Origin of the sequence: Streptomyces thermoalcalitolerans (genome assembly GCF_039525155.1) — a bacterium.
In the GTDB taxonomy this organism is placed as follows: domain Bacteria; phylum Actinomycetota; class Actinomycetes; order Streptomycetales; family Streptomycetaceae; genus Streptomyces; species Streptomyces thermovulgaris.
This window is the reverse complement of sequence record NZ_BAAAHG010000005.1, coordinates 1-56,320: the sequence shown is the minus strand read 5'-3', so window position 1 is coordinate 56,320 and position 56,320 is coordinate 1. Positions and strand designations below refer to the sequence as shown.

55 protein-coding genes (1 of these 55 cut by a window edge) are annotated in these 56,320 nt (G+C 70.5%); 11 read left to right on the top strand and 44 right to left on the bottom strand.

Features of this window, described 5'->3' with window-relative positions:
• A protein-coding gene (locus ABD224_RS05100) for a carboxylate--amine ligase (protein WP_344047239.1) crosses the window boundary here: on the bottom strand, positions 1-1,131 show its 5' portion. Its footprint begins 216 nt before the window's first position; the window shows 1,131 of its 1,347 coding nt (coding positions 1-1,131); its start codon is at positions 1,129-1,131; its stop codon lies beyond the left edge, outside the window.
• A gap of 233 nt (positions 1,132-1,364) precedes the next feature.
• Between ABD224_RS05100 and fahA the strand changes: the two genes are divergently transcribed.
• The gene (fahA, locus tag ABD224_RS05095) at positions 1,365-2,576 is read left to right on the top strand and encodes a fumarylacetoacetase (protein ID WP_344047237.1); all 1,212 of its coding nucleotides are present in this window, start codon (positions 1,365-1,367) and stop codon (positions 2,574-2,576) included.
• Positions 2,577-2,803: 227 nt separating this feature from the next.
• Complete coding sequence (locus ABD224_RS05090; RefSeq protein ID WP_344047455.1) at positions 2,804-3,739, top strand: M56 family metallopeptidase; 936 nt, start codon at positions 2,804-2,806, stop codon at positions 3,737-3,739.
• A 9-nt stretch (positions 3,740-3,748) separates the two neighbouring features.
• Here ABD224_RS05090 and recQ read toward each other — a convergent pair whose 3' ends face one another.
• The 15 genes from recQ to ABD224_RS05015 all read right to left on the bottom strand — a co-directional run bounded on the left by recQ (position 3,749) and on the right by ABD224_RS05015 (position 22,057).
• Positions 3,749-5,743, bottom strand: a complete 1,995-nt coding sequence (gene recQ, locus ABD224_RS05085; RefSeq protein WP_344047235.1) for a DNA helicase RecQ — start codon at positions 5,741-5,743, stop codon at positions 3,749-3,751.
• 282 nt (positions 5,744-6,025) lie between these two features.
• Entirely contained in the window at positions 6,026-7,675 is a 1,650-nt protein-coding gene (nuoN, locus tag ABD224_RS05080; RefSeq protein ID WP_344047233.1) for an NADH-quinone oxidoreductase subunit NuoN, read from the bottom strand.
• Positions 7,672-9,243 carry an NADH-quinone oxidoreductase subunit M gene (locus ABD224_RS05075; protein WP_344047231.1) on the bottom strand — a complete coding sequence of 524 codons (1,572 nt, stop codon included), beginning with the start codon at positions 9,241-9,243 and terminating at the stop codon, positions 7,672-7,674. Before ABD224_RS05075 ends, nuoN begins: the two co-directional genes overlap by 4 nt.
• Before the next feature lie 5 nt (positions 9,244-9,248).
• Positions 9,249-11,153, bottom strand: coding sequence for an NADH-quinone oxidoreductase subunit L (gene nuoL, locus ABD224_RS05070; protein ID WP_344047229.1), 1,905 nt, complete (start codon positions 11,151-11,153; stop codon positions 9,249-9,251).
• 15 nt (positions 11,154-11,168) lie between these two features.
• Entirely contained in the window at positions 11,169-11,468 is a 300-nt protein-coding gene (nuoK, locus tag ABD224_RS05065) for an NADH-quinone oxidoreductase subunit NuoK (protein WP_067395405.1), read from the bottom strand.
• Positions 11,465-12,307: an NADH-quinone oxidoreductase subunit J gene (locus ABD224_RS05060; protein ID WP_344047227.1), complete on the bottom strand. Its 843-nt coding sequence runs from the start codon at positions 12,305-12,307 to the stop codon at positions 11,465-11,467. The genes nuoK and ABD224_RS05060 overlap by 4 nt, the downstream gene beginning before the upstream one ends.
• Entirely contained in the window at positions 12,304-12,945 is a 642-nt protein-coding gene (nuoI, locus tag ABD224_RS05055; RefSeq protein WP_344047225.1) for an NADH-quinone oxidoreductase subunit NuoI, read from the bottom strand. The genes ABD224_RS05060 and nuoI overlap by 4 nt, the downstream gene beginning before the upstream one ends.
• Positions 12,938-14,302: an NADH-quinone oxidoreductase subunit NuoH gene (nuoH, locus tag ABD224_RS05050; RefSeq protein WP_344047222.1), complete on the bottom strand. Its 1,365-nt coding sequence runs from the start codon at positions 14,300-14,302 to the stop codon at positions 12,938-12,940. Before nuoH ends, nuoI begins: the two co-directional genes overlap by 8 nt.
• Positions 14,299-16,803 carry an NADH-quinone oxidoreductase subunit G gene (locus ABD224_RS05045; protein ID WP_344047220.1) on the bottom strand — a complete coding sequence of 835 codons (2,505 nt, stop codon included), beginning with the start codon at positions 16,801-16,803 and terminating at the stop codon, positions 14,299-14,301. The genes nuoH and ABD224_RS05045 overlap by 4 nt, the downstream gene beginning before the upstream one ends.
• Complete coding sequence (gene nuoF / locus ABD224_RS05040) at positions 16,800-18,182, bottom strand: NADH-quinone oxidoreductase subunit NuoF (RefSeq protein ID WP_344047218.1); 1,383 nt, start codon at positions 18,180-18,182, stop codon at positions 16,800-16,802. Before nuoF ends, ABD224_RS05045 begins: the two co-directional genes overlap by 4 nt.
• A complete protein-coding gene (gene nuoE, locus ABD224_RS05035; protein WP_344047216.1) occupies positions 18,179-19,054 on the bottom strand; it encodes an NADH-quinone oxidoreductase subunit NuoE in 876 nt (291 codons plus the stop codon). The genes nuoF and nuoE overlap by 4 nt, the downstream gene beginning before the upstream one ends.
• Positions 19,051-20,373, bottom strand: coding sequence for an NADH-quinone oxidoreductase subunit D (locus ABD224_RS05030; protein WP_344047214.1), 1,323 nt, complete (start codon positions 20,371-20,373; stop codon positions 19,051-19,053). The genes nuoE and ABD224_RS05030 overlap by 4 nt, the downstream gene beginning before the upstream one ends.
• Positions 20,370-21,131: an NADH-quinone oxidoreductase subunit C gene (locus ABD224_RS05025; RefSeq protein ID WP_344047212.1), complete on the bottom strand. Its 762-nt coding sequence runs from the start codon at positions 21,129-21,131 to the stop codon at positions 20,370-20,372. Before ABD224_RS05025 ends, ABD224_RS05030 begins: the two co-directional genes overlap by 4 nt.
• Complete coding sequence (locus ABD224_RS05020) at positions 21,128-21,682, bottom strand: NuoB/complex I 20 kDa subunit family protein (protein WP_344047210.1); 555 nt, start codon at positions 21,680-21,682, stop codon at positions 21,128-21,130. Before ABD224_RS05020 ends, ABD224_RS05025 begins: the two co-directional genes overlap by 4 nt.
• 15 nt (positions 21,683-21,697) lie before the next feature.
• A complete protein-coding gene (locus ABD224_RS05015; protein ID WP_067395370.1) occupies positions 21,698-22,057 on the bottom strand; it encodes an NADH-quinone oxidoreductase subunit A in 360 nt (119 codons plus the stop codon).
• An 843-nt stretch (positions 22,058-22,900) separates the two neighbouring features.
• On the opposite strand from ABD224_RS05015, the gene ABD224_RS05010 reads away from it, so the two are divergent.
• Entirely contained in the window at positions 22,901-23,707 is an 807-nt protein-coding gene (locus ABD224_RS05010) for a C40 family peptidase (RefSeq protein WP_344047207.1), read from the top strand.
• Between the two features lie 212 nt (positions 23,708-23,919).
• On the opposite strand, the gene ABD224_RS05005 is transcribed toward ABD224_RS05010, so the two are convergent.
• Positions 23,920-25,236, bottom strand: a complete 1,317-nt coding sequence (locus tag ABD224_RS05005; RefSeq protein ID WP_344047205.1) for a geranylgeranyl reductase family protein — start codon at positions 25,234-25,236, stop codon at positions 23,920-23,922.
• A gap of 100 nt (positions 25,237-25,336) precedes the next feature.
• Between ABD224_RS05005 and ABD224_RS05000 the strand changes: the two genes are divergently transcribed.
• Together ABD224_RS05000 and ABD224_RS04995 are read left to right on the top strand one after the other, a co-directional pair.
• Positions 25,337-25,843: a GNAT family N-acetyltransferase gene (locus ABD224_RS05000; protein WP_344047203.1), complete on the top strand. Its 507-nt coding sequence runs from the start codon at positions 25,337-25,339 to the stop codon at positions 25,841-25,843.
• Between the two features lie 168 nt (positions 25,844-26,011).
• Complete coding sequence (locus ABD224_RS04995; protein WP_344047201.1) at positions 26,012-26,347, top strand: PASTA domain-containing protein; 336 nt, start codon at positions 26,012-26,014, stop codon at positions 26,345-26,347.
• Between the two features lie 102 nt (positions 26,348-26,449).
• Here ABD224_RS04995 and ABD224_RS04990 read toward each other — a convergent pair whose 3' ends face one another.
• The 5 genes from ABD224_RS04990 to ABD224_RS04970 form a co-directional block, all read right to left on the bottom strand.
• On the bottom strand, positions 26,450-27,145 hold the full coding sequence (locus tag ABD224_RS04990; protein ID WP_344047199.1) for a demethylmenaquinone methyltransferase: 696 nt from the start codon (positions 27,143-27,145) through the stop codon (positions 26,450-26,452).
• Between the two features lie 137 nt (positions 27,146-27,282).
• A complete protein-coding gene (locus ABD224_RS04985; protein ID WP_344047197.1) occupies positions 27,283-27,729 on the bottom strand; it encodes an imidazolonepropionase-like domain-containing protein in 447 nt (148 codons plus the stop codon).
• Positions 27,730-27,751: 22 nt separating this feature from the next.
• Positions 27,752-28,951 carry a cyclic dehypoxanthinyl futalosine synthase gene (mqnC, locus tag ABD224_RS04980; protein WP_344047195.1) on the bottom strand — a complete coding sequence of 400 codons (1,200 nt, stop codon included), beginning with the start codon at positions 28,949-28,951 and terminating at the stop codon, positions 27,752-27,754.
• 170 nt (positions 28,952-29,121) lie between these two features.
• Complete coding sequence (locus tag ABD224_RS04975) at positions 29,122-30,765, bottom strand: serine/threonine-protein kinase (RefSeq protein ID WP_344047193.1); 1,644 nt, start codon at positions 30,763-30,765, stop codon at positions 29,122-29,124.
• A 57-nt stretch (positions 30,766-30,822) separates the two neighbouring features.
• On the bottom strand, positions 30,823-31,671 hold the full coding sequence (locus ABD224_RS04970; RefSeq protein WP_344047191.1) for a menaquinone biosynthetic enzyme MqnA/MqnD family protein: 849 nt from the start codon (positions 31,669-31,671) through the stop codon (positions 30,823-30,825).
• A gap of 391 nt (positions 31,672-32,062) precedes the next feature.
• Here ABD224_RS04970 and ABD224_RS04965 point away from each other — a divergent pair, with 391 nt between their 5' ends.
• Positions 32,063-32,266, top strand: a complete 204-nt coding sequence (locus ABD224_RS04965) for a cold-shock protein (protein ID WP_067395343.1) — start codon at positions 32,063-32,065, stop codon at positions 32,264-32,266.
• Between the two features lie 217 nt (positions 32,267-32,483).
• On the opposite strand, the gene ABD224_RS04960 is transcribed toward ABD224_RS04965, so the two are convergent.
• From ABD224_RS04960 to ABD224_RS04920, 9 genes are all read right to left on the bottom strand, one after another.
• Positions 32,484-33,167: a TetR/AcrR family transcriptional regulator gene (locus ABD224_RS04960; RefSeq protein ID WP_344047186.1), complete on the bottom strand. Its 684-nt coding sequence runs from the start codon at positions 33,165-33,167 to the stop codon at positions 32,484-32,486.
• Between the two features lie 71 nt (positions 33,168-33,238).
• The gene (locus tag ABD224_RS04955) at positions 33,239-33,538 is read right to left on the bottom strand and encodes a DUF4229 domain-containing protein (RefSeq protein ID WP_344047453.1); all 300 of its coding nucleotides are present in this window, start codon (positions 33,536-33,538) and stop codon (positions 33,239-33,241) included.
• 97 nt (positions 33,539-33,635) lie between these two features.
• Positions 33,636-34,160 carry a GNAT family N-acetyltransferase gene (locus ABD224_RS04950; RefSeq protein WP_344047185.1) on the bottom strand — a complete coding sequence of 175 codons (525 nt, stop codon included), beginning with the start codon at positions 34,158-34,160 and terminating at the stop codon, positions 33,636-33,638.
• A gap of 64 nt (positions 34,161-34,224) precedes the next feature.
• Positions 34,225-34,893 (bottom strand): UdgX family uracil-DNA binding protein, encoded by a 669-nt coding sequence (locus ABD224_RS04945; protein WP_344047184.1) that lies wholly within the window; start codon positions 34,891-34,893, stop codon positions 34,225-34,227.
• An 82-nt stretch (positions 34,894-34,975) separates the two neighbouring features.
• The gene (gene mqnE / locus ABD224_RS04940) at positions 34,976-36,139 is read right to left on the bottom strand and encodes an aminofutalosine synthase MqnE (protein WP_344047451.1); all 1,164 of its coding nucleotides are present in this window, start codon (positions 36,137-36,139) and stop codon (positions 34,976-34,978) included.
• Positions 36,140-36,224: 85 nt separating this feature from the next.
• On the bottom strand, positions 36,225-36,680 hold the full coding sequence (locus tag ABD224_RS04935) for an Lrp/AsnC family transcriptional regulator (protein WP_344047183.1): 456 nt from the start codon (positions 36,678-36,680) through the stop codon (positions 36,225-36,227).
• Positions 36,681-36,785: 105 nt separating this feature from the next.
• Positions 36,786-37,460, bottom strand: a complete 675-nt coding sequence (locus tag ABD224_RS04930; protein WP_344047181.1) for a UbiX family flavin prenyltransferase — start codon at positions 37,458-37,460, stop codon at positions 36,786-36,788.
• Between the two features lie 253 nt (positions 37,461-37,713).
• Positions 37,714-38,001, bottom strand: coding sequence for a hypothetical protein (locus tag ABD224_RS04925; RefSeq protein ID WP_344047179.1), 288 nt, complete (start codon positions 37,999-38,001; stop codon positions 37,714-37,716).
• Positions 37,998-38,336, bottom strand: a complete 339-nt coding sequence (locus ABD224_RS04920; RefSeq protein ID WP_344047177.1) for a hypothetical protein — start codon at positions 38,334-38,336, stop codon at positions 37,998-38,000. The genes ABD224_RS04925 and ABD224_RS04920 overlap by 4 nt, the downstream gene beginning before the upstream one ends.
• Before the next feature lie 150 nt (positions 38,337-38,486).
• Between ABD224_RS04920 and ABD224_RS04915 the strand changes: the two genes are divergently transcribed.
• On the top strand, positions 38,487-38,768 hold the full coding sequence (locus ABD224_RS04915) for a GntR family transcriptional regulator (RefSeq protein ID WP_344047175.1): 282 nt from the start codon (positions 38,487-38,489) through the stop codon (positions 38,766-38,768).
• A 183-nt stretch (positions 38,769-38,951) separates the two neighbouring features.
• Here ABD224_RS04915 and ABD224_RS04910 read toward each other — a convergent pair whose 3' ends face one another.
• The 3 genes from ABD224_RS04910 to ABD224_RS04900 form a co-directional block, all read right to left on the bottom strand.
• Positions 38,952-39,752, bottom strand: a complete 801-nt coding sequence (locus ABD224_RS04910; RefSeq protein ID WP_344047173.1) for an HNH endonuclease family protein — start codon at positions 39,750-39,752, stop codon at positions 38,952-38,954.
• A complete protein-coding gene (locus ABD224_RS04905) occupies positions 39,749-41,182 on the bottom strand; it encodes an AAA family ATPase (RefSeq protein ID WP_344047171.1) in 1,434 nt (477 codons plus the stop codon). Before ABD224_RS04905 ends, ABD224_RS04910 begins: the two co-directional genes overlap by 4 nt.
• Before the next feature lie 289 nt (positions 41,183-41,471).
• Complete coding sequence (locus ABD224_RS04900; protein ID WP_344047169.1) at positions 41,472-42,056, bottom strand: HD domain-containing protein; 585 nt, start codon at positions 42,054-42,056, stop codon at positions 41,472-41,474.
• 142 nt (positions 42,057-42,198) lie between these two features.
• Between ABD224_RS04900 and ABD224_RS04895 the strand changes: the two genes are divergently transcribed.
• Both ABD224_RS04895 and ABD224_RS04890 read left to right on the top strand, forming a co-directional pair.
• Positions 42,199-43,449: a helix-turn-helix transcriptional regulator gene (locus ABD224_RS04895; RefSeq protein WP_344047167.1), complete on the top strand. Its 1,251-nt coding sequence runs from the start codon at positions 42,199-42,201 to the stop codon at positions 43,447-43,449.
• 92 nt (positions 43,450-43,541) lie between these two features.
• Positions 43,542-44,129, top strand: coding sequence for a hypothetical protein (locus tag ABD224_RS04890; RefSeq protein WP_344047165.1), 588 nt, complete (start codon positions 43,542-43,544; stop codon positions 44,127-44,129).
• 57 nt (positions 44,130-44,186) lie between these two features.
• Here ABD224_RS04890 and ABD224_RS04885 read toward each other — a convergent pair whose 3' ends face one another.
• Positions 44,187-45,176, bottom strand: coding sequence for an EamA family transporter (locus ABD224_RS04885; protein WP_344047163.1), 990 nt, complete (start codon positions 45,174-45,176; stop codon positions 44,187-44,189).
• A 79-nt stretch (positions 45,177-45,255) separates the two neighbouring features.
• Here ABD224_RS04885 and ABD224_RS04880 point away from each other — a divergent pair, with 79 nt between their 5' ends.
• The gene (locus ABD224_RS04880; protein ID WP_344047449.1) at positions 45,256-46,161 is read left to right on the top strand and encodes a LysR family transcriptional regulator; all 906 of its coding nucleotides are present in this window, start codon (positions 45,256-45,258) and stop codon (positions 46,159-46,161) included.
• Positions 46,162-46,254: 93 nt separating this feature from the next.
• On the opposite strand, the gene mqnP is transcribed toward ABD224_RS04880, so the two are convergent.
• On the bottom strand, positions 46,255-47,163 hold the full coding sequence (gene mqnP / locus ABD224_RS04875) for a menaquinone biosynthesis prenyltransferase MqnP (protein ID WP_344047161.1): 909 nt from the start codon (positions 47,161-47,163) through the stop codon (positions 46,255-46,257).
• On the bottom strand, positions 47,160-48,617 hold the full coding sequence (locus tag ABD224_RS04870) for a menaquinone biosynthesis decarboxylase (RefSeq protein WP_344047159.1): 1,458 nt from the start codon (positions 48,615-48,617) through the stop codon (positions 47,160-47,162). The genes mqnP and ABD224_RS04870 overlap by 4 nt, the downstream gene beginning before the upstream one ends.
• 91 nt (positions 48,618-48,708) lie before the next feature.
• Between ABD224_RS04870 and ABD224_RS04865 the strand changes: the two genes are divergently transcribed.
• Positions 48,709-49,110 (top strand): PLD nuclease N-terminal domain-containing protein, encoded by a 402-nt coding sequence (locus ABD224_RS04865; protein WP_344047157.1) that lies wholly within the window; start codon positions 48,709-48,711, stop codon positions 49,108-49,110.
• A 53-nt stretch (positions 49,111-49,163) separates the two neighbouring features.
• On the opposite strand, the gene ABD224_RS04860 is transcribed toward ABD224_RS04865, so the two are convergent.
• The 7 genes from ABD224_RS04860 to ABD224_RS04830 form a co-directional block, all read right to left on the bottom strand.
• Positions 49,164-49,931 carry a CDP-alcohol phosphatidyltransferase family protein gene (locus tag ABD224_RS04860; protein WP_344047155.1) on the bottom strand — a complete coding sequence of 256 codons (768 nt, stop codon included), beginning with the start codon at positions 49,929-49,931 and terminating at the stop codon, positions 49,164-49,166.
• A gap of 195 nt (positions 49,932-50,126) precedes the next feature.
• Positions 50,127-50,561, bottom strand: coding sequence for an SRPBCC domain-containing protein (locus ABD224_RS04855; RefSeq protein WP_344047153.1), 435 nt, complete (start codon positions 50,559-50,561; stop codon positions 50,127-50,129).
• 25 nt (positions 50,562-50,586) lie between these two features.
• Positions 50,587-51,705 (bottom strand): c-type cytochrome biogenesis protein CcsB, encoded by a 1,119-nt coding sequence (gene ccsB / locus ABD224_RS04850; protein WP_344047151.1) that lies wholly within the window; start codon positions 51,703-51,705, stop codon positions 50,587-50,589.
• Complete coding sequence (gene resB / locus ABD224_RS04845) at positions 51,702-53,549, bottom strand: cytochrome c biogenesis protein ResB (protein ID WP_344047149.1); 1,848 nt, start codon at positions 53,547-53,549, stop codon at positions 51,702-51,704. The genes ccsB and resB overlap by 4 nt, the downstream gene beginning before the upstream one ends.
• Positions 53,550-53,551: 2 nt before the next feature.
• Positions 53,552-54,313 carry a cytochrome c biogenesis CcdA family protein gene (locus ABD224_RS04840; RefSeq protein ID WP_344047147.1) on the bottom strand — a complete coding sequence of 254 codons (762 nt, stop codon included), beginning with the start codon at positions 54,311-54,313 and terminating at the stop codon, positions 53,552-53,554.
• A gap of 6 nt (positions 54,314-54,319) precedes the next feature.
• Positions 54,320-54,985 (bottom strand): TlpA family protein disulfide reductase, encoded by a 666-nt coding sequence (locus tag ABD224_RS04835; RefSeq protein WP_344047145.1) that lies wholly within the window; start codon positions 54,983-54,985, stop codon positions 54,320-54,322.
• A gap of 81 nt (positions 54,986-55,066) precedes the next feature.
• A partial coding sequence (locus ABD224_RS04830; protein ID WP_344047142.1) for a polysaccharide deacetylase family protein occupies positions 55,067-56,320 on the bottom strand: 1,254 nt, incomplete at its 5' end.

Sequence of the window (56,320 nt, the reverse complement as noted above, 5' to 3'; positions counted from 1 at the left end):
GCCCGCGAACCAGGCCAGCTCCGTTCCGCTCGCCCTCGCCGGCGCGTGCGGCGTGGTGCGGCCGCCGCGGCGGTAGGCGAGCAGGGCGGGCAGGTCGACGTTCTCCACGACGAACCGGTGGCCCGCGCGCTGTTCCCCCTTCGGCACGGGACGCCCGGTCAGGTGGAGGTGCAGGGCACGCACGACGTCCACCCCCGACACGTTCTCGAACAGCCGGAACTGGGCGCCCATGCGCGGGTTGAAGTCGAGGAGCTTGTACTGCCCGTCGCGCCGGTCGAAGCGCAGGTCCAGGTCGACGATGCCGGTGTAGCCGATCCGTTTGACGAAACGCGCGGCGAGATCGGCGAGTTCCGGGTTGTCGACGACATACGCGTGCGCCGTCATCCCCGCGTGCGGCGGCCAGGAGCGGACCTTGACCCCGGTGAACATCGCGAGCGGGTTCGCGTCCTGGTCGAAGCAGGCGTGCACGATCCAGTCCTCGGCCTCCTCCCGCGGCAGATACTCCTGGAGGATCACCCCCGGCCGCTCGCCCCAGTCGCGGGCCAGGGCCAGCAGCCCCTCGGGGGTGGCGATCCTCGTGGTGCCGTTCACCGCGGGGTTGCTGCGCCGCAGGAACGCCTCACGGTTCTTGGCCACCACCGGGAAGCGGGCCCGGGCGGCGAACGCCACGATGTCGTCGTACGACTGCGGGAAGACGGCCGCGGGGCTGGGGATGCCGTGCTCCACGCACAGCTCGTGCAGGCCCTGTTTGCTGGCCAGGCGGCGCGGCAGGCCGGGGGCGACGCGCGGGAAGAGGAAGTGCTCCCCCAGCGCGTCCTGGTGCTCGGCGATCAGGACGGCGGCCTCCTCGTCCGTGGGCACCAGGACGGTGGGCCGGCCGATGCGGCGGCCGATCCGCAGCAGGCCCTCCACCAGGTGGCCCGCCTCCTCCGTGCCCCGGGTCGGCCAGACGAAGGCGCGGGTGAGATAGCGGGAGGAGGCCGCGGGCGTGTACGCGTCCTCGGTGATCGCGTACATGGGGATGCCCAGACGGCCCAGGCTGCGGATCGCCCCCACCCCGCCGTGGTGCAGCGGATAGTTCCCGAACTTCACGATCAGAGCCGGCACGTCACGGTCGGCCCGGAAGGGCACACCGACAGCTCTCCTGGCCACAGGTCCCCCCATGTCGTCCCCCCTGCGGAGCGGACCCGTCGCGTCCGTCTCCCCAAAGGACGCTAAGCCGGAATCAGTACCTCCCACAAGGTCAATTCAGACATTGCAAACTCTTTAGACACTGCCCAAAGCGGCGGCATCCCCGTAACGTGTGGACGATCACCTGAAAAGCACGTGGCTCACGTGGACAACGGGAAAGGAAGGCAGTACCCATGCCCCCCTTCGAGGTTCCCGAGGGCGACCCCTTCGGCCCGCACAACCTTCCCTACGGTGTCTTCTCCCGCGCCGGGGCATCGGAGAGGACCGTGGGCGTCCGGCTCGGCGACCACGTGCTCGACGCGGGGGCGGCGGCGCGGGCGCTCGGCTCGCCGTACGCCGCCCTGCTCGCACAGCCGACCCTGAACCCGCTGCTCGCCGCCGGCCGCACCACCTGGTCGGACGTACGGCGTGCGCTGACGGCATGGGTGACGGTGCCGTCCCACCAGGAGGTGGTCGCACCGTTCCTGCACCCGCTGTCCTCGGTGACCCTGCACCTGCCGTTCGAGGTCGCGGACTACGTCGACTTCTACGCCTCGGAGAACCACGCCCGCAATGTCGGGCAGATCTTCCGCCCGGACGCCGCGGACTCGCTGACCCCCAACTGGAAGCACCTGCCGATCGGTTACCACGGCCGCGCGGGCACGGTGGTGGTCTCGGGCACGGACGTCGTACGCCCCTCGGGACAGCGGAAGGCCCCCACGGACCCCGCGCCGGTGTTCGGGCCGTCGGTCCGGCTGGACATCGAGGCGGAGGTCGGCTTCGTGGTGGGCGTGCCGTCACGGATGGGGCAGCCGGTGGCGCTGAGCGACTTCCGCGAGCACGTCTTCGGGCTGTGCCTGCTCAACGACTGGTCGGCACGCGACATCCAGGCCTGGGAGTACGTCCCCCTCGGCCCGTTCCTCGGCAAGTCCTTCGCCACCTCGGTGTCGGCGTGGATCACCCCGCTGGACGCGCTGGAGCACGCACGGGTGGCTCCGCCTGAGCGCACGCACCCGCTGCTGCCCTACCTGGACGACTCCGCGGAGGAGCCCGGCGGCTACGACCTGCGGATCTCCGTCGCGATCAACGGGCATGTGGTGTCCGAGCCGCCGTTCTCCACCATGTACTGGACGGCCGCGCAGCAGCTCGCCCACATGACGGTCAACGGCGCCTCGCTGCGCACGGGCGACCTGTACGGCTCGGGCACGGTGAGCGGGCCCGCCGAGCGCGAACGGGGCTCCCTGCTGGAGCTGACCTGGAACGGCCGTGACCCGCTGGAACTCCCGGACGGCAAGAGGACGTTCCTGGAGGACGGGGACGTGGTGACGCTGTCGGCCTGGGCCCCGGGAGCGGGCGGCACCCGGGTGGGGCTCGGGGAGGTGACGGGGCGGATCGTGCCGGCGTGACGAGACGTGACGAGAAGGGCCGGTGACGGACGGGTGACGGATGCGGCGGAGAAGGACGGCGGAAGAGAATTCCGGGAAATTGGTCGCCGCCGGCTCCTGGCCCCCGGTGCTCGCGGCCGTCATACTGACGGCCGGTCGTGCGCGCCCGGCGTGCCGGCCGGCCCCGTCCCGCCGCCGCACGACCCCGACACCTGCCTCTCCCCGTCGAGGATCCGGAGTCCGTGGCCCTGACCGTCTGTCTGCTCCTGCTCGGTGCCGTCGCGCTGACGGCCGCCGTACCGGTCCCCCGTGCGCTGACCCGGGCGGTGTGGCCCGAGCGGGAGCCCGTCGTCGCGCTGTGGGTGTGGCAGTGCCTGGTCGCCACGGTTCTGCTGTGCTGCCTCGCCGCCCTGGTGCTGAGCACCGCGGCCGTCTTCCGCACCGTGCACGACCGGGTGTTCGCCCCCGCGCCGCCGGCCGTGACCGCCGCGTACGACCTTGCGGCGGCGCCGGCCTGGACGGCCGGTCTCACCCTGCTGCTGGCCTGCGGCGCCGCCTGGACCACCGCGATGCTCGCCCGCGAACTCGTCGAGGCGCGCCGCCGCCGCAGGCTGGTCCGCGCGCATCTGCGCGAGCGCGTCCCCGATCTGCCCGCGGGCCTTCCGGCGGCCCGTGGACCGCTGCTCGTGCTGGAGGACGACTACCCCGACGCCTGGTGGATGCCCGGCCACCCGCCCCAGCTCGTCGTCACCACCGGCGCGCTGCACCGGCTCACCGGCCGTCAGCTCGACGCCGTCCTCGCCCATGAGCGCGGCCACGCCCGCGCCCGCCACGACTGGCTGCTGCATCTGTCGACCGCGCTGGCCACCGGCTTCCCGCGCGTCCCGCTGTTCGCGCACTTCTGCGACCAGACCCACCGGCTGGTCGAGCTGGCCGCCGACGACACCGCCTCCCGCCGCCACGGCCATGTCACCACGGCGCTGGCCCTGATCGAGCTCAACCAGCACCGCGGTGTCCTCTCCTGCGCCAACAGCCACCGTCTGCTGGGCGAGCGGGTGGACCGCCTTCTCCGGCCGCCGCCCCGGCTGGACCGCGGGCGCAGGGCACTGACCGCGGCGGGAGCGGCCCTGGTGCCCCTGCTTCCGCTGCTGATCACCTTCGCCCCGGGGCTGACGGCCATGTGAGGCCCGTCCCTACGGCTGGTCCTGCGACCGGTCCCGCGGCCGGCCGTCGGGGTCCGGCTCGGCCGGCTCCTCCGCCGGTTCCGGTCCGTCCGGACCGGCCGCGGGGGCCTCGGCGCCGGGCGGCCCGCCCAGCGACGCGAGCACCGCGAGCACCCCTTCCCCGTACGTCGCCAGCTTCTTCTCGCCGATGCCGCCGACCGTGCCGAGCTGCGCCACGGACGTCGGCCAGAGGGTGACGATCTCCCGCAGGGTGGCGTCGTGGAAGACGACATAGGCCGGGACGCCCTGCTCCCGGGCCTGTTCAGCGCGCCAGGCGCGCAGGGCCTCGAAGGCGGGGAGCAGTTCCTCGGGCAGTTCGGCCGCCGCCTTGGGCCTGCGGTCGGTCCGGGCGGCCGGCGTCCGGGCCGCGGCCGGTTTCCCCGGATCCTTGCGCAGCGGCACCGTGCGCTCGCCGCGCAGCACCGGGGCGCTGGCGTCGGTCAGCACCAGCGTGCCGTACTCGCCCTCGACCGCGAGCAGGCCCAGTGCCAGCAACTGCCGGACCACACCCCGCCATTCGCCCTCGGTGAGCTCCATGCCGACACCGAAGACGGACAGCTGGTCGTGGTCGAACTGGATCACCTTGGCGGTGCGCCGGCCGAGCAGGATGTCGATGATCTGCCCCGCGCCGAACTTCTGGCCCCGCTCCCGCCTCAGCCGCACCACCGTGGAGAGCACCTTCTGGGCCGCGACCGTGCCGTCCCAGGTCCCGGGCGGGGTCAGGCAGGTGTCGCAGTTGCCGCAGCCGGCCGGGTCCGGCTCCTGGCCGAAGTAGGCGAGGAGCCGGCCGCGGCGGCACTCCGCCGTCTCGCACAGGGCGAGCATCGCGTCCAGATGGGCCTGGGCCCGGCGGCGGAAGCCCTCGTCGCCCTCGCCGGACTGGATGAGCTTGCGCTGCTGCACGACATCGTTCAGGCCGTAGGCCATCCAGGCGGTCGACGGCAGCCCGTCGCGCCCCGCGCGGCCGGTCTCCTGGTAGTAGCCCTCGACCGACTTGGGCAGGTCGAGATGGGCGACGAACCGTACGTCCGGCTTGTCGATGCCCATGCCGAAGGCGATGGTGGCGACCACGACCAGGCCGTCCTCGCGCAGGAAGCGGGACTGGTGCGCGGCGCGGGTGCCCGCGTCCAGGCCGGCGTGATAGGGCAGCGCCTCGATGCCGTGGCGGGTGAGGAACTCCGCGGTCTTCTCCACCGAGGCGCGCGACAGGCAGTACACGATGCCCGCGTCCCCCGGGTGCTCCTGCCGGATGAAGGCCAGCAGCTGCTTTCTGGGGTCGGTCTTGGGCACGATCCGGTACTGGATGTTGGGCCGGTCGAAGCTCGCCACGAAGTGCCGGGCCCGCGGCATGTCCAGCCGCCGGGTGATCTCCTGGTGCGTGGCGGGGGTGGCCGTCGCCGTGAGCGCGATCCGCGGCACGTCCGGCCAGTGCTCGCCCAGCAGCGACAGCGCCAGGTAGTCGGGGCGGAAGTCGTGGCCCCACTGGGACACGCAGTGCGCCTCGTCGATGGCGAAGACGGAGATCTTGCCGCGGGAGAGCAGGTCGAGCGTGGTCTCCAGGCGCAGCCGCTCCGGCGCCAGGTAGAGCAGGTCGAGCTCACCGGCCAGGAACTCCGCCTCCACCATCCGCCGCTCGTCGAAGTCCTGGGTGGAGTTGATGAACCCGGCGCGCACGCCCAGTGCCCGCAGCGCGTCCACCTGGTCCTGCATGAGGGCGATCAGCGGCGACACGACGACGCCCGTACCGGGGCGGATCAGGGCCGGGATCTGGTAGCACAGCGACTTGCCGCCGCCGGTGGGCATGAGGACGACGGCGTCGCCGCCCGCCACCACATGCTCGACGATCGCTTCCTGCTCGCCCCGGAAGGCCTCGTATCCGAAGACCCGGTGCAGCGTGGCCAGCGCCTCGCTCCGGCCCACTGGCTGGCTCACTGGCATCTCGGTGACACCGCCCGTCCCGCCCATCGTCCCGTCCCCCGCAGTACGCCGTCCTTCGACCGCTGCTCCCACCTTAGGGGGCGGCACCGACGGTCCCCGGAGTTGTCCACAGACTCCTGTCGCCCTCCGGCCACTCCCGCCTCCGGGCCCTCAGCCGGAAGAGCGGTCGGAAGAGCCGGCAGAAGGCGGCGAGAAAAAAACCGGGAAGGGCCGGGAGCAGCACCCCGCACATCCCCCGCACGCCGCTGCCCGGCACTCCCGCGAAGGGATGCCGGGCAGCAACGTTGCGGCAGGGACCGGGAGCCGTCCTCAGCGCACGAAGACTCCCGCCTGGTTCGCCAGGTCCAGGAAGTACTGCGGCGCCACGCCGAGCGCCACCGTGACCACCACGCCCACGGCGATCGCCACCATCGTCAGCGGCGACGGCACCGCCACCGTCGGTCCCTCCGGCCGCGGCTCGCTGAAGAACATCAGGACGATCACGCGGATGTAGAAGAACGCGGCGACCGCGGACGCGATCACACCGATCACGACCAGCGGGACCGCGCCGCCCTCCGCCGCCGCCTTGAAGACGGCGAACTTCCCCGTGAAGCCGGAGGTCAGCGGAATGCCCGCGAAGGCCAGCAGGAACACCGCGAAGACAGCCGCCACCAGCGGCGAACGGCGGCCGAGCCCCGCCCACCTGGACAGGTGCGTGGCCTCGCCGCCGGCGTCGCGGACCAGGGTGACCACGGCGAAGGCGCCGATCGTCACGAAGGAGTACGCGGCCAGGTAGAACAGGACGGAGGAGACGCCGTCCCTCGAGGTCGCGATGACACCCGCGAGGATGAAGCCGGCGTGGGCGATCGACGAGTAGGCCAGCAGCCGCTTGATGTCGGTCTGCGTGATCGCGACGATCGCACCGACCAGCATGGTGACGATCGCGACCGCCCACATCACCGGCCGCCAGTCCCAGCGCATCCCCGGCAGGACGACGTACAGCAGCCGCAGCAGCGCGCCGAAGGCCGCCACCTTGGTCGCCGCCGCCATGAACCCGGTGACCGGGGTCGGCGCGCCCTGGTAGACGTCCGGCGTCCACATGTGGAACGGCACGGCGCCCACCTTGAACAGCAGCCCCGTCACGACCATCGCGGCGCCGATGAGCAGCAGTGCGTCGTTGCCCATGGTGTTGGCCAGCGCCGGGGTGATGTCGGCCACGTTCCCGTCGACGACCTGCGCGATGGTCGCGTACGACACCGAGCCCGCGTACCCGTACAGCAGGGCGACGCCGAACAGGGTGAACGCGGAGGCGAACGCGCCCAGCAGGAAGTACTTGACCGCGGCCTCCTGCGACATCAGCCGCTTGCGGCGGGCCAGGGCGCACAGCAGGTACAGCGGGAGGGAGAGGACCTCCAGGGCCACGAACAGGGTCAGCAGGTCGTTGGCCGCGGGGAAGACCAGCAGGCCGGAGACCGCGAAGAGGAGCAGCGGGAAGACCTCGGTGGTGGTGAGACCGGCCTTGACCGCGGCCTTCTCGCTGTCGCTGCCCGGCACGGAGGAGGCCTGCGCGGCGAAGGAGTCGACCCGGTTGCCGTGCGCGGCCGGGTCCAGTCGCCGCTCGGCGAAGGTGAACAGGCCGACCAGGGCCGCCAGCAGGATGGTGCCCTGCAGGAACAGGGCGGGTCCGTCGACGGCGACGGCGCCCATGGCCGCGATCCGCGCCTTGGTGGTGCCGTACCCCTCCGCCGCCAGCGCGACGACCGCGGCGAACGCGGCGCAGAGCCCGACGACGGACACGAACACCTGCGCGTAGTGGCGCAACCTGCGGGGGACGAACGCCTCGATGAGCATCCCGACGATCGCCGCGCCCACGACGATCAGGACGGGCGACAACTGCCCGTATTCGATCTTCGGCGCATCGATCTTGGGGATCGGGCCGGCCGCGGTTGTCCACAGGCTGTGGACGGCTGCTGTGCTCACTTGGCCGCCTCCACCTCGGGCTTGGGGTCGGTCTGGTGTACGTCGGACATGGTCTGCTGGACCGCCGGGTTGACGATGTCCGTGACGGGCTTGGGATAGACGCCCAGGAAGATCAGCAGCACGATCAGCGGGGCCACGACCACCAGCTCCCGCACCCGCAGGTCCGGCATCGCCGAGACCTCCTTCCTGACCGGGCCGGTCATCGTCCTCTGGTAGAGGACGAGGGTGTACAGCGCGGCGAGCACGATGCCGGAGGTGGCGATGATGCCGATCACCGGGTGGCGCGTGAACGTGCCGACCAGGACCAGGAATTCACTGACGAAGGGCGCGAGCCCCGGCAGCGACAGGGTGGCGAGGCCACCGATCAGGAACGTGCCGGCGAGCACCGGGGCGACCTTCTGCACCCCGCCGTAGTCGGCGATGAGCCGGGAGCCGCGGCGGGAGATCAGGAAGCCGGCGATCAGCATCAGCAGGGCCGTCGACAGACCGTGGTTGACCATGTAGAGCGTCGCCCCGGACTGGCCCTGGCTGGTCATCGCGAAGATGCCCATGATGATGAAGCCGAAGTGCGAGATCGACGCGTAGGCGATCAGGCGCTTGATGTCCCGCTGGCCGACCGCCAGCAGCGCGCCGTAGATGATGCTGATCAGGGCCAGGACCAGGACGACCGGCGTGGCCCACGTGCTGGCCTCCGGGAAGAGCTGGAGGCAGAAGCGGAGCATCGCGAAGGTGCCCACCTTGTCGACCACCGCCGTGATGAGGACGGCGACCGGCGCGGTGGACTCCTGCATGGCGTTGGGCAGCCAGGTGTGCAGCGGCCACAGCGGCGCCTTCACCGCGAAGGCGAAGAAGAAGCCGAGGAACAGCCAGCGTTCGACGCCGGTCCCCATCCGCAGCGAGCCGTCGGCACGGGCCTGGGCGATCTCGGTGAGCGAGAAGCTCCCGGCGACCACGTACAGGCCGATCACCGCGGCCAGCATGATCAGACCGCCGGCCAGGTTGTAGAGCAGGAACTTCACCGCCGCGTACGACCGCTGCGTCGAGGCCGTCTTCTCCCCGTGCTCATGGGCACGGTCCCCGAAGCCGCCGATCAGGAAGTACAGCGGGATCAGCATGGCCTCGAAGAAGATGTAGAAGAGGAAGACGTCGGTGGCCTCGAAGGAGAGGATCACCATCGCCTCGAGGACCAGGATCAGGGCGAAGAAGCCCTGGGTCGGCCGCCAGCGGCGGCTTCCGGTCTCCAGCGGGTCGGCGTCGTGCCAGCCCGCCAGCATCACGAACGGGACGAGCAGGGCGGTCAGCCCGATCAGCGCCACCGCGATGCCGTCCACGCCCAGGTCGTACCGGACCCCGAAGGCCGCGATCCAGGAGTGGGACTCGGTGAGCTGGTAACGGGCGCCGCCCGGGTCGAAGCGGACCAGGATGGTGGCCGCCAGCGCGAGCGTGCCGAGCGAGAAGGCCAGCGCAAGCCACTTGGCGGCGGTGCGCCGGGCGGCCGGCACGGCGGCCGTGGCGACGGCCCCGACGGCCGGGAGCACCGCCGTCGCTGTCAGCAGAGGAAAGGACATCGGTATCAGACCGCCCTCATCAGCAGGGTCGCGGCCACCAGAAGGGCCGCACCGCCGAACATCGAGACCGCGTAGGAGCGGGCGAAGCCGTTCTGCAGCCGGCGCATCCGTCCGGACAGACCGCCGACCGAGGCCGCCGCGCCGTTGACGACGCCGTCGACCAGGGTGTGGTCGACGTACACCAGGGACCGGGTGAGGTGCTCACCGCCGCGGACCAGGACCACATGGTTGAAGTCGTCCTGGAGCAGGTCGCGCCGGGCGGCCCGGGTGAGCAGCGACCCGCGCGGGGCGACGGCCGGGACCGGCTTGCGGCCGTACTGGGCCCAGGCGATGGCCACGCCGATCAGCAGGCACACCACGGTCGCCGCGGTGACCGCCCACGCACCGACCGGCGGGTGGCCCTCGCTGTGCCCGGTGACCGGCTCCAGCCAGTGCAGGAAGCGGTCGCCGATGCTGAAGAACGCACCGCCGAAGACCGACCCCACGGCCAGCAGGATCATGGGGATCGTCATGACCCTGGGCGACTCGTGCGGCGTCGCGGCGGCATGGCCGGAGGCCTCCGCCCGGTCGCGCCAGCGCTCCTCGCCGAAGAACGTCATCAGCATCACGCGCGTCATGTAGAACGCGGTGATGGCCGCGCCCAGCAGGGCCACGCCGCCGAGGATCCAGCCCTCGGTGCCGCCCTTGGCGAAGGCCGCCTCGATGATCTTGTCCTTGGAGAAGAAGCCGGACAGGCCCGGGAAGCCGATGATGGCGAGGTAGCCGAGGCCGAAGGTGACGAAGGTGACCGGCATGTACCTGCGCAGGCCGCCGAACTTGCGCATGTCGACCTCGTCGTTCATGCCGTGCATGACCGAACCGGCACCGAGGAACAGCCCGGCCTTGAAGAAGCCGTGCGTCACCAGGTGCATGATCGCGAAGACATAGCCGAGGGGGCCGAGACCCGCGGCCAGCATCATGTAGCCGATCTGCGACATGGTCGAGGCGGCCAGCGCCTTCTTGATGTCGTCCTTCGCGCATCCGACGACCGCACCGAACAGCAGCGTGACCGCGCCGACCACCGTGACGGCGAGCTGTGCGTCGGGCGCCGCGTTGAAGATCGCGCCGGAACGGACGACCAGGTAGACACCCGCGGTCACCATCGTGGCGGCGTGGATGAGGGCGGAGACCGGGGTCGGGCCCTCCATCGCGTCCCCGAGCCAGGACTGCAGCGGCACCTGGGCGGACTTGCCGCAGGCGGCCAGCAGCAGCATCAGGCCGATCGCGGTGAGCCTGCCCTCGGAGGTGTCGCCCACCTGGCTCAGGACCGGCTCGAAGGCGAAGGACCCGAAGGTCAGGAACATCAGCATGATCGCGATCGACAGGCCCATGTCGCCGACCCGGTTGACCAGGAAGGCCTTCTTCGCGGCCGTGGCCGCGCCGGGCTTGTGCTGCCAGAAGCCGATCAGCAGGTAGGAGGCGAGGCCGACGCCCTCCCAGCCGAAGTACAGCAGCAGGTAGTTGTCGGCGAGGACGAGCAGCAGCATCGCCGCGAGGAACAGGTTCAGATAGCCGAAGAACCGGCGGCGGCGCTCGTCGTGCTCCATGTACCCGATCGAGTACACATGGATCAGCGAGCCGACGCCGGTGATCAGCAGCACGAACGTCATCGACAGCTGGTCGAGACGGAACGCGACGTCCGCCTGGAAGCCGGCCACCGGGATCCAGCTGAACAGGTGCTGGACCACGGTCCGCTGCTCGGCCTCCCGGCCGAGCAGATCGGCGAAGAGGACCAGGCCGATCACGAAGGAGGCGGACGCGAGCAGCGTGCCGATCCAGTGGCCGACGGCGTCGAGACGCCGGCCGCCGGCCAGAAGGAGGGCCGCTCCGAGCAGAGGCGCCGCGATCAGCAGCGCAATCATGTTCTCCACGATTCTTCCGACCCCTTACAGCTTCATCAGGCTGGCGTCGTCGACCGAGGCCGAGTGGCGGGAACGGAACAGCGACACGATGATCGCGAGCCCGACCACGACTTCCGCTGCGGCGACGACCATCGTGAAGAACGCGACGATCTGGCCGTCGAGGTTGCCGTGCATCCGGGAGAAGGCGACGAGCGCGAGATTGCAGGCGTTCAGCATCAGCTCGATGCACATGAAGAGCACGATGGCGTTGCGCCGGATCAGCACACCGGTGGCACCGATCGTGAACAGCAGGGCGGCGAGGTAGAGGTAGTTGACGGGATTCACTTCGACGCCTCCTCGGGCCGCTTGAAGGTCGCCACCTCGATCGCGGTGCGCTCGAGACGCTCCTCGGCACGCTGCTCCAGGGCCCTCAGATCATTGAGCGCCTCCGCGGAGACGTCCCGGATCTGGCCGCGCTCGCGCAGCGTCTTGTTGACGGTGAGCTCGGACGGAGTGCCGTCGGGCAGCAGGCCGGCGATGTCCACGGCGTTGTGGCGGGCGTAGACGCCGGGGGCCGGCAGCGGCGGCAGGTACGTGCCCTCGCGCACCCGCTGCTCGGCCAGCTCGCGCTGGGTCCGGGCCCGCCCGATGCGCTGGCGGTGGGTGAGCACCATGGCGCCGACGGCGGCCGTGATGAGCAGGACACCGGTGAGTTCGAAGGCGAACACGTACCGGGTGAAGACAAGGGAGGCCAGGCCCTCCACATTGCCGTTCGCGTTCGCCTGGCCGATGCCGTTGAAGTCCTTGAGGGAGGCGTGGCCGATGCCCGCGAAGAGCAGGATGCCGAAGCCGAGCCCGCACAGCAGGGCCAGCCAGCGCTGGCCCTTGATGGTCTCCTTCAGGGAGTCCGCCGCGGTCACACCGACGAGCATCACCACGAACAGGAACAGCATCATGATCGCGCCGGTGTAGACGACGATCTGCACGATGCCCAGGAAGTAGGCGCCGTTGGCGAGGTAGAACACCGCCAGGACGATCATGGTGCCGGCCAGGCACAGCGCGCTGTGCACGGCCTTCTTCAGAAAGACGGTGCACAGGGCGCCGAGCACCGCGAGAGTGCCGAGGATCCAGAACTGGACGGCCTCTCCGGTGGAGGTGGAATAGGCGGCGAGCTGTGCGGTCATCGGCCGATCACCTTCTCCGCTGCGGGTTCGTCCTCACCGGAGGGGGAGGAGGCGTCCTGCGGGACCTCTCCCTTGGAGACGGCGACCTGGCGCACCGTGCCGGGTGCGGCCTCCGTCACCAGACCCCGGTAGTAGTCCTGTTCGTCGGTCCCCGGGTACATGGCGTGCGGGGTGTCGACCATGCCCTCCTCGAGACCGGCGAGCAGCTGCTCCTTGGTGTAGATGAGGTCGGCGCGGCTGGAGTCGGCCAGTTCGTACTCGTTGGTCATCGTCAGCGCGCGTGTGGGGCACGCCTCGATGCACAGCCCGCACAGGATGCAGCGGGCGTAGTTGATCTGGTAGACGCGGCCGTACCGCTCGCCCGGCGAGTAGCGTTCCTCGTCGGTGTTGTCGGCGCCCTCCACATAGATGGCGTCGGCGGGGCAGGCCCAGGCGCACAGCTCGCAGCCGACGCACTTCTCCAGGCCGTCCGGATGGCGGTTGAGCTGGTGCCGTCCGTGGAAGCGCGGAGCGGTGGGCTTCTTCTGCTCCGGGTACTGCTCCGTCAGCCGCTTCTTGAACATGGCCTTGAAGGTCACGCCGAAGCCGGCCACCGGATTCAGGAAACCGGGCTTGCTCTCCTTGGGCTCCTCAGCCATCGGACGCCTCCTTTCCCTCCAGAGATCCGTCACGGTCGGTGTCGGGACCGCCGCTGACGACCAACTCGCGTTCCCGGCGCGGCCGGCGCCGCGGCACCGGGGGCAGCTCCTGCCCCGGCAGCGGCGGCACGGGGAACCCACCGGCCATCGGATCGAAGACGGCGGGCTTGGCGGCGGGCTTCTCGGCGGCCTTCGCCCGCTCGCGGAACAGGTCGACGACGAAGGAGAGGATCAGGACGGTCAGCACGGCGCCGCCGACGTACAGGGCGATGTCGGCGAAGTCGTGGTTCTCGTTGCGCAGCGCCCGCACGGTCGCGACGAGCATCAGCCAGGTCACGGAGAGCGGGATGAGCACCTTCCAGCCGAGCTTCATCAGCTGGTCGTAGCGGACCCGCGGGAGCGTGCCGCGCAGCCAGATGAAGAAGAACAGCAGCAGCTGGACCTTGATCACGAACCAGAGCAGCGGCCACCAGCCCTGGTTGGCGCCCGCCCAGAAGGCGCTGATCGGCCAGGGGGCCCGCCAGCCGCCCAGGAACAGCGTGGTCGCCACCGCCGAGACCGTCACCATGTTCACGTACTCGGCGAGCATGAACATCGCGAACTTGATGGACGAGTACTCGGTGTTGAAGCCGCCGACCAGGTCGCCCTCGGACTCCGGCATGTCGAACGGGGCGCGGTTGGTCTCGCCGACCATCGTGACGATGTAGAGGACGAAGGAGAACGGCAGCAGCAGGATGTACCAGCGGTCGTGCTGCTGCTCGACGATCGCCGAGGTCGACATCGACCCCGAGTACAGGAACACGGAGGCGAACGCGACGCCCATGGCGATCTCGTAGGAGATCATCTGGGCGCAGGACCGCAGGCCGCCGAGGAGCGGGTAGGTGGACCCGGAGCTCCAGCCCGCCAGCACGATGCCGTAGATGCCGACGGAGGCGACCGCGAGGAGGTAGAGCACCGCGATCGGCAGGTCGGTCAGCTGCATCGCGGTGCGGTGCCCGAAGATCGAGACCTGGTTGTCGGCCGGCCCGAAGGGGATCACCGCGATCGCCATGAAGGCCGGGACGGCCGCGACGATCGGCGCGAGGACGTAGACCACCTTGTCCGCGCGCTTGACGACGACGTCCTCCTTGAGCATCAGCTTCACGCCGTCGGCCAGCGACTGGAGCAGACCCCAGGGGCCGTGGCGGTTGGGGCCGATGCGCAGCTGCATCCAGGCGACGACCTTGCGCTCCCAGACGATGGAGAACAGCACGGTCACCAGCAGGAAGGCGAAGCAGAACACCGCCTTGAGGAGGACCAGCCACCACGGGTCGGTGCCGAACATCGAGAGGTTCTCAGCGGCGAGGTACGGGCTCATGCCTCCACCTCCTTGGGGGCTCCGGCCGAGGACGTCGCCGGGCCGATACGGACGAGGGCGCCGGGCAGCGCCCCGGTGTCGGAGGCGACACCCCCGCCGACGGAGTTCAGCGGGAGCCACACCACCCGGTCGGGCATCTCGGTGATCTCCAGCGGAAGGGAGACCGCTCCGGCGGGGCCGGTCACGGTGAGCAGCTCGCCGTCCGCGACGCCCGCCTCGGCGGCCGTGGCGGGGGACACGCGTGCGCGTGCGGCGTGCCGGGTGCCGGCGAGCGCCTCGTCGCCCTCCTGCATCACGCCCCGGTCGAGCAGCAGACGGTGTCCGGCGAGCACGGCCTCCCCGGCGGCGGGCCGGGGCAGCGCCCCCTTGCTCTCGCTCGGGTCGTCGGCGCGCGGGCCGGTCCAGGCGCCCAGCCGGTCCAGTTCGGCGCGCACGGTCCGCAGGTCCGGCAGCCCCAGGTGGACGTCCATGGCGTCGGCCAGCATCTGCAGGACGCGCGCGTCGGTGGGCGGCAGTGCGCGGGTCATCTGGTCGGGCTTGAGCGCGGCCTCGAAGAGGCGGACCCTGCCCTCCCAGGTGAGGAAGGTGCCGGCCTTCTCGGCGACGGCGGCGACGGGAAGGACCACGTCCGCGTGTTCGGTGACCTCGCTGGGCCGCAGTTCCAGCGACACCACGAATCCCACCTCGGACAGCGCCTGGCGCGCGCGGGCCGGATCGGGCAGGTCGGCGACCTCCACCCCGGCCACGAGCAGCGCCTGCAGCTCGCCGCCGGCCGCGGCCTCGACGATCTGGCCGGTGTCACGGCCGTAGCGGTGCGGGAGTTCGGCCACGCCCCAGAGCGCGGCGACCTCCTCCCGGGCGCGCGGGTCGGTCGCCGGGCGCCCGCCCGGCAGCAGCGACGGCAGCGCACCGACCTCGACGGCGCCGCGCTCGCCCGCCCGGCGCGGGATCCACACCAGCTGCGCGCCGGTGGCGGTCGCGGCCCGTACGGCGGCGGTCAGACCGCCGGCGACCGCCGCGAGCCGCTCGCCCACGACGATGACCGAGCCCTCGGCGCGCAGTGCCTGGGCGGCCTCGGCGCCCTCGGCCTCCAGTCCGACACCGCTCGCGAGCGCGTCCAGCCACTCGGTCTCGGTGCCGGGCGCGGCCGGCAGCAGGGTGCCGCCCGCCTTCCGCAGGCCCCGTGTGGCGTGCGTGGCCAGGGCGAACACCTTCTGCCCGTGCTTGCGCCAGGCCTTGCGGAGCCTGAGGAAGACGCCGGGGGCCTCCTCCTCGGACTCGAATCCGACGAGCAGGACGGTGGGCGCCTTCTCCAGGGAGGTGTAGGTGACACCGGTGCCGTCCAGGTCCCGGCCGCGTCCGGCGACCCGGGCGGCCAGGAAGTCCGCCTCCTCGCCGCTGTGCACGCGGGCACGGAAGTCGATGTCGTTGGTGCCCAGGGCCACGCGCGCGAACTTGCTGTAGGCGTAGGCGTCCTCGACGGTGAGCCGGCCGCCGATGAGCACACCGGTCCGCCCGCGCGAGGCGAGCAGTCCCTGGGCGGCGATCTCCAGCGCGTCCGGCCAGGACGCCGGGACCAGCTCGCCCTCGGGGTTGCGCACCAGGGGCGTGGTGAGCCGGTCCTTCAGCTGCGCGTACCGGAACGCGAAGCGCCCCTTGTCGCAGATCCACTCCTCATTGACCTCGGGGTCCTCGGCGGCGAGCCGCCGCAGGACCTTGCCGCGCCGGTGGTCGGTGCGAAGGGCGCAGCCGCCCGCGCAGTGCTCGCACACCGACGGCGAGGAGACGAGGTCGAAGGGGCGGGCACGGAACCGGTACGCCGCCGAGGTGAGCGCGCCGACCGGGCAGATCTGGATGGTGTTGCCGGAGAAGTACGACTCGAAGGGGTCGCCCTCGCCGGTGCCGACCTGCTGCAGCGCGCCCCGCTCGACCAGATCGATCATCGGGTCGCCGGCGATCTGGCGGGAGAACCGGGTGCAGCGGGCGCACAGCACGCACCGCTCGCGGTCGAGCAGCACCTGGCTGGAGATCGGGACGGGCTTGGCGTACGTCCGCTTCCTGCCGTTGAAGCGGGACTCGGCGTTGCCGTGCGACATGGCCTGGTTCTGCAGCGGGCACTCGCCGCCCTTGTCGCAGACCGGGCAGTCCAGCGGGTGGTTGATGAGCAGCAGCTCCATCACACCCTTCTGGGCCTTCTCGGCGACCGGCGAGGTGAGGTGCGTCCTGACGACCATCCCGTCCGTGCAGGTGATCGTGCAGGACGCCATCGGCTTGCGCTGGCCCTCGACCTCGACGATGCACTGGCGGCAGGCGCCGGCCGGGTCGAGCAGGGGGTGGTCGCAGAACCGGGGGATCTCGATGCCGAGCTGTTCGGCGGCCCGGATGACCAGGGTGCCCTTGGGCACGCTGATCTGGATGCCGTCGATCGTCAGCGTGACGAGGTCCTCCGGCGGGACCGCCGCCTCGCCCCCGCCCGTGGGAGCGTTGGTGGTCACGGTCATGAGGTCACCTCCGTGCGGTCGGCCCAGGCCGTGGACTTGGCCGGGTCGAAGGGGCAGCCCCGGCCCGTGATGTGCTGCTCGTACTCCTCGCGGAAGTACTTCAGGGAGGAGAAGATCGGGGAGGCGGAGCCGTCACCGAGGGCGCAGAACGACTTGCCGTTGACGTTGTCGGCGATGTCGTACAGCTTGTCGAGGTCGGACATGACGCCCTTGCCGGCCTCGATGTCCCGCAGCAACTGCACCATCCAGTAGGTCCCTTCGCGGCACGGGGTGCACTTGCCGCAGGACTCGTGGGCGTAGAACTCGGTCCACCGGGTCACGGCCCGCACCACGCAGGTCGTCTCGTCGAAGCACTGCAGGGCCTTGGTGCCGAGCATGGATCCCGCGGCGCTGACTCCCTCGTAGTCGAGCGGGACGTCGAGGTGCTCCTCGGTGAACATCGGGGTCGAGGAGCCGCCCGGTGTCCAGAACTTCAGCCGGTGCCCGGGGCGCATGCCGCCGCTGATGTCGAGCAGCTGACGCAGGGTGATGCCGAGCGGGGCCTCGTACTGGCCGGGGTTGGCCACATGGCCGCTGAGCGAGTAGAGCGTGAAGCCCGGGGACTTCTCGCTGCCCATCGACCGGAACCATTCCTTGCCGTTCTTCAGGATCGAGGGAACCGACGCGATGGATTCGACGTTGTTCACCACGGTCGGGCACGCGTAGAGGCCCGCGACGGCAGGGAAGGGGGGACGGAGCCGTGGCTGACCGCGGCGGCCTTCGAGGGAGTCCAGCAGCGCGGTCTCCTCACCGCAGATGTACGCGCCCGCGCCCGCGTGCACGGTGAGTTCGACGTTGAGGCCGCTGCCCAGGATGTTCCTGCCGAGGTAGCCGGCCGCGTAGGCCTCGCGCACGGCCGAGTGCAACCGCCGCAGGACGGGGACGACTTCGCCCCGCAGATAGATGAAGGCGTGCGACGACCTGATGGCGTAGCACGCGATCACGATGCCCTCGATGAGGCTGTGCGGGTTCGCGAACAGGAGCGGGATGTCCTTGCAGGTCCCCGGCTCCGACTCGTCGGCGTTGACCACCAGGTAGTGGGGTTTTCCGTCTCCCTGGGGAATGAACTGCCACTTCATTCCCGTCGGGAAGCCCGCGCCGCCGCGTCCGCGCAGACCGGAGTCCTTGACGTACGCGATCACCTCGTCCGGCGACATGGTGAGCGCCTTGCGGAGCCCCTCGTACCCCTCGTGCCTCCGGTACACGTCCAGCGTCCAGGACCTGTCCTCGTCCCAGAAGGCCGACAGCACGGGTGCGAGCAGCTTCTCGGCGCTGGTCTCGCCCCCGCCCTCGAATCCGCTCGGTCGGGTGGTGCCCCCGTTCTCGGGTGCCAAGGTCATCCCTCCCCCTCCTCTCCGACGGGTTCTGCCGGGTGGGCCGGATCGGACGCGGACGTCTTCCGCGGAGCGTCGTGCGAGCTGAGGTGCTCGGCCGGTGACGGCTGGTGCACGGCGGCGTCCTGCGGCTCGGGGCCCGGTTCGCCGCCGCGCGGGTGGACCACGCGTGCGGGCGGGGCCTCTCCCTTGGCCAGGCGGAGGCCCGCCAGCGAGGCGGGTCCGGCGCTGCCGCCGGCCTCCGTCGCCCCGGGGCGCTCGTCGGGGAAGCCCGCCAGGATCCGGGCGGTCTCCTTGAAGGTGCACAGCGGCGCACCGCGGGTGGGGGTCACCGTCCGTCCCGCGCGCAGGTCGTCGACCAGGCGCTTGACGCTCTCCGGGGTCTGGTTGTCGAAGAACTCCCAGTTGATCATCACGACCGGCGCGTAGTCGCAGGCCGCGTTGCACTCGATGTGCTCCAGGGTGACCTTGCCGTCGTCGGTGGTCTCGCCGTTGCCGACGCCGAGGTGCTCCTGGAGCGTCTCGAAGATGGCGTCACCGCCCATGACGGCGCACAGGGTGTTGGTGCAGACGCCCACGTGGTAGTCGCCGGAGGGCTTGCGCCGGTACATGGTGTAGAAGGTGGCGACCGCGGTGACCTCGGCCGTGGTCAGGCCGAGCATGTCCGCGCAGAACCGCATCCCGGTGCGCGAGACGTATCCCTCCTCCGACTGCACCAGGTGCAGCAGCGGCAGCAGGGCCGACCGGGAGTCGGGGTAGCGGGCGATGATCTCGCGCGCATCCCGCTCGAGCCGGGTGCGGACGTCGTCCGGGTAGGTGGGGGCGGGCGGTTCGGGCATGCCCAGGTCGACGCCCCGCTCCGAAGAACTGGTGGTCACCGGTCGACGCCTCCCATCACGGGGTCGATGGACGCGACGGCGACGATGACGTCGGCGACCTGGCCGCCCTCGCACATCGCCGCCATTGCCTGCAGGTTGGTGAAGGACGGATCGCGGAAGTGGACCCGGTAGGGGCGGGTGCCGCCGTCGGAGACGACGTGCACCCCGAGTTCGCCCTTGGGTGACTCGACCGCCGCGTACGCCTGTCCCGGCGGGACGCGGAAGCCCTCGGTCACCAGCTTGAAGTGGTGGATCAGGGCCTCCATGGAGGTGCCCATGATCTTCTTGATGTGGTCGAGGGAGTTGCCGAGGCCGTCCGGTCCCAGGGCGAGCTGGGCGGGCCAGGCGATCTTCTTGTCGGCGACCATGACCGGGCCCGGCTCCAGCCGGTCCAGGCACTGCTCGATGATCCTGAGCGACTGGCGCATCTCCTCCAGCCGGATCAGGAAGCGTCCGTAGGCGTCGCAGGTGTCGGCGGTCGGGACGTCGAAGTCGTAGGTCTCGTAGCCGCAGTAGGGCTGTGTCTTGCGCAGGTCGTGCGGCAGGCCGGTGGAGCGCAGGATCGGGCCGGTGATGCCGAGGGCCATGCAGCCGGCCAGGTCGAGGTAGCCGATGTCCTGCATCCGGGCCTTGAAGACGGGGTTCCCGGTGGCGAGCTTGTCGTACTCGGGGAGGTTCTTCCTCATCTTCTTGACGAACTCGCGGATCTGGTCCACCGCGCCGGGCGGCAGGTCCTGGGCGAGTCCGCCGGGCCGGATGTACGCGTGGTTCATCCGCAGGCCCGTGATGAGCTCGTAGAGGTCGAGAATCATTTCACGATCACGGAATCCGTAGATCATGATCGTGGTGGCGCCGAGCTCCATGCCGCCGGTGGCGATGCACACCAGGTGGGAGGAGAGCCGGTTCAGCTCCATCAGGAGCACCCGGATGACCGAGGCCCGGTCCGGGATCTGGTCCTCGATGCCGAGCAGCTTCTCGACCGCGAGGCAGTACGCCGTCTCGTTGAAGAACGGCGTCAGGTAGTCCATGCGCGTCACGAACGTGGTGCCCTGGGTCCACGTCCGGTACTCGAGGTTCTTCTCGATGCCGGTGTGCAGATAGCCGATGCCGCAGCGGGCCTCGGTGACCGTCTCGCCGTCGATCTCCAGGATCAGCCGCAGCACTCCGTGGGTGGAGGGGTGCTGGGGGCCCATGTTGACGACGATGCGCTCGTCGTCGGCACGGGCCGCGGACTCGACGACCTCGTCCCAGTCGCCGCCGGTGACGGTGTAGACGGTTCCCTCGGTGGTCTCGCGCGGAGTCGCGTGCTGCGTGCTCATGAGTAGGACCTCCGCTGGTCCGGAGCCGGGATCTGGGCGCCCTTGTACTCGACGGGGATGCCGCCGAGGGGGTAGTCCTTGCGCTGCGGGTGGCCCTGCCAGTCGTCCGGCATGATGATCCGCGTCAGGGCCGGGTGGCCGTCGAAGACGATGCCGAAGAAGTCGTAGGTCTCGCGCTCGTGCCAGTCGTTGGTCGGGTAGACGGAGACCAGCGACGGGATGTGCGGGTCGCTGTCGGGGACGCTGACCTCGAGGCGGATCAGCCGGTTGTGGGTGATCGAGCGCAGGTGGTAGACGGCGTGCAGCTCGCGGCCCTTGTCGTTCGGGTAGTGGACGCCGCTGACGCCGGTGCACAGCTCGAAGCGCAGGGCCGGGTCGTCGCGCAGGGTGCGGGCGACGCGGACCAGGTGCTCGCGCTCGATGTGGAAGGTGAGCTCGCCGCGGTCGACGACCGTCTTCTCGATCGCGTTCTCCGGAAGGAGGCCCTGCTCCTCCAGCGCGCCCTCGAGCTCGTCGGCGACCTCGTCGAACCAGCCGCCGTAGGGCCGGCTCGCCGGTCCCGGCATCCGGATGGAGCGGACCAGACCGCCGTAGCCGGAGGTGTCGCCGCCGTTGTTGGCGCCGAACATGCCGCGCTGGACGCGGATCTCCTCTCCGCCCTGCCCCCGCTGACCGGGGAGGTTCTCGCGGGAGAGCTCCTTTTCCGGGTTGACCCCGTTCGCGGGCCCGTTCCCGCCCTTGCCGTGGGCGTCACTCATCGCAGCAGCCCCTTCATCTCGATCGTGGGCAGAGCCTTGAGCGCCGCCTCCTCCGCCTCGCGGGCCGCCTCCTCGGCGTTCACGCCGAGCTTGGAGGACCGGATCTTCTCGTGGAGCTTGAGAATCGCGTCCATCAGCATTTCGGGCCGGGGCGGGCAGCCGGGCAGATAAATGTCGACGGGGACGATGTGGTCGACGCCCTGGACGATCGCGTAGTTGTTGAACATGCCGCCCGAGGAGGCGCAGACGCCCATGGAGATCACCCACTTGGGGTTGGGCATCTGGTCGTAGACCTGCCTGAGGACCGGCGCCATCTTCTGGCTGACCCGGCCGGCCACGATCATCAGGTCCGCCTGCCGGGGGGACCCGCGGAAGACCTCCATGCCGAAGCGCGCCAGGTCGTAACGACCGGCGCCGGTGGTCATCATCTCGATCGCGCAGCAGGCGAGGCCGAAGGTGGCGGGGAAGACGGACGCCTTGCGCACCCAGCCCGCGATCTGCTCGACGGTGGTCAGCAGGAAACCGCTCGGCAGCTTTTCTTCGAGTCCCATGTCTTGTAAGGCCCCTCAGTCCCAATCCAGGCCGCCGCGCCGCCATACGTACGCGTACGCGACGAAGACGGTGAGCACGAAGAGCAGCATCTCCACGAGCCCGAAAAGACCCAGGGCGTCGAACGTGACGGCCCAGGGATAGAGAAAGACGATCTCGATGTCGAAGACGATGAAGAGCATCGCCGTCAGGTAGTACTTGATGGGGAAGCGCCCGCCGCCGGCCGGCGTGGGGGTCGGCTCGATACCGCACTCGTACGCCTCGAGCCGGGCGCGGTTGTACCGCTTCGGCCCGATCAGGGTGGCCATGACCACGGAGAAGATCGCAAAGCCTGCCCCGAGGGCTCCCAGTACGAGGATGGGCGCATACGCGTTCACCGCTCCTCGCTCCTCTCAGTCGGTACTGACTGCTTGGGGTCCCCCCCGGTCGAGCGGATCCGAGACCTTGGGGGAGCGTGGCCGGACCCGTGGCCGCCCCACATGCCTCACCACTCCCGCGTGCGCCAACAAAGATCGAGAACATGTGAAGCAGGTCACAAGCCCACCCGCTTCGCATCCTATGCCCGACGCTTTGTGATGTGCGACACGGAGTATTGCACGAGCTTTGTGATCTTTACCACCTGACGAACGATCATGAAGCCGGATGAGCGCCGATCTTCACACACGAAGCACCTGAGCGATCACCACTGGTCACATTTTGCCGCGTCGTCGCAGGTCAGAGGGGTCGCGCATTATCAGATGAACGCTGTCCAGCGCAAAGTGGCGCCGCCCGTCAAGGGCTTGATATAGGGCGGCTTTTCACACAAGGGGAGGACAGCGGCACTGGATGTGGACACGTTCACTCCTTCACAAGCCGGCGGACGCGTCCCGCGGCCGCCTCTCGACGCCCCTTCACCAATGGGGCTTAAGTGACGTATGGGACAGCTGAACTTCGGCGCGCGAATCCGCCGCACGGCAGTGACCATCCCGTGACCTCTGCCACATCCGCAGCGAGTCCCGGAGGGCCGGACTTGGCCGGCGGCCCCATCGGTGATAGGTCGGGGGCAATTCGGGCGTAACAGCGAAAGTCCATGACCACAGGCATGATCGCGTGCGCCCGTAATGTCCGTTGTGTCGTCAATAAAGAATCGCGGCACGGGAATTTGGGCGCTCTATTGAACAAATGTGGCGCACCACACGTTCCTTGAAGATATGAAGGAGCCCCTGGTACCCGTTGTTCCCATGTCCCACACCGCTCAGATACGCAGCCACCGGAAACCCCGGCGCAGCACGTCGAAAGTCGCGATGCGGGCCGGAGTTGCCAGTGGCGTCTTCGGCACCCTGGCAGTAGCCGGTGCGTCGGCGTCGTCAGCGCATGCCGCCGAGCCGGTGACACAGACCATCGAACTGCCCACCCTGACGGCCGACCTGGCCGCTCAGGTGGCCCAGTCTGCGGACATCACCCAACAGGCCGCCGCGAACTACCAGTTGCAGGCCGAACGCGACGCAGCCGCCGCAAAGGCCGCAAAGCAGGCCAAGGCGGACCTCGCCAAGGCCAAGAAGAAGGCCGAGGAGGCCCGCAAGAAGGCTGCCGAGGAAGCGCGCAAGAAGGCAGCCGAGCGCGCCTCCCGCACCGCCGGGCGGACCACGCTCGCCGCCTCGGCCGACGCCTCCACGGGCTCCTCCACGGCGACCGGTTCGGCCGCGGCCGTCGTCGCGTTCGTCAAGGCCCAGGTCGGCAAGGCCTACGTCTCCGGTGCCACCGGTCCGTCCGCCTACGACTGCTCCGGCCTGGTGCAGGCCGCCTTCAAGCAGGTGGGCATCAACCTGCCGCGCGTCTCCCAGAGCCAGTCGACCGTCGGCACCCAGGTGTCGCTGTCCAACCTGAAGCCGGGCGACATCCTCTACTGGGGCAGCCCCGGCAGCGCCTACCACGTGGGGGTGTACGTCGGCAACGGCATGTTCGTCGGCGCGCAGAACCCCTCCACGGGTGTCGTCGAGCGTCCGCTGTCCTACGACCCGCCGAGCGGCGCGGTCCGGGTGCTCTGAGAACTCCGGGTGCTCTGAGGACACCGGATGCTCCGAGGGCACCGCACACCGTCGTACGCGCCGGAGGGCCGCAGCCATGCGTGGCAGTGGCCCTCCGGCGCGTTTGTGCGCGCTTGCAGGCCCCGAACGCACTCCCCGAGGCCCTGGGGGCGCTCACCGCGCGGTGAGCGCCCCCAGGGCCCGTTGCGGGGCTTTCCGCCGGCCGGTCCGGCTCACGCCTTGGGCGCCACCTTGCTCAGGCCGTTGATGATGCGGTCCATCGCGTCGCCGCCCGTCGGGTCGGTGAGGTTGGCCAGCAGCTTGAGGGTGAACTTCATCAGCAGCGGATGGGTCAGTCCCCGCTGGGTGGCGATCTGCATGACCTTGGGGTTGCTGATGAGCTTCACGAAGGCGCGGCCCAGCGTGTAGTAGCCGCCGTAGGTGTCCTTCAGGACGCGCGGATAGCGCCGCAGGGCGAGTTCGCGCTGGGCGGGCGTGGCCCGGGCCTGGGCCTGGGCGATGATCTCGGCGGCGAGCCGGCCGGACTCCATGGCGTAGGCGATGCCCTCGCCGTTGAAGGGGTTCACCAGGCCGCCCGCGTCACCGACGAGCAGCAGGCCCCTGGTGTAGTGGGGCTGGCGGTTGAAGGCCATGGGCAGGGCGGCGCCGCGGATCGGGCCGGTCATGTTCTCGGGGGTGAAGCCCCAGTCCTCGGGCATGGACGCGCACCAGGCCTTCAGGACCTCGCGCCAGTCGAGTTCCTTGAAGGACGCCGAGGTGTTGAGCACTCCGAGGCCGACGTTGGAGGTGCCGTCGCCCATGCCGAAGATCCAGCCGTAGCCGGGCAGCAGCCGGTCCTGCGGGCCCCGCCGGTCCCACAGCTCCAGCCAGGACTCCAGGTAGTCGTCGTCATGGCGGGGGGAGGTGAAGTACGTGCGGACCGCGACGCCCATCGGACGGTCCTCGCGGCGGTGCAGCCCCATCGCCAGGGACAGCCGGCTGGAGTTGCCGTCGGCGGCGACGACGAGCGGCGCGTGAAAGGCGACCTCGCGCTTGTCCTCACCGAGCCTGGCCTTCACCCCGGTGATACGGCCGGTGCGGTCGTCGATGACCGGGGCGCTCACATTGCAGCGCTCGTACAGCCGCGCCCCCGCCTTCTGCGCCTGCCGGGCGAGCTGCTCGTCGAAGTCGTCGCGCTTGCGCACCAGTCCGTAGTCCGGGAAGGAGGCGAGTTCCGGCCAGTCCAGCTGCAGGCGCACACCGCCGCCGATGATCCTCAGCCCCTTGTTGCGCAGCCAGCCGGCCTCCTCGGAGATGTCGATGCCCATGGCGACGAGCTGCTTGACGGCGCGCGGGGTGAGCCCGTCACCGCAGACCTTCTCCCGCGGGAACGCGGTCTTCTCCAGCAGAAGCACGTCGAGTCCGGCCCGGGCGAGGTGGTACGCGGTGGTGGAGCCGGCCGGCCCCGCGCCCACGACGATCACATCGGCTCTGTTTCCGGAGAGGGCCTCGGAAGGAGACTCGGGCTGGGGCTCGGTCACGACGGTCACGGCGGGATCTCCCCCAAGGTTCGTAATCTGCGTGCCGACCGGCACTGGACATGGGCAGTCTATGCAGCAGACCTGATCACCCGGCTGAAGGGCTGTCCCCGTGAACCGACCTCTCCCCGTCGTGCAGCTGCGCGTTCCCACCGACGAGGACGCCGTCGTCTGGCACCGGCTGTTCGACGACCCGGACGTCATGGAGTTCCTGGGCGGCAAGTCCGCGGAGCTCTCCGTCTACGAGGAGCTCACCGCCCGCCAGCGGCGGCACGACGCCGAACGCGGCTTCTGTCTGTGGACGGTGCTCGACGCGTCCGGCCGGGCCGTCGGTTTCACCGGCGCCCAGCCGTGGGAGCGGGACTGGGGCCCCACAGGAGAGATGGAGATCGGCTGGCGGCTCGGCCGGGAGTTCTGGGGCCGCGGCTATGCCACGGCGGCCGCGCGTACGACCCTGGAGCGGCTGCGCGCGGCCGGCCTGCCGGGCGTGGTGGCCATGGTCGACGCCCGCAACGAGCGGTCCGTCGCACTCGCCCGGCGGCTCGGCATGCGCCGTGCGGAGACGTTCGTGACCCCGCAGTCGCGGCGGCAGGTCCACTGCTATCGGCTCGATCTGTGACCCCGTCAAACGGCGCACAAGGCGGCGCGCAGGAGCGCGTCCGGGTCCATGTGCGCGACCGCGCACAAGAACGTGACCGACGGTAGTCGGTTGTCACGGAAAGAAACGCGATGCTTCCGGGCGGCGCCCCCGCCGGTTACCCTGCCTGTACCGCTGGGGGTGACATCTGTGCGCACAACACCCAAGACACCCGAAGTACGCGTACCACGCCTGGTCGGGCTGATGGCCGTGGACGCCCGCGAGACCGCCCGGGCACGGGGCCTGTTCCTCAACGCGCCGGACCGCCCGGACTTCCATCTCACCGTCGTCGACTACGTCGTACGCCAGTACCCGCAGCCCGGCACCGAGGTCCCGCGGGACTCCATGGTGCACGTGTGGTTCGACTTCCCTCCGGGCGACGGCGGCGGAGGCGTCCGTGAGCCGCGGGTCCCGAAGCCGCCCTTGGGCGGGCTCCAGCGCGCACTCGACGAACCGGGCGCCCCCTACGCGGCCACCCCGGTCTGACACGGTCTCCGGTGAGGCGTCCGGGGCCGCCGGTCACGCTGACGGGCCGTCAGGACCGTCAGGACCGTCAAATCCGCCTGACACGGCCCCGCTCACGGCCCGTCAGTCCTGCTTGAACCCCCGGTGCAGGGCGACGATTCCGCCGCTGAGGTTGCGCCATGCGACCTTCGACCAGCCGGCCGCGCGCAGCCGCTCGGCCAGCGCCGGCTGGTCGGGCCAGGCCCGGATGGACTCGGCCAGATAGACGTACGCGTCGGGGTTGGACGACACCGCGCGCGCCACGGCCGGCAGGGCGCGCATCAGGTACTCGGTGTAGACGGTGCGCAGCGGCGCCCAGGTGGGGTGGGAGAACTCGCAGACGACCACCCGTCCGCCGGGCCTGGTCACCCGGTGCATCTCGCGCAGGGCCCGGTCGAAGTCCTGCACATTGCGCAGCCCGAAGGAGATGGTGACGGCGTCGAAGGTGTCGTCCTTGAACGGCAGCCGGGTCGCGTCGCCGGCCGTGAACGGCAGCCAGGAGTGCCGCCGCTTGCCGACCCGCAGCATCCCGAGGGAGAAGTCGCAGGGGACGACATAGGCGCCGGCGCGGGTGAAGGGCAGCGAGGACGTGGCCGTCCCGGCGGCGAGGTCGAGGATCCTCTGCGCCGGCCGGGCGTCGACGGCGCGCGCGACCTCCTTGCGCCACCGCCGGTCCTGTCCCAGGGACAGCACGTCGTTGGTCAGGTCGTACCGTTCCGCCACGCCGTCGAACATCGAGGCGACTTCGTGCGGCTGCTTCTCCAGAGATGCGCGGGTCACGGGGCCATTGTTGCAGGCGGTGTCACGGCGGCGGCTCCGGCTTCACCGTGTGCGGCGGCAGCCGCACGGCGCGGTGGACCGGCACGGAAGCCGGGGGCGTCCGGGCCGGTCCGGCAGGTCCCGGGCCGAGGCCGCCGTCAGCGCCTGCGGTGCACCAGCCGTCCCGCGCACACGGTGGCGAGGCAGGCGCCGGTGTCGTCGAAGACGGCGAGGTCGGCGCGCTCGCCCTCCAGGACGGCCACGGACCGTGCGTCCGGCAGGACGGCGACGTCGTTGCGGGCGGCGGCCTCCCGCAGCGCGGCCGAGTCGGCGTGCCGCGCCAGGACGGCCGTCGCCCCGAGCTTCAGGACCTCGTGAACGCGCTCACGTGGACTCGGCGCCTGGGGCAGCGGCCCCTCGTGCACCCGGGCGGGCCCGAGGACGCCCGGCCAGCGCCGCACCCGTGCCCCCGGGAACCGCCGTTCCAGCTCGGCGAGCGGTCCCACGGCGGCGACCCGGGTCCCCTCGACGGCGACGGCTCCGTCCTTCAGCGGCTCGGCGTCCCAGGCGCGCCGGACCTCGTCCGCGGCGTGAATCGTCAGCATCGGCGGCTCGCTCGGCGTCGCGTCAGTCGGCGGCGAGGATCCTGAGCTCCGGGTGGGCCGTCCCGCCGTCGAGCGCCGTCGAGGAGATGTGGGACATCACCCGGTCGTCGACCGGGTCGTTCGCCGGGTCGTCGTGGACGACGAGGTGCTCGTACGTCGTCGACCGCTGCGCCGGGACCCGTCCCGCCTTCCGGATGAGGTCGATGAGCTCCAGCCGGTTGGAACGGTGCCTGGCGCCCGCGGAGGAGACGACGTTCTCCTCGAGCATGACCGAGCCGAGGTCGTCGGCGCCGTAGTGCAGGGTCAGCTGGCCGACGTCCTTGCCGGTGGTCAGCCAGGAGCCCTGGATGTGCATCACGTTGTCGAGGAAGAGGCGGGCGATCGCGATCATCCGCAGGTACTCGAAGACGGTGGCCTGGGTGCGGCCCCTGAGGCGGTTGTTCTCCGGCTGGTAGGTGTACGGGATGAACGCCCGGAAGCCGCCCGTGCGGTCCTGCACGTCCCGGATCATCCGCAGGTGCTCGATCCGCTCGGCGTTGGTCTCGCCGGTGCCCATCAGCATCGTCGTGGTGGACTCCACGCCCAGCCGGTGCGCGATCTCCATGATCTCCAGCCAGCGCTCGCCGGACTCCTTCAGCGGGGCGATGGCCTTGCGCGGGCGTTCCGGCAGCAGCTCGGCGCCGGCACCGGCGAAGGAGTCCAGGCCCGCCTCGCGGAGCCGGACGATGGCCTCCTCCACCGACACGCCCGAGACCCGCGCCATGTGCTCCACCTCGGAGGCGCCCAACGAGTGGATCACCAGCTGCGGGAAGGCCTTCTTGATGGCGCGGAAGTGCTTCTCGTAGTACTCCACGCCGTACTCCGGGTGGTGGCCGCCCTGGAACATGATCTGCGTGCCGCCGAGCTCCACGGTCTCCGCGCAGCGGCGCAGGATGTCGTCCAGGTCGCGCGTCCAGCCCTTCGCCTTGTCCTTGGGCGCGGCGTAGAAGGCGCAGAACTTGCACGCCGTGACGCACACGTTCGTGTAGTTGATGTTGCGCTCGATGATGTACGTCGCGATGTGCTCGGTGCCCGCGAACTTCCGGCGGCGTGCGGCGTCGGCCGCGGCACCCAGCGCATGCAGCGGCGCGTCGCGGTACAGGGCGAGCGCCTCCTCGGGGGTGATCCGTCCGCCCTCGGCGGCACGGTCGAGAACGGACTGGAGGTCGGCCTTCTCGGTCACCGGCGTCCCTTTCACAGGGGTCTTCCCAGGGGTCGTAAGGGTTGGACAGATGGGGTGCGCGAAGCGCTCGGAACAGGGTCGGAACAGGGCTGACAGGAAACGGGGCACGGACCGGACCAGCCTACGTCAGGGGTTTCGCGGCCCTCACGCCAGGCCGCGCCGGGCGTGGCTCACGGCTTCTCGATCCTCGACAGCCGTGCCTCCGGGCGCCCCGCCGCGGAACTCTCCGAGTTGTACATGAGGTCGTCCCCGACCGGGGTGAGACGGACTATGTGCGGAGCCTGGTCGCAGCCCGCATGGTTGGTCTTGATGCCCGCGGCCCTCAGGACGAGCTGTTTCCTCGTCACCTGCTTCAGGGTGAGGGCGTCGACGCAGACCCCGCCGAGAGGGTCGGTGTGGCGCACCTCGCCCACCTTCTCGCCCACGGCGGCCTGCTTGACCGTCACATGGAAGGTGCCCGTCGGAAAGACGCCGTTGAGAGCCGCGCCCCGGCCCTCCCAGGCGCCCAGATAGCGGGCGGGAACCGAGGACGAGGCGGCGGAGGCGGTGGGGGTGGCGGAGGTGGCGGTCGGCGTCGGGGAGGGGCCGGGCTTCCCGCCGTCGCCGAGGAACGGCAGCAGCCATATCAGGGATCCGGCCGTCACCACCGCTAGCGCGCCCACGCCCGCGAGGACCGCACCGCGCCTCGGCCGGCGGTCCTGTTCCTTCCGGCCTTCCTCCTGGCCGGTCACGGTGCCGGCCGAGGCCCAGCCGGGGCGGAGCGACGACGCGGTGGGCTCCTGCGAGGGCGTGTTCCCCGTCCCGGGAGGGGAAGGGGGCGGGACGTCGGGCTGTGTGGGCGTCGGCCCCATCGCCGCGGCTCTGCTGAAGCCCACCGGACCGGACGCCGGTTCCAGTGCCTTCGCTCCCGCGTCCGCCGCCGTCTCCAGGTTCAGCAGCTGTACGGCCCTGCGGCTGACCTGTTCGACCAGGCGGGGCGGGAGCCAGCCGGCCTCGACCAGGCGGGACGCGCCCTCGGGGGCGAGGCGGCGGGCCACGTCGCCCGGGGCCGGGCGGGCGGCCGGGTCCTTGGCCAGGCAGGCCGCCGCCAGCTCCCGGAAGTCCCCCTCCAGGCCGCCCAGCTCGGGCTCCTCGTGGACCACCTTGTACAGCAGCTCCACCGCGGCCTCGCCCGGGAAGGGGGGGTTGCCGGTCGCGGCGTAGACGAGGACCGCGCCCAGGGAGAAGACGTCCGCCGCCCCGGTGACGCCCTTGCCCAGGATCTGCTCGGGTGCCATGTAGCCGGGCGAGCCGACCGACACGCCGGTGGAGGTCAGGGAGGCCGTGGCGTCGGTGGCGCGGGCGATGCCGAAGTCGATCAGGAGGGGGCCGTCGAGGGTGAGCAGGACGTTGGAGGGTTTCACATCGCGGTGCACCAGGCCCAGTTCGTGCACCTTGGCCAGGGCCTCGGCGAGACCGGCGACCAGGGCCCGTACGGAGTGCGGCGGCAGCGGGCCGGTGTCCGCGACCGCGGCGGTCAGGGAGGGGCCGGCCACATAGGCGCTGGCGACCCAGGGCACCGGTGCCTCGGGGTCGGCGTCCAGGATCGGCGCGGTCCAGGCGCCGCCCACCCGGCGGGCGGCCGCCACCTCACGGCGGAAGCGGGCGCGGAACTCCTGGTCGTGGGCGAAGTGCGGGTGCACGACCTTCACCGCGACCGTACGGCCGCCCGCGCTGCGGCCCAGGTAGACACGGCCCATGCCACCGGAGCCCAGACGGCCGAGCAGCCGGTAGGGGCCCACACTGGTGGGCTCGTCGGCTTCCAGCGGCTGCATGTCTCCCCTCCCCCGTACGTCTCACAGCAGGGTAATGCGCCGCGGCCCGGCGGGGTTCTACGGCTGCAGCAGCTCCACCTTCACATCCGACGGGAAGCCGGTCGTCGGGCCGACCCGGCGCGCGAACTCGGCGACCGCCGCCAGCTGCGGTTCACCGAAGCTGAAGTCCAGGGTGGTGAAGTACTGCTCGAGGACCTGCTGGTCGAAGGGCTCCCAGCGGGCCGCCTGTTCGGCGACCTTGCCGACCTCCTCCAGGGACAGGTTGCGGGAGGCCAGGAAGGCCTCGTGGACCTTGCGGGTGATGTCCGGCTCGCGCTCGACGTAGTCGCGGCGGGCCGCCCAGACCGCGAAGACGAACGGCAGGCCCGTCCATTCCTTCCACAGCTGTCCCAGGTCGTGCACGTCCAGGCCGTAGTGCGGGCCGTCGTGCAGATTGGCGCGCAGGGCCGCGTCGCCGATGAGCACCGCCGCCTCCGCCTCCCGCATCATCAGGCTCAGGTCGGGCGGGCAGGTGTAGTAGTCCGGCGCGACCTTGAACCGCTCGGCCAGCAGCAGCTGGGCGAGGCGGACGGAGGTGCGGGAGGTCGATCCGAGGGCGACCCGGGCGCCGTCGAGCCGGTCCAGCGGGAGCTGCGAGACGATCACGCACGACATCACCGGACCGTCGCAGCCGACGGCGATGTCGGGGAAGGCGATCAGATCGTCCGCGTGCTTGAGGAACTCGACGAGGGTGATCGGCCCGATGTCGAGGTCGCCCCGCACCAGCAGCTCGCTGAGCTTCTCCGGGGTGTCCTTCGTCAGCTCGAAGTCGAGGAGTGTGCCCGTTCTCGCGAGCCCCCAGTACAAGGGGAGGCAGTTGAGGAACTGAATGTGGCCTACGCGTGGCCGGCTGCGAGAGTTGTCCACATCGCGAGACTAGACCCTCTCCCCCGCGGTCCCGCCGCCGCCCCCTTCTCCGTCCCCGCGCCCGCCCATTGCCCCGATCGGCCGATTCCCCTCCGTCCTTTTTCTCGCTTTTTCTCGCCTTCTGTCCGACCGAACCACTCTCTCTGCGTCAACCTCTCCCCAGAGCCTTCCAGCGTCCGGGTGACGTGATCTTTCCCTCTCTTGCGTTCGGCTTCCCGCGTGCTAGGCTCACCAGCAAGTTGCAGTTTGGTTTCCCTTGCAGTACAGAGCCTGCGGAGCATGTAACCGCGGGCTCTGGTCGTTTTCAGACCGTATGCAGTTGTGCGGCGATTTCCGTTATCACACTTGCAGGTTCTGGAGCAGGGCGACCCTTTGAGCCCAAGGAGGGCTTATGGCTACCGGAACCGTTAAGTGGTTCAACGCCGAAAAGGGCTTTGGCTTCATCGCCCAGGAAGGCGGCGGCCCCGACGTTTTCGTCCACTACTCCGCGATCAACGCGACCGGTTTCCGCTCCCTCGAAGAGAACCAGCAGGTGAGCTTCGACGTCACTCAGGGCCCGAAGGGTCCTCAGGCGGAGAACGTCACCGCGCTCTGAGAAGCAGTACCCAAGGAGCCCCGCGCCGTCCGGCGACGGGGCTCCTGCCCTTTCCCGGTGCCCCCGGGGGCACGCCCGTTCGGCAGTCCCCGGGGGGCGCGCCCGTCTGGCAGCCCTCCCGAGGCATGCCCGTCCGCGGATGCCTCGGCGTTCCCCGCCACGGCCTCTTTCCGTGCCCGCCGGTCAGGAGCGGTGCGCCCGGCCGTGCTCCCGGCCCTCAGGCCGCGGACGGGGACCAGGCCCGGCCCTCCATGAGGTTGCCCAGGCCCGCCCAGGCGAAGTTCATCAGGGTCGCCGCCGCCTGGTGGGCCGTGACGCCCGGGGTGGCGTTGGCCCAGGCGGCCAGGGACTCGGCGGCGCCGACCAGGGCCTCGGCGAGCCCGGTGGCCTCGTGCTCGGGCAGCGCGGGGACGTGCCGCTCCCCCGGGCCTCCGTCCCCGCGCGCACAGGGGGCGGCCCTGTCCCGGGCGGCGGCGAGGATCAGCTGGGCGACGAACGCGATGAACTCCGCACGCACCGCGGCGACCTCGGCCGCGAACGGCTCCCCTTGGGTATGGGCCTGCCGGTGCAGCACCGTCCAGCCCTCCGGGTGCTGCGCGGTGTGCGTGAAGAACGCCCGTAGTCCTTCCCAGAGTTGGCGCTCCGCGGGCATGTCGGGACGGACCTTGGACCGTACGGCCTCGGTCAGCGCCGTGGCCTCGCGGCGGATGCAGGCGCCGAAGAGGTCCTCCTTGGAGTTCAGGTACAGGTAGACCAACGGCTTGGAGACGCCCGCCCGTTCCGCTATCTCGTCCATCGACGCGGCCATGTAGCCGCGCTGCCCGAAGAGCTGTACGGCGGCGTCGAGCATCTGCTGCTCACGGACCGCCCTCGGCTTCCGCTTGGTCCTCACGGCACCCATGGGCCAAGCCTATGGTCGCGGCAGGGATCCCAGGCCCGCCGAAGGGACCGGCCGGCGCCGGACCGATCGGTTCAGGACGCCTGGCCCTGCGCCCGCGTCTGGTCGTCGGCCTCGTCCTCCTGGCCGGCGCTGGCCCGGAAATTCGCCTTCATGCGCTCCATCCGCCGGGCGACCTGGATCGACGCCCGGTCCCGCTCCTTGCGCAGGACGACAAAGCTGATCGGGGCCGAAATCACCAGGGCGAGCAGAATGATCCACAGGCCGTTGGAGTCGCCGAGACCGCGGGGAGCGACACCGGAGTAGACGAGGCCCCAGACGACCACGAGGCAGCCCACGAAGATCCCGAGGCGCATCAGCGTGTAGCGGAGCATCTCCATCCACTCTTCCGTTCCGGACATTTTCACCAGGGCAAATCCAGTGAAGCACGCCGGAAACCCGATCGTGAAAGAGGGGTGCCGGACGGGAGTCTCACATCAGCGACAGATGCATGATCACATCGTCCCGGTCGTCGTCCGGCGCGACCCGGATGGCCCCGGGCACCCGCCCGACCTCCTTGTAGCCGCAGGAGGCGTAGAACCGCTCCAGGCCGAGCCCGCCACGGCAGGTGAGCCGGATCGCCTCGATGCCATCGAAGCTCCGGGCCGCGTTCGCCGCGGTCGCCAGCAGTTCCCGGCCGTAGCCCCGGCCCTGGTGGCGCGGGTGGACCATCACGGTGTAGAGCCACAGCCAGTGGGTCATCAGCCGGTGGGTGTTGAAGGTCAGAAAGGCCGTCGCGGCGACTCGCCCCTCCTTGTCGTGGCCGACCAGCAGCCGGGAGCGGCCCTCGGCCATCGCCACAAGCTGCCTCACCAGCTCGGGCCGTATCTCCTCCCGCGTCACCGGTGGGACGAAGCCGACCGCGCCGCCCGTGTTCGTGACGTCGGTCCACAGCTCGAGGATTCCGTCGCACAGAGCGGGGTCGACAGCGGGGTCCAGAGTGAAAGTAAGGGGCATTGCCCCATCGTAGTTATTACACGAACGCTCTTGTCCAGCGAATAAAGAGAGAGGAGCCCCTACCCTACGCCAGCGCCCGCGCCGCCACCGTCAGGTCCGAGACCAGCCCCCGGTACGCCGTCTCCCGGTCCTGTGCCCGCAGCACGGACGAGGGGTGCACGGTCGGGACGAGCCGCTGCGGGCGCCCGTGGACCTCCTCCTCCAGCACCATGCCGCGCACTCCGGTCACCCGGAACGAGGGGCCCAGCAGCGCCTTGCCGGCCGTCGCGCCCAGAAGCACGATCAGCTCGGGCTCCACGAGCGCCAGCTCGGCCGCGAGCCAGGGCGCGCACGCCCTCGTCTCCCGCAGTCCCGGCGCCTTGTGGAGACGGCGTCCGCCGGCCCGGGTGAACTTGAAGTGCTTGACCGCGTTGGTGACATAGGTCTCGTCCGGGTCGACACCGGCTTCCGCCAGCGCCCGGTCCAGCAGCTTTCCGGCCGGTCCGACGAACGGCCTGCCCTGCCGGTCCTCCTGGTCGCCGGGCTGCTCGCCGACGAGCATGATCCGGGCGTCGCTACTCCCGGCGCCGAACACGGTTTGGGTGGCGTCCCGGTGCAGCGGGCAGCCCTGGCAGCCGGCGGCGGCCTCGCGCAGGGCGGCCAGATCGGCGTGGGCCGGGACGAACGGCTCGGCGGTGCAGGCGTTCTCGGGCACCCGGGGGTTCCGGGCGGCTTTCGGCTTCGTGGTGGCCATGCCGGGCGGGTACCCGCCCGGCCCACGGCATCACGGCCCGCGCCGGCTCACTCCCGTACGGGCCCGCACGGGCAGCGCCGGCTCACACCCGCATGGGCTGCGGCGTGTCGCGGCGCGCGGGGTCCGGGCCGTCGTACTCCCGGACGACCTCGTACCGCGTGTTGCGCTCCACCGGGCGGAAGCCCGCGTCGCGGATCAGCTCCAGCAGGTCCTCGCGGGTCAGCTTGTCCGGGGTGCCGAAGTTGTCCGCGTCGTGCGTGATCTTGTACTCGACGACCGAGCCGTCCATGTCGTCGGCGCCGTGCTGGAGGGCGAGCTGCGCGGTCTGCACACCGTGCATCACCCAGAAGACCTTGACGTGCGGGACGTTGTCGAACAGCAGCCGTGAGACGGCGAAGGTCTTCAGCACCTCGGCGCCCGTCGCCATCGTCGTACGGGCCTGGAGGCGGTTGCGGACCTTGCCGTCCTTCATGTCCACGAAGTCGTGCTGGTAGCGCAGCGGGATGAAGACCTGGAAACCGCCGGTCTCGTCCTGGAGCTCACGCAGCCGCAGCACATGGTCCACACGGTGGCGGGGCTCCTCGATGTGGCCGTAGAGCATGGTGCACGGAGTCTTCAGCCCCTTCTCGTGGGCGAGGCGGTGGATCCGGGACCAGTCCTCCCAGTGGGTCCGGTGATCCACGATGTGCTGCCGGACCTCCCAGTCGAAGATCTCCGCGCCGCCGCCGGTGAGGGACTCGAGCCCGGCGTCGATCAGCTCGTCGAGGATCTCGGAGGCGGACAGTCCGGAGATCGTCTCGAAGTGGTGGATCTCCGTGGCCGTGAACGCCTTCAGTGACACACCGGGCAGCGCTTCCTTCAACGCCCGCAGGGCACGCGGGTAGTAACGCCACGGCAGGGTGGGGTGGAGACCGTTGACGATGTGCAGCTCGGTCAGGTTCTCCGGCTCCATCTCCTTGGCCAGCCCGACGGCCTCCTCGATGCGCATCGTGTACGCGTCCTTCTCGCCCGGCTTGCGCTGGAAGGAGCAGTAGGCGCAGGACGCGGTGCACACATTCGTCAGGTTGAGGTGCCGGTTGACGTTGAAGTACACCACGTCGCCGTTCTTGCGGGTGCGCACCTCGTGGGCGAGTCCGCCGAGCCACGCCAGGTCGTCCGACTCGTACAGCGCGATGCCGTCCTCGCGAGTCAGCCGCTCACCGGAGCGGACCTTCTCCTCCAGCTCGCGCTTGAGCCCGACGTCCATGCCCATACCGCCCATACCTCTTTCCTCGAAGACTCCGACAACCGTACGCCCCCTGCCCCTTGGGACAGGGGGCGCCCCCGGCTGGTCAGACCTTTTCGGGCAGTTCGCCCACCCGGTTCTCCCACTTGGTGGAGAGAACGATCGTGGTACGGGTCCGGGAGACGCCCTTGGTGCCGGACAGCCGCCGGATGATGCTCTCCAGTCCGTCGACGTCCGGGGCGCGCACCTTGAGCATGAAGGAGTCGTCGCCCGCGATGAACCAGCAGTCCTCGATCTCGGGCAGCTCGCTCAGCCGCTGCGCCACGTCCTCGTGGTCGGCGGCGTCGGAGAGCGAGATGCCGATCAGGGCGGTGACGCCAAGGCCGAGCTTGGCGGAGTTCACCGTGGCGCGATAACCGGTGATGACACCGGCTGTCTCCAGCCGGTTGATGCGGTCGGTGACACTCGGTCCCGACAGGCCGACGAGGCGCCCCAGCTCCGCGTACGAGGCCCGGCCGTTCTCCCTCAGGGCCTGGATGAGCTGCCTGTCCACCGCGTCCATGCGATCGAAGCCTTCCACTGAAGAGATCCGGTGAGGGATCTCGAGAAGTTCTGGAGTGTGTCGAGTGGTCCTGGTACTACCGGTAGTGCTCTTGCTCTCTGTCGTTCACAAGGGCCGGGAACCACCGCCCAGTTCACCCTCCCAACGGCGGTAGAGACGGTGGGGTACGCCCACGGTGTCGAGGGTCCGGCCGGCCACGAAGTCCACCAGGTGCTGGATGTGTGTGGCCCCGGCGTAGAAGGCGGGCGAGGCGGGCAGGACGGTGGCGCCCGCGTCGTCCAGGGTCACCAGGTGCCGCAGCGTCTGGCCGTGCAGTGGGGTCTCCCGTACGACCACGACCAACGGTCTGCCCTCCTTGAGGGTCACGCTCGCCGCCCGCTGCAGCAGGTCCTTCGACAGCCCGAGGGCGACCCCCGCCACACAGGCCGTCGAGGCGGGCACGATCAGCATGCCCTTCGCCGGATACGACCCGGAGGACGGTCCGGCCGCCAGGTCACCGGCGCTCCAGTACCGCACCCCCGTGAGGTCCACCTCGAACGCATCGGGCTTGCCGTCGGCCCCCTGGGACAGCCACTGCCGCAGGTCGTCCCGCCAGTGCGCGTCCCGGAAGGAGATCCCTGTCTCGTCGAGCAGGGTGAGCCGCGAGGCCCGGCTGACCACCAGGTCGACGGCCTGCCCGGCCTCGAGCAACGCCCGCAGCACAGCGGCCGCATACGGAGTGCCGGAAGCCCCGGACACCCCCACGATCCAAGGCGTGCGCCGCGTTTCCCCTACGTTCACACGTCGAGCCTACCGGCGAAACGGGTCATACACAGGACTGGCCGGTCACCTTCGCACCATAGGGAAGCGACGGTGAGGCTCGTCGGTCCGCCGGGCGGCCGGGAACACGCCCTGCGGCCTGCTGGACCGCAAGCGCGGTCGACCGGTACCCGCGACGGTCAGGCCGGCTTCCCTGGGATCCCGCTTCCGCTACTTCCGGGGACGGAGCGCACGCCAGGGGCTCGTGCGGACGCACGAGCCCCTGCTTCTTTTTTCAGGACTTCACTCGCAAGGCGATCCGCAGGACGTCGGTGAGCGACCGCGTCAGCTCGACCACGAGGTATCGCAGTTCCTCGGGTCCCGCCTCGCCCACCAGCTGCCGGGCGTGTCCCAGGAGGATGTCCGCCATCTCGAGCTGGATGTCCTCCACCAGGTCGGCGCGGCGCGAGACCGGACCCGGCCGGGCGGGGTCGGCGACGACGTGGGCGGGCCTGCCGTCGGCACCGCACCAGGGCAAGGGGCGGGGCTCATGGCTTTCGCCGGATGCCGACACGAACCTCATGCGGCCCCCATCCCGTGGACCACATACGGACCGGGCACCTCCGGCCCCCGTGCCGCCCACTCCGCCTCCCGCCTCAGAGCCGCCTGTTCGGCGGCGATGACATAGGGACGGACGGACCGGGTGGCCTCTCCCGCGAGAGGCGTCTCAGGGCAGGGGAAGCAGAGCCGGGGCCGAGCCTGGCTTCGGTACGTCCGGACCGGCCCGGAGCGCCGGTGCCGCCCCGCCGGCGGCTTGGACGGGGCGGGCAGCACCGTACGAATCAGGCTCAGCAGGATCGCGACGGACGCGAGGAAGAGGGCCGCGCAGGGCAGGAGGGGAGGGATAGGCTCGGACATGCGTCAGCTCCTTGTCAGCTGGTGCCGCGCCCCGGGACGGTTGCAGCCGTCGCCGGGGTCTTTTCAGGCGACAGTACTGCAAGTCCACTATGTATTCTAGGGGAACTACAGATCGACTAGCAGACAAAGTAAACGCATCATGGCGCAGTTATGGAGTTCGAACCCGACATCCCCCGCTGGCGCCAGGTGGCTGCCGTGATCCGGTCGCGTATCGAGGAGGGCGTCTACCCTCCACGTGGTCGGGTCCCTTCGGTGCAGCAGCTCGTCGAGGAGTTCGGCATCGCCACGGCAACGGCGCAAAAGGTGAACGTCGGCCTCAAGCGGGAGGGGCTCGTCTACACGGAACCTGGCATGGGTTCCTTCGTGTCCCGCGACGCCCTCGAGATCCTCCGGAAAGCCCGCGCAGCAGCCGAAGCGGAAGCCGCGGACTAACCACGACGGCCCCCGGCATCAGAGAGGGTTGCCCTGATGCCGGGGCCGTCGATGAACACCTCAGCCGTCGCTGATGTCCAGAGGCGGCAGCCCGTCCGCCAAGGTGCCGTCGATGCAACCGCCACTGAAGCGATCCCGGCGACCGCCATGACCCGCAAACGCCAGACGGCGTACGGCGCAACGCTAAGGCATCGGTGTGTCGGCTTCGGTCGCAATGGGCGGATCCGCCGCGGGGAGGTCACGGCCGAACGCCGCGCGGGTGGACTGGTCGGTCAGGACGGGCAGCAGGTCTTCCTCCCCGGCGAAGAGCACCGCGGCGGCGGGATGCACGGCCTGATGGAACATCGACGCGAGCACATCGGCCAACGGCTGGTTCCAGGCCAGGTGGACGATCCGGTCCGCGGCTGCCTCGTCGCCGCGCCGGTGGGCGCTCTGCCACTGGCCGAGGAACACCCGCGCTCGTGTGTAGGCCTCTGTCCGGCCCTTGACCAGGACGGGACGGTTCAGCCCGAACACCTCGATGCTCTTCTCCCCTTTCACGCTGAGCGCGGTATAGGTGCCCACGGACAGAGCGAGGTGCAGGTGGCGCAAGGGTTCTTCACGGGTGGGGTCGAGCAGGAGAGGGCTTCCGTCCCTCTCGTCACGCGGAAAGGCGTCCCGCTTGCAGTGACTGTTGCACACAGTGCAGGCGAGAAGATGGTTGGCCCAGTCGAAGGCCCGTAACGGATTGACCACCACCGGTTCGAAATGGTCGATGGCGCATCCCTGGTTGTCGCCGCAATACATGCACCGTTCGTGCCCTGCCGCCATGCGTCCGAGGGTCCGCATCAGCTCCGGGTGCACCTTGGTACGGACCGTTCTGTTGTGGCGCCACAGCTTCTCCGCCGTCGTCCTGCGGTCGTCCGCGGCCTCGACCTTGGCTCCATACGTCTTCAGGTATTCCGCAGTCCTGCGGGGCAGCGGGATCCGCACCAGCCTGATCACTCGTCGCGTCCCGGTTCCGGTGTCTGGGGTTCTTCAGCAGCCAGCAGGGGCAGGCCGGCCGACATCTCGTCCAGCCGGGCCGACGGCGAACTGGTGAGCAGCTGTTTGAGGCGGATGTAGCGGGCCGTGGCCGCCGAGTCGGCCGTGCCCCGCAGGATCGCCGCCTCCAGCGCAACCAGCTCGGCCCTGGTCCTCTCGGCTTTCTCGGAGTAGGGGCTGTCCAGGCCGAACAGCGCCGACAGGGCGGCGTCGTCCCCGCTGCCGTACACCACACGCTCGTACAGGTCGTCGTCGACAACCTGTGGACCTGTCCGTTCCCCCGGTCCTGGGAGCCGGATGAGACCACCGGGATCGGCGGACTGGCAGATGTAGGGGCTGTGCGTGGTGACCAGGAACTGGATGCCGGGAAAATGCGTGGTCAGCCACGGGCCGATGCGACGCTGCCACGACACGTGCAGATGGGCGTCCACCTCGTCGATCAGGACGACTCCCGGAACGGGGACGACGAGCCGGCCGTCCTCATCCTCGCGTACCAGGGCCAGACCGCTCTCACGGGCGAGCGCGTACGACTCGTACACCTGTCGCAGCAGGTCGACCACCAGAGCGGTGATCGTCCGCAGGCCGTCGCTCATCTCCCGCAGCGGGTAGCGCACCCCCTGCCGTTCGACCCACAGGCCCTCGGAGTCGACATCCACCACGCGGCAGTCGTCGGGCAGCAGACCGTCGCCCAGGATCGTCAGCGCTGTGGCCTTCAGCTCGGCAGCGGCGGTGTTTCCCTCCAGGGCACGCAGGTGCTGCCCGACGAGCCAGGTGACGGCATCGGCCAAGGACGCGTCCTCGTCGAAGAGGGTGTCCAGTCGGGACAGGGCGAGCGCGCGTGGCTTGTTCCGGGGCCTGTCGTCGCCCCCGGACAGGCGTCGGAAGGCTCCGTAGCCTGCCAGCAGCCAGCCGTTCGGCTGTGCGTCCCACATGCCTCCGGACGCGAAAGGGTCCCCTCCCTGGTCCTCAAGGCCATTGCTCGCCGACAGGGCCGGTTCGGTGCGACGTGGGGTGCGGCCCGCACGTCCGCCGGCTCTCCGCCCCGGCTCCCGCTGTGCCCAGTGCAGCTTGGACCAGAACGGGTCCACGGGGGCCTCGGGAGGGGCGGGAAAGAGGGAGTCTTCGGACCAGTCGCCCCGGAAGTCCAGATCCTGATCAGGCACGATCCTCACAGCCGACTCGGCCGCTTGGGCGCCTTCGCTGACCCAGGACTCGAAGCTCGGCAGCAGCCGGTGGGCATTGTCCGGCCCCGCGCAGGCCAGGGCGATGGCCCGCAGCAGGCTCGTCTTGCCGGAGCCATTGCGCCCCGCGAGCACCGTCCAGCCGGCGTAGGAGCCGTCGGGGCGCGCGAGATCGAGCACGGCGGCGCGGTCGCCGTGAAACGATCTCACATTCCGCACACAGATGCGGCTCACATACACGGGGGCTTCCTGAGGTCGGCGCGGACAGGGTCGTCGATCGCACTCTACGTGTCCTCACAGATCCACACCGATCGTTCTCCACCGTCAGCCCGCGCACCAGCAGATCCAGCGGTGTGCAACGGCGATGGACGTGCCCGCACCAGCCACTTCGCAGCACTTCGCCCCGCCGACCACACGATCGGCGGGGCGAAGCAGACGACCCCGGATCAACCAACAGCATCTCTTGCCGGGGGCGGGGCCGTTTCGTCCGTGTCCGTGGTCAGCGCAGCTCACCGAGGACGCTGCGCAGCCAGTCCAGCGGATCCATGGCCAGCAGCTGGTCGGCCAGCGCCTTGGCCGTCGCCGTGACGAGTCGGCCGCGGCTGTTGTCGATCCACCGCTGGGCCAGCTCGTAGCCCTGGGACCGGTACTCGATGCCCTGCAGCATGCACTCGAGCTTGTCGGCGTCTCGCGCGCAGACCGCTTCAGGGGACTCGTGGGCCTCGTACTCCGCGATCAGGTCCCGGATGCGATCGGCGAGGACCTTGGGCATGCCCGCCGTCTGGTCGGCGGTCACGGCCTGCGGATCGGCCTTGCCGGCGTACTTCTTCGCGATGTGGTTGACGTCGCCGGTGCGGGTTTCCTGCGAGTCGTGCCAGACCGCCAGGAATGCGGCGCGTGCCGGGTCGGCGCCCTCCAGCGTGGCGATGACGGATGCGATCAGGGAGGTGCGCCAGGCGTGCTCGGCGACGCTCTCCGGATCGCGTACGCCGGCCATCCACCAGCCGGTGCGCCGGGCTTGCTTCAGCGTGCCTGCCTCATACAAGAACCGTGCCACCGGGGCCAGTTCGTCTTCATCGGACACGGATGGACTCCTCTCACGCCTCGGCGAGGCGGAGTGTGTGCCTGATGCCCTCCTGCACGAGGGCGGCGTTGCAAAACGCCCTCACGAAAAGGGTCTCGCCCCATACCCTGGCAGTGCGACCCGTACAGAGAGGGGCGAGGCCATGCCGTCTGATGCTGCCCCGGACCTCTACGCCGATCCGCTGAAGTTCGGGCAGCGGGTGCAAATCCTGCGTGAACGCCGAGGTATGACGCGTGCACAGCTCGCGGGTCTCATCGACGTTTCACCGCACACCCTCAAGAAGATCGAGAACGGGCAGCAGCAGGCGCCCGGTCTCGAGATGGTGATGCGCATCGCCGAGGCCCTCCGCGTCCGCGACCTTGCCGACCTGACAGGCCATCCCGACATGCACGTCGATCTCTTCGTCGGTCCCGGTCACCCCCGCCTGGCTGCGGTCAGGGCCGCCATCGACGGCTTCCCGCTCGCCTCGGACGTCGAGCCGCCGCCCGTGGCGCACCTTCAGGCCCGGCTCCATGCCGCCTGGAAGGCCCGCCACCAGGCGCCGAACCACCGCGAGGTCATTGGCCGGCTGCTGCCCGACCTGATCCGCGACGCGCGGGCATTGGTCCGGCATGCCGACAGCGCGGCTGACCGCCGTGCGGCGCAGGCCTTGCTCGCCCAGACCTACAGCCTCAGTCAGTTCTTCATCGCCTACCAGCCCGACAGCTCCCTGCTGTGGCGCGTTGCCGAGCGCGGCATGATCGCCGCGCAGGAGTCCGAGGACCCGCATCAGATCGGGGTGGCCGCCTGGCTGCTCGCACAGGCACACCGCGACTCGGGACCACGGCACTTCGATGCCGCCGACGCGGTGGCTCTGGAGGCATGCCGGTTCCTCGAGCCGCTGCTGCCGGACGCCCCCGATGACGTGCTCGCCATCGCGGGGGCGCTGGAGTTCGAGCTGGGCTACACGGCGGCCCGCCGCAGGGAGACGGGTACGGCGTGGCGGCACTGGGACAAGGCGAACGACATGGCTGCCCGGCTGCCGGCCGACTACTACCACCCGGTGACGTCGTTCTCACGGGCCATCATGGGCGCGCACGCGGTGACGGTGGCGGTGGAGCTGCACCAGGGCGGGGAGTCGGTGCGGCAGGCCGCCCGCGCCGACGAGGTGACGATCCCCTCGCGACCCCGGCGGGCGCGGCACCGCATCGAGGAGGCCCGCGGGTATCAGCTCGACGGGCAGCCGGATGTGGCGATCGCGATGCTGGAGAAGGCACACCGGGCGGCGCCGGAGACGATCCGGTACAACGGGTACGCGCGGCGGATCCTCCTGGAGGAGACCGAGTCGAAGCAGGCGGCTCGCCGGCGTCGGGCGTCGAAGCTGGCGGTGGAGATCGGCTTGCTGTCGGCGTAGGGCTGGGGACCGGATTCCGGTCCTCGGTTCACTGTGCGTACTCCTACGGTCACAGATGCGAGGCAGATCACTGTGACTGTGGAGGAAAGAGGATGATCTCCGACGGCAGCCAGCAGGCCCTGCGCCCCGTCGAATGTGAGTCCCAGCCCGGGGTGCTGGTACATCCGGCTGCCGATCGCCGGTTGGCGGTCGGGCACTGGCTGCTGGCGGCGTGTCCGGACGAGCACCGCGGCTACGCTCGTGCGGAGTGGGAGCAGCAGGGGGTGGCATTGCTGCCCTTGGGCGCGCTGTTCTCAGCCGTGCGGATTCCCGCACGCCTGGTGCACGCCGTGGCCGGGCGCACCCGCCCGGAGCATGTCGACGAGTTCCTCGGCCAGACCCTGGAGGGGCCGGTCATCTGCAGCCCGCGCCACCAGCGGTATTACGCGCTGGTCCCGCCCAGCATGCCCGTGTCGTGGCACCGGGCGATGGATGACTGGCGCACGCAGGATGTGGACTGCCTGGGACGCGGCACGTACCTGGGGGTGCCGCGGCCCGACGCCGTCGAACCGCGGCCGCTTGACCCGTACTGGTCGGTGCCCATGCCGTCACTCGGCATCCTCTGCCCGCCGCTGGCGGTGGCCCGGTTGATCGCCGCCGGCCGCCACCGGCTGATGGGGGAAGACGATGTGGAGCCGTGAGCAGCGGGACATGGCCGTGCCCGTCGTCGGCCTTTCCCGCACCGGCGCCTGTCCTGCTCACACTCGCTCTCCGCTCCCCTGCTCTTCTCGCGTGCGTTCTTCTGCCGCGGGCCGCTCGCGCGTGCTGCGGCCGGGCAGGGGTGGGGAGTTGAACTGTGCGGCGAGCAGGGCGACGAGAGCGAGGACGAAACCGAGGGTCTGCGGCAGGCTCAGCGACTCGCCCAGTGCGACGACGCCGACAAGAGCCGCCACCAGCGGCGACAGCAGCACCAGCGGTGCGGACGCGCCGACCGGCAGCTTGCCGACCCCGCGGAACCACAGCGTGTACGCGATCAGCCCGCCCATGCCGCCGAGCCACAGATAACCGCCGACGGCTTCGGCGCCGATCCGCTGCGGTACCCCCTCGAACGCAAGAGTGAGCGGGAGCAACAGCAGGCCGCCCACGGTCAGTTGCCAGCCGGCCAGGGCCAGCGGGCCGACTCCCTCGGGGCGGCCCCAGCGCTTGGTGAGGACGACCCCGCCGGCCATGACGGCCGTACCGCCGAGGCCGGCGAGCACTCCGACGGCGTCCAGCCGGGCCCCCGGCCCGAGCACGACGAGTCCGACGCCGACCACGCCGGCCACACCCCAGGCCAGTCGCCAGGCGTGCGGCCGTTCGTGGAGCATCACGACGGCCAGGGCGGCGACGATCAGCGGCTGTGCGGCGCCGAGGGTGGCGGCGACACCGCCGGGGAGCCGTTCGGCCGCCAGGAACAACAGGGGGAAGAAGAGGCCTATGTTGAGCGCGCCGAGGACGGCGGCCTTCCACCACCAGTCCCCTCGCGGGAGCACACGGGTGACCGCCAGCGCGAGCAGTCCGGCGGGCAGGGCGCGCATCAGCCCGGCGAACAGCGGATGCCCGGGCGGTAACAGCTCCGTGGTCACGGCGTAGGTGGTGCCCCAGGACGCGGGGGCGAGCGCGGTCAGCAGGACGGTTGCCGCCTGCCGCGCGGGCGGGGTGCGCGACGCATCCGGCGACTGTTCGGTCAAGGAAGTCGGGAAACGCATACGAGGAAGTCTCGGCAGCCCCCTGTCATGAATGCAAAGCATGTTTGTCATGGCAGCCATGAAGCAGAACGATGGCCGCATGGATCTCCAGCAGATGCGCTACGTCGTCGCCCTCGCCGAGACCCGCAACTTCACCCGTGCCGCGGAGCGCTGCTCCGTGGTGCAGTCGTCCCTCAGTCACCGGATCGCCGGCCTGGAACGGGAACTCGGGGTCAAGCTGTTCGCCCGGTCCAGCCGCCGTGTCGAGCTGACCAGTGCCGGAGAGGCGTTCCTCGTGAGCGCGCGCGAGTGCCTGGCCGCGGCCGACCGCGCGGCCGCCGACGCCGCCGCCGCGGCCGGAGTGGTGCGCGGCCGGCTCGCCGTCGGTGTGATCGTGACCACGGCCGCCGTCGACGTGCCCGAACTGCTGCAGCGGTACCGCGCCCGGCATCCGGACGTCCATGTCCTCCTCCGTGCCGGGCACAGCGACGCCCTGGCGGCGGCGGTCCGCGGCGGCGAGCTGGACATCGCCTTTCTCGGCCTGCCGGTGGGCGAACAGCCGTCCGGGGTGGAGAGCATCGCGCTCGATCACGACGAGCACGTCCTGGTGGTGCCGGCCGGGCACCGGCTCGCGGGTGCCTCCCGGGTCACGCTGGGGGACATCGCCGGGGAGACGTTCGTGGACTTCGCGAGCGGAACACCCGGCCGGGCCCAGTCCGACCGGGCGTTCGCCGCCGCCGGCCTGACCCGTGACGTCGCGTACGAGGCCGGTGCCGTCGAACTGTTCACCCAGCTGATCGCGCGCGGGCTCGGCGTCGCGCTGCTGCCGTCGGCCTTCATCCGGCCACGGGCCGCCGGCGATCCCGGACTGGCGCTGGTCCCGGTGGTCGACGGGCCGCGCCGCACCGAGTATCTGGTGTGGAGCCGGTTCAACCCCAGCCCGGCCACCCGGGCGATGCTCGCCGTCCTCGGCGTCCCCAAGGCCGCGGCGCAGGCGCAGGCGTAGGCACGGGGGGCGTGGCCCTGCCGGTGCCGGCGTTCCGGCCCGCTCTCCCCGTCAGCCCCGCACCGTCAGCCCTGCACCGTCAGCCCTGCACCGTCAGCTCCACACCGTCAGCCCGCGCACCAGCAGGTCCAGCAGGGCGCAGACGAACAGCGCGATGCCGATGAAGCCGTTGACGCTGAAGAACGCCCGGTTTAGGCGGGACAGGTCGTGCGGGCGGACGATGGTGTGCTCGTAGACGAACGCGCCCGCGACGATGAGCAGGCCCAGCCAGAAGAAGGCGCCGGCGCCGGTGACGAGGGCGTACCAGACGAACAGGGCCGTGGTGACCACGTGGCAGGCCCGGGCCGACCGGATGGCGGCCGGTATGCCGAAGCGGGCCGGGACCGACTTGACGCCGATCTCGCGGTCGGCCTCCACGTCCTGGCAGGCGTAGATGAGGTCGAAGCCGCCGATCCAGATGCCGACCGCCAGGCCCAGGATCACCGCCTCCCAGGACCAGGCGCCGGTGATCGCCAGCCAGCCGCCGACCGGGCCCATCGCCTGGGCCAGCCCCAGGATGGCCTGCGGGAAGTTCGTGAACCGCTTGCCGTAGGGGTAGACCACCATCGGGACCACCGCGACGGGGGCGAGGGCCAGGCAGAGCGGGTTGAGCAGGGCCGCCGAGGCCAGGAAGAACGCCAGGGCGATCAGGGCGCCGATCCACGCCTGGCGCACGGACATGGCGCCCGTGACCAGCTCGCGGTGCGCGGTCCTGGGATTGCGGGCGTCGATCTCCCGGTCGATGATCCGGTTGGCCGCCATGGCGAAGGTGCGCAGGCCCACCATGCAGACCGTGACCAGCAGCAGCTTGCCCCAGTGGATGGTCCTGTCCCACTCGTACATCGCCGTCAGGGAGGCGATGTAGGCGAAGGGCAGTGCGAAGACCGAGTGCTCGATCATCACCAGGCGCAGGAAGGTCCTGGTGCGTCCTGGTTGCGGCAGTGCGGCGGACGCCGACGTCACAGGCCGTACTCCTTCCAGCGGCGGTCGACCTTCGCCGCCGTCTCGGGGTCGGACAGCACCATCTCGGGCCATCCTCCGTCGCGGGTGTAGCCCTCCTCGGGCAGCTTCCTGGTGGCGTCGATGCCCGCCTTGCCGCCCCAGAACTGCTGGTAGGAGGCGTGGTCGAGGTGGTCGACGGGGCCTTCGACGACCGTGAGGTCACGGGAGTAGTCCGTGTTGCCCAGGGCCCGCCAGGCGACCTCGTGCAGGTCGTGCACATCGCAGTCCGCGTCGACGACCACGATCAGCTTGGTCAGCGACATCATGTGCGCCCCCCAGATGGCGTGCATCACCTTCTGGGCGTGCTTGGGGTACTTCTTGTCGATCGAGACGATCGCGCAGTTGTGGAAGCCGCCGGCCTCGGGCAGGTGGTAGTCCACGATGTCCGGGACGATGATCTTCAGCAGGGGGAGGAAGAAGCGCTCCGTGGCCCGGCCGAGCGGCCCGTCCTCCGTCGGGGGGCGGCCGACGACGATCGACTGCAGCAGGGGCCGCCTCCGCATCGTCACGCAGTCGATGGTCAGCGCCGGGAAGAGCTCCTGCGGGGTGTAGAAGCCGGTGTGGTCGCCGAAGGGGCCCTCCGGCAGCATCTCCCCCGGCTTCAGCCAGCCCTCCAGGACGACCTCGGCGTTCGCCGGGACCTGGAGCGGCACGGTCTTGCAGTCGACCATCTCGATCCGCTTGCCCGCGATGAACCCGGCGAACAGGTATTCGTCGATGTCACCGGGGAGAGGGGCGGTCGCGGCGTACGTCACCGCCGGGGGACAGCCGAAGGCGATGGCCACCGGCAGAGGCTCGCCGCGCCGGGACGCCACCTGGTAGTGGTTGCGGCTGTCCTTGTGGATCTGCCAGTGCATGCCGATGGTGCGCCTGTCGTGGCGCTGCAGGCGGTACAGGCCCAGATTGCGGATGCCGGTCTCCGGGTCCTTGGTGTGGGTGAGCCCCAGGTTGAAGAAGGAGCCGCCGTCCTTGGGCCAGGTGAACAGCGCCGGCAGCCGGTCGAGATCGACCTCGTCGCCGTGCAGGACGACCTCGTGCACGGGGGCGTTCTCCGACTTCACCTTCTTCGGCGGTACGTGCGTCATCGCACCGAGCTTGCCGAAGGCCTCGCGCACGCCCATGAAGCCCTGGGGCAGTTCGGGCCGCAGCAGCCCGGCGATCTTGTCGCTGATCTCGTCGTAGGACTTCAGGCCGAGGGCCTTCAGCAGGCGCCGGTCGGTGCCGTAGACGTTCATGGCCAGCGGCATCGCCGAGCCCTTCACGTTCTCGAAGAGCAGGGCGGGGCCGCCCGACTTCTGCACCCGGTCGACGATCTCGCCCACTTCCAGATACGGGTCGACCTCGACTTTGACGCGCTTGAGGTCTCCCTCGCGCTCCAACGCCCTGAGCAGGGAGCGAAGATCGTCGTAAGCCATGTGTCCCAGTATCGGCCACCGGCTACCCTGGCCCTGTCACCGGGGCCGTCCTCACAGGGCCCCGCCGTCGCTTTCCAGGGGACTTCTCGACATGCTCAGGGTGCTGTTGTACCTCGTGCCGCTGGTACTGGTGATCTTCGCGTTCATCGACTGTCTGAACACTCCCGAGGACGAGGTCAGGCACCTGCCCAAGATCGCCTGGGTCTTCATCATCCTGCTCTTCTGGATCGTCGGCCCGATCGTCTGGCTGATCGCGGGCAAGGACCGGGCCGCCCTGGCGCACGGCGGCGCGCCCCCGGGGTGGCAGCGCGGCCGGACCCGGTACGTCGCCCCGGACGACAACCCCGAGTTCCTGAAGTCCCTCGACAAGTCCCTCGACGAGGAGAACAGGAAGAAGGACGAGCAGCTCCTGAGGAAGTGGGAGGCCGATCTGCGCCGCCGTGAGGAGGAGCTGCGCCGCAAGGAGCGCGGCGAGGAGCCGAAGGACGGCTGAACCTCCCGCGCCCCCGCGTCCCTCGGCCTCCGCGCTGCTCGGCCCCGCGCCCCTCAGCGCAGCCGGGACGACGACAGGATCGACAGCAGATGGGCCGGGACCATCACCCAGGTGATGGCGGCGAGGGCGATCAGGGCCCAGCGGGTGACCTCGACCCCGCCGGTGACCGTGTCGCCGATCGCGGCGACGAGCAGGAACAGGGACGCCTCGATGCCGTTGGTCAGACGGTGGATCTTGAAGGCGGCGGCCAGCCGGCGGACCGTGGCCACGCCCTGGGAGCGCGGCCGGGTCGACTCGTCGTCGGCGACGGCCAGTCCGCGCCGGGCGCGGGCCACGTCCACCAGATCGGTGGAGGCCTTCAGCAGCACCACCCCGAGAGCGGTGGCGAGGCCCAGCGACACCCAGCCGCCGAAGCCGGAACGGGCCGCGTGGAAGCCGGCGCCCGTCATCAGCGCGGCGTCCGCGAGGTAGGCGCCGAGCCGGTCGACGTAGATGCCGGTCGCGCTGTTCTGGCCCCTCCAGCGGGCGACCTCGCCGTCCACGCAGTCGAAGAGCAGGAAGAGCTGCATCAGCACGGCGGCCAGCACGGCACCGGTCAGCCCCGGGATCAGCAGCGCGGCCCCGGAGGCGATCCCGCACACCACCATGGTCCAGGTCAGCTGGTCGGGGGTGACGGGCGTGCGCACCAGCTGCCGGGTGACGCGCAAAGAGATCTTCCGCATGTACAGGCGGCCCGCCCAGTGCTCGCCGTTGCGGCTCGCCAGCTTCGCCTGCGGCTGGCAGACCTCCCTCAGCTCCTCCAGGACCGGAGCAGCACCCATGACTGTTCCTCCCACCCACCGGGTCCGACTGCCGCGCATGCGGCGGTGATCGGGCCAGAGTACCGAGTGGCTCCGGTGACGTTACCGGGCGGTCGTATCACCCGTACGCCGTACGGCAGGCGCACGGACCGGGCTGACCGCGCGGGCCGGGCGGCGGAACCGCCGCGCCGCCGCCGCGGGGCCTGCCGCGGGGGCTCAGGCGGTGGCGTCCGGGTCCGGGGCGCGGGACCCCTGGGGCTCGGTCAGTTCGACCAGGCGTTCGAAGCGGGCCCGCCAGCGCTGCTCCGACTCCGCCCCGTCCCGGAACTCGTGGGTGAAGCGGAGGGTGGCGCCGTCCTCCCCGTACCGCTCCAGGTGGAAACGGAGCCGGCTGCCGTCCTCCAGGGTGTACTCGACGATCCGGTCCACGTCCCACGCGGTGATCCGCCCGCTGCCGAGCCCCCGCAGGGTCACCGCGCCGCCGAGCCGGGGCTGCAGCTCGTCGGCCTCGGTGAACCACCGCGCGAGTCCCTCCGGTGTGGCCAGCTGGGGCCAGACCTTCTCCATGGGCTGGGAGAGCCGCACCAGGAAGGTGAGGATGTGGGCGCTCCCGCGGGTTCGGCTGGTGCCCTGTTCGATGGGTCCGGTCATGGCACCAGTGTCCCCGAGGGGCCGGTCAGACGCCCGCGTACGAGTGCTTGCCGCTGACGAAGATGTTGATGCCGTAGTAGTTGAACAGCCAGCAGCCGAAGGCGATCAGCGCGATGTAGGCCGCCTTGCGGCCCTTCCAGCCGGCCGTGGAGCGGGCGTGCAGATAGCCGGCGTAGGCGACCCAGGTGATGAAGGACCAGGTCTCCTTGGGGTCCCAGCCCCAGTAGCGGCCCCAGGCGGACTCGGCCCAGATGGCGCCCGCGATGATCGTGAACGTCCACAGCGGGAAGACGGCCGCGTTGACGCGGTAGGCGAACTTGTCCAGGGAGGCCGCGGCGGGCATCCGCTCCAGGACGGAGGTCGCGAAGCGGCCGGGCTTGCCGCCGGAGGCGAGCTTGTTCTCGTAGGAGTCCCTGAACAGGTACAGCACGGTGCCGACCGCGCCCACGTAGAAGACCGCGCCGCAGAGGATCGCGGTGGAGACGTGGATGTACAGCCAGTACGACCGCAGGGCCGGGACCAGCTGGGCGCTCTCGGTGTAGAGGACGGTGACCGCGAGACCGAGGTCGAGCAGGACCGTGGTGGTCAGGAACAGGCCGAGCCAGCGCACGTTCTTCTTCAGCGCGAGCAGCAGCAGGTACACGCCGACCGCGACCGCGGAGAAGGTGATGTTGAACTCGTACATGTTGCCCCACGGCGCCCGCTGCACGGAGGCCGCGCGGGCGATCACGCCGCACGCCTGGAGGAGGAAGGCGAGCGCGCCGAGGGACACGGCGATCCGGCCGTACAGGTCGCCCTGCTCGTCGCCGCCGTGCGCACCGGGCCCGTCGGGCACGTCCCGGGTGCCCGCGGAGGACCGTACGACGACCTTGGGCCGCTCCAGCACGGTGGTGCCCCCGGCGGACCTCACCGTCACCGTGGGGCCCTGTGCCTCCGACGCGGCCGGCCGGGCGGTCAGCGCGGCGGCCGTGCGGGCCACCTTGCTGCGGCTGCCGAAGAGCCATTCGGCGATGTAGGCGAAGAAGGCCAGGGTGTAGACGGCCATCGCGGAGTAGATCAGCAGGTTGCTGAGGGCCGCGAGGGTTTCGTTGCTCGTCGCGGCCAGGGTCGTCACGGCCGGCTCGGTCACGGCGGCGGAGGTCATTTCTTCTCAGCCCCTTCGGCAGGTACGGGGGTGTCGGCGTCCGGCTCCCGGTCGGGGGCGGGATCGGGGTCGGAGGCGGGATCGGAGTCGGAGGCGGGATCGGAGTCGGAGGCGGGATCGGGATCGGTCCGTGCGGGTGCCTTGTCGTGGACGAGGGCGGCCAGGTCGCCGAGCTCCTCGGGGACCCTCGCGGACTCGGTGCGGCCGAGGCCCGCCATCTCGACGACCGTCACGCCGTCGGCGCCCTCCACGGCGCGCACCCAGACCCGGCGGCGCTGGACGAACAGGGAGGCGGCCAGGCCGGCGATCGCGAAGACCGCGCCGGCGAGCGCCCAGCCGTTGCCGGACTGCTGGACGACCTGGAAACCGGCCCACTCCTTGATGTCCTTCTCGAAGGTGATGGAGCCGGCGCCGTCCGGCAGGGTCATCGTCTCGCCGGGCAGCAGCCGGGCCCGGACGATCTCGCCCTTGTCGTCCTTGAACTGCTTCAGCTTCGGGTTCTTGGTGTCCAGCTGGTAGACGTTCTGCGGAAGGCCCGAGTCGACCCCCAGGTCGCCGTGGAAGCCGGTCAGCGCGAGAACGGGGAAGTCCAGCGCGGGGAACTGGGAGAACATCGTGCCCTGGCCGGCACCGGCGAAGGTCGGCACGAAGAACGCGGAGAAGCCGAGCTGCTCGGACTCGCCCTTGGCGTTCCGGTAGCCGTCGAGCACCTTGATCGCGCCCTGCGAGGTGATGTTGCCGTCCATCGGCAGCAGCGGCACGGCCTGCCGGTAGACCACGTCGCCCTTGCCGTCCCGGACGGTGACGGTCGGGGCGTAGCCGTGGCTGACCAGGTACACCCGGGCGTTGCCGATCTTCAGCGGGTGGTTGGGCGAGATGGTGGCCTTCCGCTCCTTGCCGTCGGCGCCCACGCTGTAGGTGACGTCCGCCTCGAAGACGCGCGGGGTGCCCCGCTGCGGTCCGGTGCGCTCATAGGTGCCGGTGAACTCCTTCAGGGTGAAGCTGAACGGCACCAGGTCGTCGTTCTCGAAGAGGCTGCCGGACTTGAAGTCGTCGTACTGGATGAGGGTGTTGGCGAAGCCGTCGCCCTCGACGACCAGCTTGTTGCCCTCGGTCTTGTACAGCTGGCCCCAGGCGAAGGCGACCAGCATCACGATCAGCGCGAAGTGGAAGACGAGGTTGCCGACCTCCCGCAGATAGCCCTTCTCGGCGGCGACGGCGTCCCCGGCGACGTGGGCGCGGAAGCGGCGCTGCCCGAGCACCCTCAGCGCGGCCTCGCGGACCTCCTGGGGCGAGGCGGCGGTGCGCCAGGTGGTGTACGCGGGCAGCCGGGTCAGCCGCCGGGGGGCACCCGGCGGGCGGCCCCGCAGCTGGCCGATGAACTGCCAGGTGCGCGGCACGATGCAGCCGATGAGGGAGATGAACAGCAGGATGTAGACCGCGGAGAACCACACCGAGCTGTAGACGTGGAACAGGCCGAGCTTGTCGTAGACCGGCCCGAGCGTCCTGTGCGCCTCCTTGAACTCCTCGACCTTCAGCGCGTCGGTGCCCTCCTGCGGGATCAGCGAGCCGGGGACGGCGCCGAGGGAGAGCAGGAACAGCAGCAGCAGCGCGACCCGCATGGAGGTCAGCTGCCGCCAGAACCAGCGGGCCCAGCCGAGGAGCTCACGGCCGGTCCAGGCGAGCCGGCCGGCCAGGCCGGGCGCGCGGCTGCCGCCGAAGGAGCCGGGGACGGCGGTCTCGGCGGGGGCGGTGGACAGCTGGGAACCGGCGGCACCCAGCTCCTCCTCACCGGGGGGCACCGGGGTCCCGTCGGCCGTCGGGCCGGGCGTTGTCTTGCTCATGTTCAGATCCCCACAGTGAAGCCGGTGGACCAGATCTGCATCCTCTGCACCAGCAGGTCCCAGACACCGGTCAGCAGCAGGACACCGGTCGCGATCATCATCGTGCCGCCGAGGCGCATCACCCACACATAGTGGCGCTTGACCCAGCCGAAGGCGCCGAGGGCCTTGCGGAAGGCGATCGCGGTGAGCACGAACGGGATGCCGAGCCCGGCGCAGTAGGCGGCGGTCAGCAGGGCGCCGCGCCCGGCGCTGGCCTGCTGGAGGGAGAGCGTCTGGACCGTGGAGAGGGTCGGGCCGATGCACGGGGTCCAGCCGATCCCGAACAGGGCCCCGAGCAGGGGCGCGCCCACCAGACCGGTGGCCGGCCGCTTGTGGAAGCGGAACTCGCGCTGGGTCAGCCAGGGCATCAGCCCCATGAAGAAGGCGCCCATGAGGATCATGAGCACGCCCAGCACCTTGGACAGGATGTCCTTGTAGCCCTGAAGGGTCTGCCCGGCGTAGCCGAAGAGCGCTCCGCCGGAGACGAAGACCGCGGTGAAGCCGAGCACGAAGAGCGAGGCACCGACGGCCATCCGCCCGCGCCGGGCCTCCGCCAGGTCGGTGCCGGTGACACCCGTCACATACGACAGATAGCCGGGGACGAGCGGCAGGACGCAGGGAGAGAAGAAGGAGACGAGTCCGGCGAGCAGGGCGATGGGCAGGGCGAGCAGCAGGGCCCCGCTGAACACCGTCTGCTGGGGATCGGTGACCGTGGCCAGGAGCACGGCTGCTCACTTCTCCGCGACGATCGGATCGAGCATCGTGCGCAGCTTCTTCTCGCTGAGTGCCTGGAGGGCACGCGCGGCGATCCTCCCGTCCCGGTCGATGACGATCGTGCTGGGGATGGCCTGCGGGTTGAGGGTGCCCTTCTCGAAGCGGAGCAGGAGCTTGCCCGTGGGGTCGTACAGGCTCGGGTACGGCACCTTGAACTGCTTCTCGAACGCGAGGGCCGGCTGGGGGCTGGTGTCGCGGGTGTTGATGCCGATGAACTGCACGCCCTTGCCGGCGGTCTCCTCGGCCACCTTCACCAGGTTGGGCGCCTCGGCACGGCAGGGCGCGCACCAGGAGCCCCAGACGTTGAGGACGACGACCTTGCCCTTGTAGGCGGTCATGTCGAGGTGCTTGCCGTCGAGCGTCTTCCCGGACAGGTCGGGGGCCGGCTTGCGCTCGCTCTTCTTCACGGTCGCGATGCCGTCGGAGCCGGCGATGAAGTTGGTGTTGCCCGAGCCGCCGGAGGTGCCCCCGGACCCGCACGCGGACAGGGTGAGTGCGGCGACGGCGGTCCCGGCGGCGAACAGGGCGGCGCGGCGGCGGACGCGGCTCGGGCGCGTGCGGTGCGGACGGGGCGTGGGGTTCGCCCGGTTCGAGCACGGGGGGACGCGACTGGCAGCACTCATGTGAAAAGTTTCGCATGCCCGTTCCGGGGATCTTGCCCGCCCCCCTGACGGCCCGGGCGCCGCTTCCCGGCCCGCGCTTTCTCAGCCCGCGCCTTCTCGGCCCGCGCCTTCTCGGCCCGCGTCCGACGAGCCCTTCGTGCTCCGGGCCCCGGCGCCGCCGGCGTCCTTCAGGAACTCCTTCCAGCCCCCGGCCGGCCGCTGCCCGACCTCGAGGGTGCGCAGCTTGGCGAGCACCCGCGGATCCTGCGCGTCCAGCCAGTCGACGAGCTGCCGGAAGGAGACCAGGCGCACATCCGCGCCCTTGTCCCTCTCCCGCGCGATGTGCTTGAGGGCCTCCTCGACGGCGTCCATGTAGATGCCGCCGTTCCACTGCTCGAAGTGATTGCCTATGAAATAGGGCGCCCGGTTTGTCTCGTATGCCCGTTTGAAGCCCTGGATGTAGGCCTGGGCCGCCTGCCTGCGCCAGCCGGGGTGGTTGTGGGCGGGGGCGTTGGTGGAGTTGACCGACTGGTTGGCGAGCATGTTGTAGTCCATCGAGAGGACTTCGAACCCGCGACCGGGGAAAGGTATCTGCTGCAAGGGCAGGTCCCAGATCCCCTTCCGCTTCCCCGGCCACACCTGACGGCCGCCGGGCGAGGAGGCGTCGTAGCGCCAGCCGAGCTCGCGGGCGGTGGGCAGCAGCTGGTCCTGGCCGAGCAGACAGGGGGTGCGTCCGCCGACGAGCTCCTTGTCGTAGTCGAAGGGCAGGGCGGGCAGCTCGGTCCAGCCGGTGTTCGTCTTCCACCGCTGCACAAAGCTCTTGGCCTGCTCGATCTCGCTGCGCCACTGCCGGGGCGTCCAGTGCGCGACCGAGCCGCGGCCGGAGCAGAAGTGGCCGTTGAAGTGGGTGCCGATCTCATGGCCCTCGAGCCAGGCGCGGCGGAGGCTGGCGAGGGTGTCCTTGATGTGCTCGTCGGTCAGATAGCCGATGTCGGAGGCGCCGCGCGGGTTGTTCGGCGGGTCGTACAGGCGCTTCTTGGACTCGGGCAGCAGATAGATGCCGGACAGGAAGAAGGTCATACGGGCGTCGTGCCGCTTGGCGAGGTCCAGGAAGCGGGGGAACAGACCGTTGCCGACCTCGCCGGCCCCGTCCCAGGAGAAGACGACGAACTGCGGCGGGGCCTGCCCCGGCTCCAGCGGGACCGGCTCGGCCGGCTGGCGCGGCTGCCGGCCGGTGAAGGAGGTCGATCCGTCGCCGATGAGGCGCACGGCGGGCGCGGAGGGAGTCGTACGGGGCCTGCCCGAGGCCCGGGATCCGCCGGTGCGGCCCGGGCCGTCCGACGCCCCGGAGCCACC

Coding starts and splice junctions, on each gene's coding strand:
- nuoF (WP_344047218.1), bottom strand. CDS start 18,182: ATGACCTTGGCACCCGAGAACGGGGGCACCACCCGACCGAGCGGATTC.
- ABD224_RS04880 (WP_344047449.1), top strand. CDS start 45,256: ATGGATCTCCAGCAGATGCGCTACGTCGTCGCCCTCGCCGAGACCCGC.
- ccsB (WP_344047151.1), bottom strand. CDS start 51,705: ATGACCTCCGCCGCCGTGACCGAGCCGGCCGTGACGACCCTGGCCGCG.
- ABD224_RS04835 (WP_344047145.1), bottom strand. CDS start 54,985: ATGAGTGCTGCCAGTCGCGTCCCCCCGTGCTCGAACCGGGCGAACCCC.
- ABD224_RS04895 (WP_344047167.1), top strand. CDS start 42,199: ATGCCGTCTGATGCTGCCCCGGACCTCTACGCCGATCCGCTGAAGTTC.
- ABD224_RS04920 (WP_344047177.1), bottom strand. CDS start 38,336: ATGTCCGAGCCTATCCCTCCCCTCCTGCCCTGCGCGGCCCTCTTCCTC.
- ABD224_RS05060 (WP_344047227.1), bottom strand. CDS start 12,307: ATGACCGCACAGCTCGCCGCCTATTCCACCTCCACCGGAGAGGCCGTC.
- ABD224_RS05020 (WP_344047210.1), bottom strand. CDS start 21,682: ATGGGACTCGAAGAAAAGCTGCCGAGCGGTTTCCTGCTGACCACCGTC.
- nuoH (WP_344047222.1), bottom strand. CDS start 14,302: ATGAGCCCGTACCTCGCCGCTGAGAACCTCTCGATGTTCGGCACCGAC.
- ABD224_RS04975 (WP_344047193.1), bottom strand. CDS start 30,765: ATGCAGCCGCTGGAAGCCGACGAGCCCACCAGTGTGGGCCCCTACCGG.
- ABD224_RS04965 (WP_067395343.1), top strand. CDS start 32,063: ATGGCTACCGGAACCGTTAAGTGGTTCAACGCCGAAAAGGGCTTTGGC.
- ABD224_RS05075 (WP_344047231.1), bottom strand. CDS start 9,243: ATGTCCTTTCCTCTGCTGACAGCGACGGCGGTGCTCCCGGCCGTCGGG.
- mqnE (WP_344047451.1), bottom strand. CDS start 36,139: ATGGACGTCGGGCTCAAGCGCGAGCTGGAGGAGAAGGTCCGCTCCGGT.
- fahA (WP_344047237.1), top strand. CDS start 1,365: ATGCCCCCCTTCGAGGTTCCCGAGGGCGACCCCTTCGGCCCGCACAAC.
- recQ (WP_344047235.1), bottom strand. CDS start 5,743: ATGGGCGGGACGGGCGGTGTCACCGAGATGCCAGTGAGCCAGCCAGTG.
- ABD224_RS04885 (WP_344047163.1), bottom strand. CDS start 45,176: ATGCGTTTCCCGACTTCCTTGACCGAACAGTCGCCGGATGCGTCGCGC.
- ABD224_RS04935 (WP_344047183.1), bottom strand. CDS start 36,680: ATGGACGCGGTGGACAGGCAGCTCATCCAGGCCCTGAGGGAGAACGGC.
- ABD224_RS05025 (WP_344047212.1), bottom strand. CDS start 21,131: ATGAGTGACGCCCACGGCAAGGGCGGGAACGGGCCCGCGAACGGGGTC.
- ABD224_RS04870 (WP_344047159.1), bottom strand. CDS start 48,617: ATGGCTTACGACGATCTTCGCTCCCTGCTCAGGGCGTTGGAGCGCGAG.
- ABD224_RS04945 (WP_344047184.1), bottom strand. CDS start 34,893: ATGGCCACCACGAAGCCGAAAGCCGCCCGGAACCCCCGGGTGCCCGAG.
- ABD224_RS05030 (WP_344047214.1), bottom strand. CDS start 20,373: ATGAGCACGCAGCACGCGACTCCGCGCGAGACCACCGAGGGAACCGTC.
- ABD224_RS04925 (WP_344047179.1), bottom strand. CDS start 38,001: ATGAGGTTCGTGTCGGCATCCGGCGAAAGCCATGAGCCCCGCCCCTTG.
- resB (WP_344047149.1), bottom strand. CDS start 53,549: ATGAGCAAGACAACGCCCGGCCCGACGGCCGACGGGACCCCGGTGCCC.
- ABD224_RS04860 (WP_344047155.1), bottom strand. CDS start 49,931: ATGGGTGCTGCTCCGGTCCTGGAGGAGCTGAGGGAGGTCTGCCAGCCG.
- ABD224_RS04915 (WP_344047175.1), top strand. CDS start 38,487: ATGGAGTTCGAACCCGACATCCCCCGCTGGCGCCAGGTGGCTGCCGTG.
- nuoI (WP_344047225.1), bottom strand. CDS start 12,945: ATGGCTGAGGAGCCCAAGGAGAGCAAGCCCGGTTTCCTGAATCCGGTG.
- ABD224_RS04890 (WP_344047165.1), top strand. CDS start 43,542: ATGATCTCCGACGGCAGCCAGCAGGCCCTGCGCCCCGTCGAATGTGAG.
- ABD224_RS04950 (WP_344047185.1), bottom strand. CDS start 34,160: ATGCCCCTTACTTTCACTCTGGACCCCGCTGTCGACCCCGCTCTGTGC.
- ABD224_RS05010 (WP_344047207.1), top strand. CDS start 22,901: ATGTCCCACACCGCTCAGATACGCAGCCACCGGAAACCCCGGCGCAGC.
- ABD224_RS04855 (WP_344047153.1), bottom strand. CDS start 50,561: ATGACCGGACCCATCGAACAGGGCACCAGCCGAACCCGCGGGAGCGCC.
- ABD224_RS04985 (WP_344047197.1), bottom strand. CDS start 27,729: ATGCTGACGATTCACGCCGCGGACGAGGTCCGGCGCGCCTGGGACGCC.
- ABD224_RS04960 (WP_344047186.1), bottom strand. CDS start 33,167: ATGGGTGCCGTGAGGACCAAGCGGAAGCCGAGGGCGGTCCGTGAGCAG.
- ABD224_RS04865 (WP_344047157.1), top strand. CDS start 48,709: ATGCTCAGGGTGCTGTTGTACCTCGTGCCGCTGGTACTGGTGATCTTC.
- ABD224_RS04955 (WP_344047453.1), bottom strand. CDS start 33,538: ATGCTCCGCTACACGCTGATGCGCCTCGGGATCTTCGTGGGCTGCCTC.
- ABD224_RS05045 (WP_344047220.1), bottom strand. CDS start 16,803: ATGACCGTGACCACCAACGCTCCCACGGGCGGGGGCGAGGCGGCGGTC.